Below are 57,671 nucleotides of genomic sequence, written 5' to 3'. Positions count from 1 at the left end.
TCATTGGCACTGACACGTTTCATGCTGGATTGTATTGACGATGAACTGCAAGAGTATTCGTTTGGTATCGGCAATCCACTAGATGATTCCCGTGGCGGACATTTATTATTACAGCATAACGAGGCGGCAAGAATTTGCCAAGCATTGAAAGCGCAAGGCGTGGTTCCTGACTTCAGAGCACCTGATGGTATTCGATTAGCACCGGTTGCGTTGTACAATTCATTTAAAGATGTGTGGGAAGCTGTACAAATACTTAAAACGATTATGAAAGAAGAGTTATACAAAGAATTTCCGAATGAACGTGGGGTGGTTGCATGACAAGTCAGTGGATTGATATTACACAACCATTGAATCAGCATATCGCGGAGTGGCCAGGAGATACGCCTTTTTCTTATGAAGTAGCGGTATCGAAAGAACAATCCGGTTCTGTTAACATTGGAAAATTAACGATGAGCACGCATATTGGCACACATACGGATGCTCCTTTTCATTATGACAATGATGGGTTAAGAATTTTGGAGCTGCCCGTGGACTTATATATTGGTAAGGCTTGTCTAGTAGACGTGACAGGCGTTAGTTGCGTAACACGGGCTGATCTAGAGCCACTGGACTTTGGCGGTGCTGAACGCCTTTTATTGAAAACGGGAAGTCATCCGACACCAACGAAGTTTCCCCAGAGTTTTACAGTGATCGGTGAAGACGTCGGGCCGTTATTGAAAGAGCGTGGTATTCGTCTGATTGGTGTGGATACACCTTCCGTTGATCCGGAAACCAGTAAAGAATTATTAGGCCACCATTCGTTATATCGTAATGATGTCATCATTATCGAAAATCTAGTTTTGCATTCATTGGAAGTAGGGCACTATGAATTGATCGCATTACCATTAGCATTGGAAGAGGCGGATGGAAGTCCTGTCCGTGCAGTTGTCAGGAGGCTGGAGTCATGAAGGAGAAAGGTATTCATACGGATTTTAGGGAATCGATGACGTATGGCGAGTATTTGCATTTAGACAAGGTACTATCGAGTCAAGAGCGTCTGTCGGGTCATCATGATGAAATGTTGTTCATCATTATTCATCAGGTGAATGAACTGTGGATGAAGTTAATTTTACATGAGCTTGAAACGGCGATTGAATCAATTCAGCAAGATGAATTGCCTGAAGCGTTCAAAATGCTTGCGCGTGTTTCGAAGGTACAAACCCAAATTATTCAAGCGTGGGATGTGTTGGCTACATTGACACCTGCCGAGTATATGGAGTTTCGTGACAGTTTAGGAAAGGCATCAGGCTTCCAATCCTATCAAAACCGTTTGATTGAATTTGCATTAGGTTATAGGCAACCACAAATCATTAAAATCTATGAAAAAGATTCAGAGCTATCGGAACGATTGGCGAAAGCGTATAAAGCCCCTGGGATTTATGATGTAGCGATTCAAGCACTCGCACGTGCGGGCTTTGCTATCAACCCTGCATTACTCACACGTGACTTTTCTGTCACCTATGAAGGGGACCCAAGTGTTGCGGCTGCGTGGCTTGAAGTATATCGCGATGTAGATCGCTATTGGGATTTGTATCAATTAGCGGAAAAGCTAGTTGATATCGAAGACAGTCACCAGCAATGGCGCTTTAGACATATGAAAACAGTGGAGCGCATTATCGGCTTTAAGCAAGGGACGGGTGGATCTTCTGGTGTTCATTATTTAAGATCTGTACTGGATCATCGCTTCTTTCCAGAGCTATGGGACGTACGGACTAAAATTTGACAGACTGGCAAGCTAGCGATTATGATTAAATTTACAATAATCTGAAAATGGAAAGGTGGTATGTATAATGACGAAGAAGTCGATTAGCTATGTAGTGATGGCATTTGCACTAGTTTTGCAAATTGCTATTATGCCGTTCCAAGCTTCTGCTGCAGATCCTGAAAAAGCCCCTACGTGGATTTCTCCTATCAATTATTTAGCACTAGGGGATTCATTGGCAGCGGGTGTCACACCAACGAACGAACTGGGTATAGGGTATACAGATCTTTTAGCGGAAACATTGGCTAAACAGGAAGTATTACTAGCAAGCAATAAAGGGTTTTCATATCCAGGCTATAAAACGGCCGATGTATTGAAGGATTTTGAAATGGACGTCACGAAGCCGATTGTCGGTATGGGACACTCCGATCAAACAGCTACTCTTCATCAATCGGTGAAAGAAGCTAACCTCATCACATTAACTATTGGAGCAAACGATGTATTGCCGAATATCAAGTTTGATGATAAGGGTACGCCGGTGTATAATTCAGGTGAACTAACAGCTGCCATGATGAAGGTCGGCACGAACACACAGCAGATCCTCGCAAAGATATATGCTTTGAATCCCGATGCACAAGTATATGTGATGGGCTATTACAATCCATTTCCTTACTTAAGTCCACAAAACCAGCCTATGGTCGAACAGTTGGTCATGTCAATAAATAGTGCGATTAAAAGTGGACTGACAGGAACTACAGCACAGTTTGTAGAGACGGCAAAGCAGATCGCTGAAGATCCTTATACGTACTTGCCTAATCCTGAAAATATTCATTTGAGTCAAGCAGGCTACAAAGTAGTAATGGAAGCTTTCCACAAATCATTGATGGAGAACTACTCATGGTTTGCTAAAGACGCATTTACAGTTACAGCAAAAGATGCGACGACAGTAGAGTTAAACTGGGTACCGGTCATTGATACGGGAATGATTTCAACGTACCAGATTTTTAATGGCGACAAAATGGTAGGTGAAGTGATGTCTCCTATAGTAACGTATGAAATCACGGATCTACAGCCAAATAAAGAGTATCATTTCTCTGTTCAAGCCGTTGATCAAAACGGTAAAAAGAGCATGCAACACTTGAACGCTAAATACACACTAGACAAAGAGCCAGTAGAACCTACAGTGATGTTTACGGATATTACAAATCACTGGGCAAAAGATGTTATTGAAATGGCCGCAATGAAAGGTATCGTCAGTGGCTATGCGGATCATACATTCCGCCCTGACAAATCGTTGACGCGTGCGCAAGCTACATCTATCTTGGTCCGCGCACTGAATCTTAAGCCGAAGAGCACAAAATGGGCATTTAACGACTTAGCAGACTATGCCGACAGCACAAAGAAGGATATTCAAGCAGCTTACGACTATGGTTTAGTCAGTGGAGTGAATGGCCACTTCATGCCAAATCAGCCCATTACTCGCGCGCAGTTAGCGCTAGTACTAAGTCGGACATATGAAGTAGCAACTGGCAAACCATTCACGCCAACAGTTGCTGCACCATTTACAGATATCAAAAAGTTTTCGAAAGATACGCAATGGGCCATTGCAGGTCTTTACCAGATGAATATCGCAACAGGGGACAATGGCAAGTTCATGCCAAATGATCCTACGACGCGTGCACATGCTGCGAAGATGATTGTTCATTCAATGGAAGCTATTGCACAATAAACAGTAATAAAGTAAAAACCAAAAGACCAACCCCAGTATAGAGGTTGGTCTTTTGGTTTTGTTTAATTTTAGAACATCACACTAGCTCGAAATTGATCAACAGTGCTAGTTAAGCAAATTTCTTACGCGGTGTTTTCTTATCCACTACAGCAGCCCCTACAATATCTCCCATGACGTTGGAAGCAGTACCTGCCATACCAATTAATGCATCGACTCCGGCTATTAATGCCACGATTTCAAGTGGGAGACCGAACATGGTCAGTACAGCGGATAGCGTGACCAATCCCGCAGCAGGAACACCTGCAGTGCCAATGGAAAGCAATGTTCCGATTGCAATAACAGTGATCAAGTCTCCAACTGATAAGTTCAGATTCGTAATATTCGCTGCGAAGACGATGGAAATGCCCATCCGTAATGCACCACCGTCAGAATTGAAGACTGCACCAAGTGGTAGAGCGAAGTTCGCTGTATTCTCGGAGACACCCGCTTTCTTTGCGGATTCAATAGCAATCGGCAATGATGCAATACTACTTGAAGTGAAAAATGCAGTTGTATAGGCATCCTTCGTATTGCGATAAAACGGTAATACAGGATTTCCAAACAGTTTCAGGAATCCGCTGTATACAAAGAGCCAGAGAATCAATATGCCTAGATAGAAGACCCCAACGAATGAAAGTAATCCAAGGAATGTTTCCAAGCCTTGTTGACCAAAGGCCGTGGCACTGATTGCGAAAATACCAATAGGTGCGTATAATAAGACGCCATCAAGTATTTTATAGAACATTGTATTTAGTGCACTAAAGAAACGATCAAGCAAATCACCCATCTCAACAAGTTTCGTATCTTTAGAAAACTTCATTGAAGACATGGCCATGCCAATAATGACCGCAACAAATAAAATTGCCATCAAATCACCAGCTGTAAAGGCTGCGAAAATGTTTTTTGGTACGATTTGCAATAGAACTTCCGAGAATCCCGGGGTAACTGGTGGTTCTACAACTGCATCAGTAGGCAGTGTTAAATTATTTCCCGGTTTGATCCACATAGCCAATGTTAATCCGATCAATACCGCTGCGGCAGTTGTTACTGCATAGTATAGAATGAGTTTCCCGCCCATTTTACCTAGCTGGGCTAAATTCATTTGATTGACGGCCATAACAACTGTAAGAAAAATGACTGGGATCGCAATAAGGCTGAGTAAATTTAGCAGCAATGTCCCAAATGGCTCGAGGAAAGTAGTATATTCATTAAAAAAGATGCCGAGTAATGTACCGGCGATAAATCCAATTGTGATTTTAGCAACAAAAGGTGTGTTCTTATATTTATTCCAAATAGGGTTCACTCTCCCGTTCGTATCCTTATTATTCAAGTAGATCATTTCATCATATCATATAGATGCGAGAAAGTTATATTCATTAACATCCATTTACTTTACTTTTTATCGCAATAAGCTTAAAATAATATTAATGGTTAGGCACCCTAACTAATTAATTGAGGAGAAGAACATATGAAAAAATCCCAACAGTTTTTCACTGAGTATATTCAGTTTTATCGTCCTGTGTTGAATCGTTTAAATACATTGCTGGCACCCTATCAATTATTTCATTCGCAGTGGGGCATACTAAAGTTACTGTGGTTTGAAGGCGAAATGACTTCCGCAGAAATAGCGGTACGCAAACAAGTGGAGAAACCGAGTGTAACCAAAATCATTCAACGCTTATTGGAAATGGAAATGGTAACTATCCGACCTGGAACAGATCGAAGAGAAAAATGGATTGTATTAACACCAAAAGGAGAAGCTACGGTTATCAAGGTGATGGCCGACTTGGAAGTATTTTACGAAGGATTACTTGAAGGCGCTACACGAGAAGATATAGAAGCAGGTATCCGTATTATGAAGTTAGCTAACCAAAATCTACATAAATAAGAGAGTGATCGAATGGAGAATAAGAAAATTTGGACAAAGGACTTTATCGTAATATCTATTATTAATTTCTTTTTGATGCTGGTGATGTATTTACTTATTGTCACCATCGCGCCTTTTTCGGTAGAAGAATATGGTGTATCGACTAGTGTTGCAGGACTTGTATCAGGTATTTTCATCATCGGTACACTTATTGCACGTCTGGCAGTAGGCGGATTGATAGAAAGGATGGGGAGTCGAAATATCTTATTGATCGGATTAGCTGTAACTATAGTAGCCTCTGCCTTTTACTTTGGTGCTGTTAGCTTACCATTATTGATGGCCAACAGATTCCTTCATGGAATTGGTCTTGGTATTTCATCTACCGCAACAGGTACTATGGTGGCTCAAATGCTTCCGCCATCACGAAGAGGTGAAGGGATTGGGTATTTTAGTTTAAGCACAGTGTTGGCAACGGCTATTGGACCGTTCTTCGGTATCTTCCTTAGCCAACGTTATGAGTTCAATGTGCTCTTTATGTTTTGTTTAGCTATTAGTGTCTGCTGTGGAGCGATGTTCTTTTTCGTTAAGAAGACACCGGCGGTTATGCCTAAAAAGGATTTACCAGAGGCCGTGAAGAAACTTGGCGTTCGGGGTTTATTGGAAATGCGTGCATTACCTATTGCATTCGTTACGTTATTAGCGGCTGTAGCATATTCGGGTGTGTTATCATTCATTTCGTTTTATGCAGCAGAAATCAACTTGGTAAGTACAGCTAGCTTCTTCTTTTTAGTCTATGCCATTGCTGTACTGTTCTCAAGACCGTACACGGGCAAGCTGTTGGATGTAAAGGGTAATAATTTTGTTGTTTATCCTTCACTCATACTGTTTGCGGGAGGATTGCTATTGTTAAGCGCCACAAGTGCAGGGTGGATGTTACTTCTAGCAGGGGGCATTATTGGGCTCGGCTTTGGTAACTTCCAATCGTGTGCACAAGCGATTGCTTTGCAAGGTGTGAAGCCTGAGCGTTTAGGTGTGGCTACATCGACATTCTTTATCTTCCTCGATTTCGGATTCGGATTCGGACCCTACGTACTAGGGTTGCTTGTACCGATTATCGGCTACCAAGAACTATACTTAGTATTAATGCTTGTTGTCATTATTGCGTTAGCGTTCTTCATGTTATTCAGTCGGACCCGCAGACGTCCTGTTGTGGAACGAGGGTAATACATTATATAAAAAGACACTACAATGTTCGTTTTGTAGTGTCTTTTTATAAACAAGTAAGGCAATTTCGTCCATTACGTTTAGAAGCATACTGGGCATCGTCAGCTCTAACGTAAATATTACTGGATTGATCACCATCCTGATAACTTGTGATTCCCATACTGACAGTGATCGCTATACTGACCCATTCTGAATCCTGTATATAGCGGCGAAGATCTTCTGCCTTTGTACAGTTATTTTGATGATTAGGGTCGTCAAATAGTACGGCAAACTCTTCTCCACCAATACGCGCTACTAAGTCTGGAGAATCAATTCTGTTCTCTAGCTTACAAGCCAGCTCCTTCAATACATCATCGCCTACTTGATGGCCATGAGTATCGTTGACAGTTTTGAAATGGTCAATATCAAATAGCAGTAAAGAAAATGAGTGCGCCTCGTAGTGTTCTGCACGATCAATCGCGGCATCGAGACTTCTTTGAAACACGCGACGATTATACAGTCCAGTCAATTCGTCGCGAGTAGCCAACTCTTGCAATTCTCCATTTAACTCCAAAAGTTGTTGTTGCTTGTACTCTACTTCTTCGAGCAATCCAAGTAGTTTATTGTAAGCTTCATCTGTTCGTTGCTGAATTCGCTCTGCTTCTTTCTTAGACTTCAACAACTGATTTTCGTATTCATCTCGTACTTTAATCTGCACGATCACTCCTTCATACAGTCCATCGCGTTCACTGACATTCATTAATACAGGAACTGTTCGTTTTTCTACTTTGAAGTTTAAATACATTTCCCGTACTTCTTGATGTACAGAAATAGAAGGTACAAAATAGGTCTGAAAATATATTCTGGATGGAACTGTTAACACATCATGCATATGGCACGGCATTTTATTCAAGCGCAATATATCTCGCATCGTCTTATTCATTTCAACAAATTCCCAATCACTTGTTAAGACGAAATATCCGCAAGGCAATAAGTTCAACCGCTCATCCATGATTTATACGCTCCTGTCCTTTTCAATAAAACGTGTAATTTCCTTAATCGTCTCTTCAGGATGACTGATGTGTGGATTATGCCCTTTTGCTTCCATGATAACCAATTCGCTGCCCGAAATGCAGTTTTTGATATAGTGACCTACTTCAATCGGTACGATCGTGTCTTCGGTTGGCTGTAAAATAAGCGCTTTTGTCGTAACCTTAGATAATTCTCCACGAACATCTGACATGAATGTTGCTTCCGCAAAGCGTCGTGCAATAGCGGGATCATTTGTATCCAGCATGCACTCAAACTCTTCAGATAGATGTGGACGGTCTTCATTTTTCATCGCAATCGGCGCTAGATACTTAGTGAATTCTTTATAGTTCATCTCCATCATATCAAGCAATTCATCAATATCCTCACGTTCAAAACCACCAATGTAATTAGGTTCATTCAAATAGTGAGGTGAAGGACCAATCATGATTAGTTTCTCCATCAGATCAGGTCTTTGGATTGAGGCAAGTACACCAATCATTCCACTTACGGAGTGTCCGACATAGATAATGTTTTTTAGTTTCAGTGCGTCACACACTTCTATTACATCTAAAGCATAGCCAGGCAATGTTTCATAGCGTTCTGCTGAATAAGCCGTTTTATCACTTTTGCCAGAGCCGACATAGTCGAATGTCACAACTTGATAATGTTCTTCAAAAGCAGGTATGACATGATTCCATACCGTCTGATCACAACCAAAGCCGTGTGCGAACATGATAGTTTGTTCTCCTGAACCTGTTATATGTACTGCGTTTCTTTTCTTGATATCTATAGACATACACCCAAATCCCTTCTGAAGACAATCACTCAAATTATTACCATTGTAGCATAGAATATAGATTGTATTATAATATTTAGACGATAAACTAAATAAATACCTGTGAGTATTCTCACAGGTATTTATTCTTAGTTTGTGTAGTTATCGAAGTATCCTTGGATAAAGACGATAGGTGTACCTTTGTCGCCGCTGCCTGAAGTTAGGTCAGATAATGAACCGATTAAATCCGTCAGCTTACGAGGAGTCGTTCCTTGTGAAGCCATGGATCCCATTAGATTAGTATCTTTCTTCTCAATGAAATCAGTAACAGCTTTCTTTAGCTCTTCTCCACGTAACTCAGAGAAATCATTATCAGCCAAGTATTTTAGTTTCACTTCATTTGGAATACCGTCAAGGCCTTCCGTATAAGCAGGTGATACGACTGGATCAGCCAGTTCCCAAATCTTACCTACCGGGTCTTTAAATGCACCGTCTCCGTACACCATTACTTCAATGTGTTTTCCAGTTCGATCTTTAAGCATTTTCTGGATGTTGTCTACTATAGGCTGACAGCTATGTGGGAATAGTTTGATACTGTCTTCTTGAGCTTTGTTTGCGCCGAGTAAACCGAACTCTTCATTGTAGCCACTGCCGTCAATGGAAGTTGCCAAGATGTCATCTAGGCTGTAAATCTTTTCAGCACCGTTTGCTTCTAAAATACGCTTTGTTCTAAAACGTGTATGAATATCGCATGTCAAGACTGTCTTCGTATAGTCCAAAATCGTTCTCGCATTATTGGAGAAAATGACCTCGTGTTCTACACCGAACTCGTCCATCAATGATTTATAGTATTCGATATAATCAACGCCCGTGAATGGGTGTTTGTTATCACCGAAATGCTCTCTGAACTCTGCTTCAGTCAATACATCAGTCCAAGGATTAACTCCCTTTTCATCTAAACGATCTAGCTCAACCAAGTGATTACCGACTTCATCGGAAGGGTAGCTAAGCATCAATACGATTTTCTTTGCACCTTTCGCGATACCGCGTAAGCAGTTTCCAAAACGGTTGCGGCTAAGAATAGGAAAAATGACACCAATCGTATCATCACCGAATTTTGCTTCAATATCCTTAGCGATATCGCTGATCGTTGCATAGTTACCTTGTGCACGCGCTACAATCGACTCTGTGATCGAGACGATATCTTTATCTTGAAATGTAATATTTTCTTTTTCAGATGCTTCTATGACACTGTCCACTACGATCTGTTCAATATTGTCGCCTTCATTAATGATTGGGCAACGCAATCCTCTAACAACCGTTCCTACAACTCTTCCCAAAACAATCGCTCCTTAGTGAAACTTATTTGATCACTCTTCTTTGTATTATAGCGTGCTTTCATGGTATAAGTAAAATTAATATACTTAATAGGGGATATAAGGTGGGGTTATATGTCTATCAATTTGGAGTGGTATAAAGTATTCCGTACAGTTGTTCAAAATGAAAGCTTTTCAAAAGCGGCAAGGAGTCTTTTCATGACACAACCCGCAGTCAGCCAGATTATTTCACAGTTGGAACGAGCATTAGATACACGCCTGTTTAATAGGACTTCCAAAGGTGTCACACTGACAGATGAGGGATCGTTACTATATGAGTATGTCAATTCGGCACTGAATTTAATCGAGGCAGGCAATGAAAAGTTAAAGGAATTGAAAAACCTCTCTTCAGGTGAATTAAAGATTGGGGTAGGGGACACGATTTCTCGTTATTATCTGCTTCCTTACCTAGAAGCTTTTCATACAAACTTTCCAAGTATCCGCTTCAAGATCATTAATGGCACAACATTGGAATTGATCGCTGCGCTGAAGTCTGGTGAAGTGGACATCGTGATTTGTAATTTTCCAATTGAAGATGATTCTTTGGAGAAACGCGCTTGTTTCGATGTGCAGGATACCTTTGTTTACGGCGAGAGGTTTAAAAAGTTGTTCATGAAGCCTGTACCGTTGCAGGAACTTTCGAGATTACCATTGATTTTACTAGAGCCGAAGTCCAATTCCCGTCAGTATGTGGAGGAATATTTGCTGAAGCAAGGCGTCAAGATCTATCCCGAGTTCGAGTTAGGTTCGCATGAGCTATTGCTGGAGTTTGCGCAGATTAATTTAGGGATTGCTTGCGTCGTAAGGGAGTTTTCAGCGGAGTATCTAGAACAAGGCAAGCTGCAGGAAGTAGAGTTTTTGGAGCCCATTCCTAAGCGTAGCATCGGTGTTTGCTACCTAAAGGGAGTGTCATTATCACCAGCCGCTTCGAAGTTTATTGGGATATTGGAGAAGAATTAGATAGGATGGCAGGGTGTTGGGATTGGGATTTACGCTTCGGAGGGGACGCGTGTCTTACGGGCGGGCGGTGAACCACACCCCTTCGCTTCGCTCGCAGGGTGTTTCACCTGTCCCGCTGATCCTCCCAGAGTCGCCCCTCCTACGCTCCAATCCCTCGCAATGTAAGTGGGTGATACTTTTTGTTCTGCATTAAAATACGTGTTGTAATAGATTTTTAACTTCAGTACTTGAATTTAAAAAGTTAGGACAAAATAATAATTCAAATACTACGTTCAATGAGTGATTTAAGTAACTGTACTATCAACGTAGGATGGAAGCGGAAGTTGGCGGCGAAGTGCAAAGACGTGCTCCTAACGCTGCGCTTTTACTCGCAAAAGCCGTCCTTCGTTACGGCTCTTCCCGCAGGCCCATGGGAAAGCGTCCGCCAACTGGAGCTTCCATCCCGAACCACTCACAAACTCATTCACCACTTTTAAGCACTTGACCTTGAACTTAAGTGCCTTGTGACTCTGAACTAAACTCCATACATAAAAAAGGCTGTCGCAAGAAGGGGATCTTCTTGTGACAGCCTGTGTTTGATTATGCGTAAATATTACGATCCCAGAAACGGTGGTGTGCAACAGCCTCTACCCATTGCTCGCCTTCGCCTGAAACTGTCAAGTCCATCAAAATACCAGGACCTGGTTTTGCCTTCGACTTCTCCATCAACTCTTTCGCCGCTGGAGCAGATCCGATTGGCTTGAAATGCATATACGCTTCATTAACGAAATCAGCGACATCTGCATCGAACTTCTGTTGTTGCTTCGCTTTCCCACCCACAACATACAATGCATCGTATAGAACCGAATGTACCGTCAGTAGCGTTTCGTCGACATCGACTGTCGCTCCGTTCTGTCCGGTCAGCTTACCGAACTTCTCGCTCACAATATCAACTGTCATACCTGCGTCCAATGAAGCCTTCAAAAATGGCTCAAGTGCATTATCGTCAAATTGGTCTGCAATCAATACGGCTACTGTACGCGTATCAGGCACTTTTGCCATGTTTTCCTGACTAAGGGCAGGGGATGACTTGGATTCGGTGGACTGCGAAACATCTGTTGGTGCATCGACACCGACTGCATCTGCAACTTGAGTCGCCATATCCATATCGACATTAGCAAACATATCTACCGCTTGTTTTCTCACATTCATATCATTCACTTTCCCAATTTCAAAGCTGAACGCTGCGATGATATGCTCTTTTTCCGCGTCGGATATACTGTTCCAGAATAGACGGGCCTGTGAGAAATGATCCTTAAAGGAATCACTTCGGGCTTGTATTTTGCGACCTTCTACCTTCTCTTGGTAATGTACATAACCGCCATCTTCCTCGGAACTCGTGTCTGGTTTATTATTGGATAATGAATTGTTATGATAGTGAGTCTGTCCGACATTGATCGTTTGTCTGCCATATCCATCACGCTGGTTATTGTGGAATGGACAGACCGGTCGGTTGATAGGTAACTCATGGAAGTTAGGTCCGCCTAGACGGATCAACTGCGTATCTGTATAAGAGAACAGTCTTCCTTGTAGCAATGGATCATTCGAGAAATCAATTCCAGGTACTACGCTGCCGGGGTGGAATGCTACTTGCTCCATTTCAGCAAATACATTGTCTACGTTGCGGTTTAAAGTCATTTTCCCAATGATTTTTACCGGAATGTCTTCCTCGGGCCATAACTTAGTAGGATCTAGAATGTCAAAATCAAATTTGAATTCATCTTCTTCTTCTAGTAACTGTACGCCAAGTTCAAATTCCACGAAGTTGCCATTTTCAATTGATTCCCATAAATCACGACGATGGAAATCAGGATCTTTACCGTTAATCTTCTGCGCTTCATCCCAAACTAATGAGTGGGCACCGAGTTTTGGTTTCCAATGGAATTTCACAAAGTGCGCTTCACCTTGATCGTTTACAAAGCGATACGTGTGAACACCAAAACCTTCCATCATTCGGAAACTCCGAGGAATGGCACGGTCGGACATTTGCCACATGACCATATGTGCAGATTCCTGGTTGTTCGCAACAAAATCCCAAAATGTATCATGTGCTGAAGCGGCTTGCGGCATTTCGTTATGAGGCTCGGGTTTCACAGCATGTACTAAGTCAGGGAATTTAATAGCGTCTTGAATAAAGAAAACCGGTATATTATTTCCGACTAGATCGTAGTTTCCTTCTTGCGTATAGAACTTCACAGCAAAACCTCGCGCGTCACGTACGGTTTCAGCGGAACCTTTACTCCCTGCTACACTAGAGAATCTAGTGAATACAGGAGTTTTGATACCTGGTTCCTGTAAGAATCCTGCTTTCGTATACTTCTTCATGGACTCGTACACTTCGAATTCACCATGCGCCGCAAATCCTCGTGCGTGAACTACCCGCTCCGGAATCCGCTCGTGGTCAAAGTGCGTCATTTTCTCTCGGAAATGGAAATCCTCCATCAACGTCGGACCACGCGTCCCTGCTTTTAGGGAGTGCTCATCTTCTGAAATCTTCAAACCTTGATTCGTTGTCATAGCGTGTTCGCCATCGTATGCGCGAAACGTCTCTAGTTGTTTATTTTTACTCTCTTTATTTACTTGATGATCTTTCTTCACATAAAATCCTCCCATCGTAAAATAGTAGTCTGCCTATCCTATTCCCCAATTACGAGAGGATAAACTGAAGACTATATTCTACCGGAACGTATGATGGAAAATAATAAATAAGTAAACATTAAGGCTGCGATGACCGCGCCGACTTCAATGAGAGGTAACTTTAAGAAGAGAGCTGTTTGTCCAGCGATAGCAGAACCGATAATGAGACCAACCATGAGAATGCTAAATGCCAACAACACAATACTTAAGGATAAGCGATTGGCAATCTTATCAAGCCGGCGGAATATAATGTTCGTTTGCTTCAAGCCGACGTCTAATTCCACTTTACCTTTTTCTATAGTTTTGATAGCTTTTTTCATATCGTTTGGTAACTCGGATAAAATTTCAGCATTCTTTACAAAGGTATGCCAGCCGTTTTCCAGTAAGTAGCGTGGGTCGAATTGTTTGAACACCATCTTTTTACCATACGGTTCGATGGCTTTCATAATACTGAAAGAAGGATCCAGCTTTCCTAGTACACCTTCAAGTGTAAGAATCACTTTTACAAGAATGGCGATTTCATTCGGCAGACGTATGCGGTGTCGATAAGCAATTGAGAAAATCTCCATGAATACATCACCTAATCTTAAGTCTGTAAGTGATGTTTCATAATATTTCCGCTGAATAATCTGCAAGTCACGATACAATGCATCTGTGTTAGTTTTTTCATGTAAAATATTCATAGCTTCGAATACATTGATTAATCGAGCGATATTTCCTCTTTGTAAGGCGACGAGTAAGGAAATGAAATGATAAGTCATTTCCTTACTTAGTTGACCGACCATACCGAAATCTAAATAATGAATAACGTTTCCAGGTGCAATGAAAATATTACCCGGATGGGGATCACCGTGGAAAAAGCCGTTTTCCATTACTTGAGAAAGCATAGAATCCGCAATTCTTTCTGCGATCACCTTACGATCATACCCTTCGCGGTCTAGTTGTCCGACATTGCTCACTTTAATACCTGTGACCAGTCCCGCTGTTAGGACAACACGCGTAGTGTATTCATCGTAGACTACTGGGACTTGAATCGTAGGATCTTTCACAAATTGTTGCGAGATCCGTTCAGCGTTACGGCCTTCCAGTTGGTAATCTAGTTCCTCCCGTAGTGAATGGGAGAATTCATAGATTAAATCTTTTATATGATACGCTTTCGCCCAGTCCATATTCTTCTCGAGAAACCCTGCCAAGTCGTGCAAGATGGCTAGGTCAGTATTTATTTGTCGTTGGATATTAGGTCGCTGGATTTTCACCGCTACGTGTTCACCGCTAGGCAAACGAGCGGTATGCACTTGACCTATAGAAGCTGAAGCGAGTGGTTTTTCATTGAATTCCAAGAAGAGTTCTTCAATCGTTCCACCTAATTGATGCTCGATGATTTCCCTCACGACTTCAAATGGAAAAGATTCTACGTGGTCTTGTAGTTTCTCAAGCTCTGAAGCAATTTCCTCAGGCACTAAATCCCGACGGCCGCTGGCGATTTGCCCAAGCTTTACGAAAGTTGGTCCAAGTTGTTCTAATGCAGTTCGTAGTTTTTTACCGACATGATACAAATTCAAATCAACTTGTTCGTCCGCAGAAGCGAATTTACGATCTGTCAGTCCAAGACGAAATAAGATGTGACTAAATCCATTTCTTAAAAAGACATTGATGATTTCTTGTGAACGTTGTGCATTTTTCATTCTTCGTTTTAACAAAAAGAACACCTCCGTATCTACCCTCTCTACAAAAGATACCATTGAACTCGTATAATTAAACACTAAAAAGGTCTCCGTCCTCTCTGTTGAAAAGAGAAAAGGAGACCCTTCTATTTTAGAAGATTTTTTTCCTGTCACGTTCATCCTTCAAGACTTCGACCGCTTCACGGAAACGCAGTGAATGGACGTTCTCTCTTTCTCTTAGAAACTTTAGAGAATCATTAATCCATGCATCGTCTGAAATATCGATAATCCATTGATACGTAGCGCGCGCTTTTTCTTCCGCTGCTATATCTTCGTACAAATCAGCTATCGGATCTCCCTTTGCTTGGATGTACGTTGTCGTAAAGGGTACACCACCCGCATTTTCATAAAACAGCGCATGACCGTGATTGACGTAATGTGCACCAAGACCAGCTTCTTCAAGTTGTTCTGGTGTAGCGTCTTTCGTTAATTTGTAAATCATGGTAGCTAGCATTTCTAAATGGGAAAACTCTTCGGTTGCAATATCATTCAGTACGCCGATCACTTTGTCAGGAACGGTGTAGCGCTGATTCATATAGCGTAATGCAGCAGCGAGTTCGCCGTCTGCACCACCATATTGCTCCGCGATGTACCTCGCAAGTTTTGGGTTACACTCTTTGACTTCTACCGGATACAATAATTTTTTCTCATAAACCCACATCCATATTCCCTCCAGTAACCTAGTGTGTATTTAAGACTACATTTGCCATGGCCAAGGTGCTTGGTTCCAACGCCAACCTGTATCAATTGCTTGTTCCGACGGTATGGAATGCAGCGAAAGCGGTCCGAAACGCTTTTCATACAATTTTCGTAACCTAGCCGCTTCTTTAATAGCAAGTCTCCATTGCGTAAGAGCTTCTTGATCTTCAGGGTGCGTGTTGGTATAGAGTGTCAGTTCGACTACTACAAAATCGGCTTGCTGCACATTCTTCAACATGTCTCTTCGCTCAGTCGCATCCATCAGGAGATCCCCTCCCTTTTTGAATAGCCATCGACTAGTGCCGGCCACAGCGACCCATGTTGTAAAGCTTCAGCAGGTGAGAATTGTGGAAGTGAAGCGGGCTGGAAAATCATAAATAGTTGAGGCGGTAAGGAAAACGTTTTGACTTTGACAGGTGGACACGGATCCCATGGAGAAATATACGGTTCATAACTGCCTGTGAACGTATAATCCATTCGTTATCAACTCCTCTACGCAAGATATGTAACTTTCTCATGTCGTATGACTAAACATAATCACTCTGTGCAACAACCAGATGAACCTTAGTAGTCAAAAACTCATGTCACGGAATAGTTATATGTAATTAACGTATTTATAAATACATTGAAATCTAGTACAATGGAGGGAGTAAAGAATTAGACGGCTAAAATGACTAGTAAATTACTTTAAATGCCTAGTGCTGTGGAATGAATACAAATGAAGTGAGATATTTAAATGAAACGTGGAGATGAACTAAATGGATGATTACTCCATCTTTATCGGTAGACAACCGATATTTGATCGATCAGGTAATATATACGCATACGAATTATTGTATCGAAATAGCGAAGAGAACTTCTTTCCTGATATTAACCCCGAACAGGCTACAATTAGTTTGTTGGTCAATACATTCCTCTCTGTAGGAATTGATCAAGTAACGAGTGGTGTTCGTTCATTCATTAACTTCTCAGGCGAGCTATTGGCGCAGGATTTATTTATGAGTTTAGATCACAATCAAGTCGTTATAGAGATTCTGGAAGACGTGGAAATCACCCCTGCCCTGTTACATCGTTTACGCATGTTTAAAGAAGCGGGTTTCACGTTAGCGCTTGATGATTTTATTTTACAAGACCAGTACTTGATGTACTCCCAGTTATTTGAGCTCGTAGATATTGTCAAAGTAGATTTCATGCTGACGAGTGTAGTTCAGAAAAATCGTATTGCTACATTTTTACGGAAATATCCAAAGCTGATTTTACTAGCAGAAAAAGTAGAAACGGAAGCGGATTATCAACTTGCATTAAGAAGTGGATATGATTTGTTTCAAGGTTATTTCTTTGCGAAACCAGAAATTATTAAAAGTGCAGATATTCCACCTAATACGCTAGTGCACTTACAGATTATTGATTATTTCCGTAAGGATACTCAATCCATTAATCAACTCTGCGATCTGATTATGCGTGACGTTTCGATCTCCTATAAACTATTGCGTTTTATTAATTCACTAGCCTTCGATATTCCACGGCAAATCAGCTCGATTAAGCAAGCGATTATGTTGATTGGCTTAAACGGTACAAAGAAGTGGTTGCAGGTTCTGATGTTGCATGACTTAGGTGTAGAGCAACAGGATGGTCGTGTGAAAGTGCTCGTTGAATTGTCACTTCGTCGTGCAAGAACATGTGAACAGTTGGCGAAGTATAATAGAAAACCAAATAAGGATGAATACTTTCTCACAGGCATGTTTTCATTGATCGATGCGGTAATGCGTCGGAAATGGGAAGACATATTGCCGTTGCTATCACTATCGGACGTCATTATTGCCACGTTAAATGGAAAACAGACTGAAATGTCTTCTTATCTACAATTGGTTAAAGCTGTAGAATGTTTTGACTGGGAAACCGTAGAACGGTTATCTGCTGAGCTGTCGATCCCAAAGAAAGTGTTAAGTGAGATCTACCTTCAAGCCATGCGCTGGTCACATGGAATAGAGGAAGACTTGAGTTGAATACATACGAAAAGGCATTTTCTCTTGAAGATGCCTTTTTTGATGTGTAGTATATACAGTTATAATCTGTTCAGAAACTTTCTTTTCTGTAATATGTATAAACGGAAATACGTTATATCTCGTGAAATTAGGGTATGGAGTGTAGTAAGAGAGTTACCAAATGAACACTAGGAGTCGATAGTAGTGGATAAAAAATTCTGGAAAAATCCCGTGTTCTCAATTTCCGCCATATTTATTTTTGTGCTTGTTGTATTAGGAACAGTTATACCTGAATCATTCGGAAAAGCATCTGAAAGACTTTATCATTTCACAACAGATAATTTTGGTTGGTTTTACTTACTAACAGTATTTATCATTATCGTGTTTTTGGTAGGATTGGCAATCAGTAAATTTGGCGCAATCCGCTTGGGTGGCGACACGGAACGTCCAGAGTATCCATTCTTCACATGGATTGGCATGCTGTTCTCTGCTGGGTTCGGTGTAGGATTGGTATTCTGGGGCGTGGCGGAACCAATGAGTCACTACTTCAAGTCTCCTATGGCAGGCGTTGAAGCGCAGACAGAAGAAGCTGCTCGTATAGCGATGGGGTATTCTTTCTTCCACTGGGGCATTTCACAATGGGCTATTTTTGGTATTGTAGGTTTGGTCATTGGCTTCCTACAGTTCCGGAAGAAAAAGGACGGTTTAATTTCAACCGCACTCGAGCCCTTAATAGGTAGTAACCGTCACGTGAAGACAGGTATTGATTCATTTGCGGTAGTAGCAACTGTCATGGGTATTGCTACTTCACTAGGTATGGGTGTCCTACAAATGAGTGGGGGATTGGAATATGTATTTAACATTAAGAGTACATTCACCATTCAACTAATCATTATTGCAGTAGTATTCGTTGCGTATATGACCTCTGCTTCATCCGGCTTAAGTAAAGGAATCGCGTACTTAGGAAACTTCAACTTAGGTATGGCGATTGCATTATTGTTATTTTTCTTTATAGTAGGACCGAAAGTATTTATACTAGAAACCTTTACACTAGCTATAGGAGATTATATCAATAACTTCATTACGTACAGCTTGCGTCTGCAACCGTATCAGGGTGGTACATGGGTGAAGGACTGGACGATATTCTACTGGGCTTGGACAATTGCATGGTCTCCGTTCGTAGGTGCATTTGTTGCGCGCGTCTCCAAGGGCCGGACAATCCGTGAGTTCATCATGGGGGTCATGGTTATTCCACCAGCATTTTCTTGTATGTGGATTGCAACACTTGGAGGAACTGCCTTATACAGTGACTTACGCAATGGCACACAGATTGCAGAAGAAGTAGACAAAGATGTTACGTCTGCAATTTTTGCGACGCTTCAACACTTACCGATGACCGGTCTTGTATCGTTCCTCGCTATCGTATTGATCTTTACATTCCTGATTACGTCTGCCGACTCAGCTACGTATATTTTAGCTAGTATGACAACGCGTGGCAGTTTGTTCCCTCCATTGGTTGTTAAATTCGTCTGGGGATTCCTTATGACTGCTATTGCAGCTGTATTGTTATCAGCAGGTGGATTAGAAGCTTTGCAATCAGCATCACTTGTATCCGCCTTGCCGTTTACCTTACTTCTATTATTATTAATCTTCTCTCTAGCAAAACTACTGACCAAAGAACCGATTACTGTCAGACCGACAGATATACGTCAATTTGAGCACGTAGAAGGCGAAGTCAAGAAGAGACGCAAACGCAAAGAAAGTGAAAAAGAGAAGAAAGCACGCAGAGAAGCTGAAAAGGCAAAAAAGATAAAAGAAAAGAACGATAGAAAGTATCAAGAACTTGAGAAAAAGAAGTATCTTGAAGTTGAGAAAGAAAAGAATGAATAATAGAAGGGACCGGTTCGTTGCTTTTGCACGAACCGGTCTTTTACCGCAGGAGGGGCAATGTATATGGCAATTGTAAAAGTAGAAGACGTTCAGTTTATAAGAGGGGATCATCAAATACTGCAAGACGTAAGTTGGGAGATAGAACAGGGACAGCAATGGGGAATGCTTGGGCTAAATGGTTCCGGTAAGACTTCATTATTATCTATTATTTCTACATATGAAATTCCGTCTGGTGGTGAAGTGGAAGTACTGGGTAAGCGCTTTGGGAATGCCTACTTACCTGAATTACGCAAAAAGATTGGCTTCGTCAGTAGTTCCCTAGAGAAGTTCTCGGACTATTTCTGGAATGAATCAATTGAGCGGATTGTGATCAGTGGTAAATTCGCAAGCTTCGGTATTTACGATAAAATCATGGATGAAGACTGGGTACGAGCGAGTTACCTAGTACAAGAATTTAGATTGGAACATGTAAAAGGAAAGAAATTTAGACTGCTGTCTGAAGGGGAAAAGCGTCGAGTGTTAATCGCTCGCGCATTAATGGGAGAGCCTGATTTATTAATTTTAGATGAGCCGTGTTCCGGACTGGATATCTTGGCGAGAGAACAATTTCTTGAAGCACTTAAAATTGCCACGAAGAATAATGTTCACCTCATTTATGTCACGCATCATATTGAAGAACTCGTTCCTGAAATTACTCATGCTCTATTGGTAAAGGAAGGAAAGATCGTTGCAAGCGGTCCTAAAAAAGAGGTATTGACAGATGAACTCCTATCAGAGACGTATCAAGTTCCTGTAACGATCGAGTGGCGCGCTGAAAGACCTTATCTATCGATAAAATAATAGGACCGTATTGTTGTTTATAGCAAAAAGAAGAGGGGATGTTAAGTAAGAGTAACGAGCTTGAATCGTAGTGTACATAGCAAGTAAAAAAGGGGGTGGGCTCTTATGAAGAAAGTGGAACGCAAGTGGACAAAGAAACGTATAGCGTCTTATGTACTTTTGTTTTTTGCATTATTATATGCAGGCGTCATGCTATGGCAAACATATAAACCATTACCACCTGGTATCTCCTACAAAGGAGATTTGCATCAAGTAGAAGAAGTAGAGTTCATTTATGATTTGACATATTCAAAAACGAAAGAGAAAGATCATTATAAATCAGAACTCCGTATTTTTAATGAAGTATTTGAAATGATTAAAGATGCGCAAGAGTTTGTTGTCCTCGATTTCTTTTTAATGGATGACTACTATGATGAGAAAGAAGACTTTCCTCAAATAGCTGATCAACTAACAGACGTTCTCGAAAAGAAGAAAGAAGAGTTCCCCGACATGCCCATCGTTTACATAACAGATCCGATAAATACCGGCTATGAATCGTATGAATCCGAGTGGTTTAAAGCGCTTGAAAAAGCAGGGGTTCAAGTAGTTTACACAGATTTGGAACCGTTACGTGATTCCATGCCTTTATACTCGGGTGTATATCGTATCTTCCTTCAATGGTTTGATTTTAAGGGGGGGAATCATTTCCCTAATTTCTTAGCCAGTGATGCACCAGATGTGAAGTTTTCTTCTTACCTGAAATTGCTAAACGTAAAAGCGAATCATCGTAAAACATTAGTGACTGAACAAGCTGCATTGGTGACTTCATCTAATCCACACGCAGCAAGCGGTCGCCATGGCAATGTGGCGTTTAAAGTAAAGGGTCCAGTGCAGAATGATATATTGGAATCTGAGGAAGCTGTGCTTCAGTATTCGTCAGGCGGAAAATTGCCGCGAATCGAAGCGGAAGAACAAAAAGGACCCTATCAAGTTCAGTACGTAACGGAAAGTAAAGTACTAGATGCTTTAGTTAGTGATATCGAAAAGGCGAAAAAAGGAGATCTGATTCGGATGGGTATGTTTTATCTTTCGGAGCAGGAAGTGATCCGACCGTTAGAAGAAGCAGCCAATCGTGGTGTTCATGTAGAGATCGTCTTGGATCCGAATGAAAATTCATTTGGCAGTAAAAAATCAGGATTACCCAATCGCCCAGTAGTACAGGAAATCAGGGAAAATACAGATGATAAAATTAAGGTGCGTTGGTATAATACCGTAATTGGTCAATACCATACGAAGTTAGTAACTGTACAGACCGCGGACAAGACGTACATTACAAATGGATCTTCCAATATAACAGAGCGCACGCTAAGAGATTATAACTTAGAAGCAAATCTCCGCATTATAGCGCCGACTGACAGCGAGTTAACAGACGAAATTAATGAATATTTCGATCGAATATGGAATAACGAAGATGCATTATATACTCTGGATGTAGAAGAATATCAAGACAGCCTGACGTTTTTCCAGCGCGGAATTTATGCATTGCAGCGTTGGGTGAAGCTGACAACGTATTAAGTGTTATGTGATAGAAATCAAGTAACAGCTTGAATAAAGTAGATGCTTGAAAGAAGCGGGAGGAATAATAAATGAAAATAGTCGTTTTTGGAGCAACAGGACGTACGGGTAGCGAAATAGTCCGTCATGCATTAGCAGACGGTCATGAGGTAACGGTATTTGTTCGGTCGCCAGAGAAATGTGAAGCGCAAGAAAACCTCACTATTATTAAAGGTGACGTACGTGATTCTACTGCAGTGAAAAATGCGTTGATGGGTGCTGAAGCAGTCGTGAGTGCTCTCGGCACTGATAAAACAACAACGCTTACAGAAGCAATACCTGCTATTATTGAGGGAATGCAAGAACATCGAATCCTAAGAATTGTCACGATTGGTACAGCGGGTATATTGGAAAGTAGAACAGAACCGTCGAAGTTACGCTATCAATCGAATGAATCTCATCGCAAATTGACATTTGCAGCAGAAGAGCATCATAAAGTATTCACTATGCTGCAAAATTCAGGCTTGGATTGGACAATAGTTTGTCCTACCTATTTACCTGACGGAGAGGCGCTTGGGACTTATCGAACAGAAAGAGACTACTTGCCTATAGATGGAGCGAAGATCTCTACTGGAGATACGGCTGCATTTGCTTATGATGAATTATGTAAGGGAGAAGAAATAGGATATAGAGTCGGTATCTCATATTAACATTTTTATATAGTAAATTATGTTCGAATTACTTAGCGCTTTGTACGTTTTGAATTAAAACACCTCATTACCTTTTCTTTCCTTTATGATATAATAGTAGCATAGAGGAAAGGAGATTAGAAGATAGATGAGATGGTCCTTGAAAAGTTTAATTCAAGTCGTAGCAACCTTGGCTATCGTTTTAACGTTTCTGACTAGTACTACGGTTGGCTATCGTGTAAACAAGCAAAACTTGATAGACTCGACCTTGGAAACGAACTATGCATATGCCAAGAAGTTGTCATCTACTACTGATGCCTTTTTGCGTGATACGTTAAAAACACTTGAAACTAATGCGGTAGAAGTACTACCTCTTCTAGAAGATTCAAAAGCACAACCTCAGTTGAATCAAATAGCAGAGCGTATCAGGCAGCAGACAAGTACATTCAATTCAGTTGCTGTTTCTTCTGATGAAGGTGTTGTACTCGGTGTATCGCCACCAAGTCTAGACCTACTTGGAAAAAAGTTAACTTCATTCGGTGCGCAACAAGCTATTAAAGAAAAAAAACCTACTATATCCCCGCCTTACGTAGGAATCACTGGTGAACTAATCGTTTTTATCAGTGTCCCTTTAATAGTCAATCAGGAGTATAAAGGGTTTTTAGGCGGTGCTATATACCTACATAAGCCGAACGTGCTAGAACAAATTCTGGGGGATCATTTCTATGATGATGGCTCCTATGTATATGTGGTGGATACGGAAGGTAAATTGATTTATCATCAGCTTGAAGAACGCTTAAAAGATAATGTCTCCAGTAATATTGTTGTTCAAAAGGTAAGTAGCGGAAATAGTGGTTTTTTGGAATTGATCAACACAAAAGGAATTCCGATGTTGGCAGGATATGCATATCTACCAATTGCTAATTGGGGAATCGTATCACAAAGACCATTGGATGTTTCCGTCGCTCCTGCCAGAGATATGGTGTTAGAGATGGCATTTAAGTCTTTGCCATTACTACTACTATCGTTCTTACTCGTTAGATACTTTTCTAGAAAGATCGCCCTGCCGCTTCAGAGGTTAGCATATTATACCGAAAGCAGTATAGAATCAGATCAAAAAGAAAAAATGGAAAGTATCTCGGATTGGTACTATGAAGCAAGGCAGTTAAAAGGAGCCGTGTTGAATAGTTTAGATTACTTTAAAAAAGAGATAAACTATTTTATACATGAATCAACAACAGATCCACTGACGAAGTTAACCAATCGTCGAACCATGAATAGTCTTATGTCACAATGGGTAGCTGATGAAATACCATTCGCTTTCATTATTTTAGATATAGATAAGTTTAAGCGTGTCAATGATCGTTATGGTCATTCAGTTGGTGACGAAGTATTGATTTATTTAGCTGACTTAATGCAACGAACGGTTCGCGAACAAGACATTTGCTGTCGCTACGGAGGTGAAGAATTCGTCATTCTTTTACCGAAAGCAGATAAGGTGACTGCTTATTTGACAGCAGAACGGCTTCGTGAAAAACTGGAGGACACGATCAGTCCTTGTGGTGAAGTGATCACGATATCAGCTGGGGTCGCTGCCTATCCACTGCATGCAAATCATCCAGCGCGTCTTATCGAGTTGGCGGATCAAAGTCTATATGAAGCCAAACGTACAGGACGCAATAAGACCATCGTCGTTCCCGATGAACCTCGGCATGAGTAAGATGCCGAGGTTTTCTTGAATGTGTACCTAAGGAAGGGGATAGAGAAATGCTAGAGCAGTCCATGGATAAACGCTTGCACATCAAAACACTTGGCGTTCGTGAGTGGATTCATCAATCATCACATTATAATCGTTATGAAGCGACGCCTTACGAGATGCTAGATTATTTATTTACCCACCATGATTTGTTGAAAGAAGGAAGCTTGATCGACTTTGGATGCGGAAAAGGAAGAGTCCCATTTTATGTGAATCATCTTTTTTGCTTAGATACGATAGGTATTGAAATGAATAGTGTGTTACACCGAGATGCCATGACCAACTTAATGGAGTATCGACAAGCGTTTCCTAAGAGACCTGGTTCCATTACATTTGAATGCTGTATAGCGGAGAACTATATCATTCCGGCAGAAGCTGTAACGTTCTACTTCTTTAATCCATTCTCTCTTGATATATTTCGCTCTGTAGTTCAGCGAATTCTAAAATCAGCAGAATACTCACCACGTGCCTTAGAAATCATTTTATATTATCCGACTGATGAGTACGTCTATTTCCTTCATCGCCATCAGTCATTCGAGAAAATAGCAGAGATACCTATTACACATTTGCAACTCCATGATAAAGCCGAGCGCTTCTTAGTGTATACATACAAACAGCCCTAATCCATGAGATGAGGGCTGTTTGCATATTCATATAACATGACTGAACCGTTGACCAATCCAGAAGATTAACTCCATCACGAGTGCTGCCAAGATACCTACTAGCAACCCACTAGAAAGAAGTGGTTGTAATAGTTCTGGAAGGGAAGAAAATACTGCAGCTGGCAATGTCATGATTGACAACCCGAGAAGCGCAGGCAATGCGACACGATAAATGTTTTTAGGCTCGAACGTTAAACCTTCCACATTACGCAAAGCCGAACGGAATAGCTGTAAATAGGCCACAAATAATACTGTGTTTCCTACACTTTGTGGGATAGTAGAGAAAAAGGCACTGAGTGGCGGTACCAGTCCAAGGATAATGAACAGTATAGAGCCGATGAAAAATGGAGCTCTGTCTTTTATTCCAGTAGATTGTAGAAAGCCGATGGATGAAGCGTAAGGCGCATATGGTACGAGACCTAATGCCCCTGCTCCAATATTTAATACTCCGGTGATGAAGAAGGAAGTTTTATACTGTCTCTTGGTAGTTTCTTTTTCATATATATCCTCAGCACCTTTTAGTGTGGCAATTGTATTGGTCGTGTTCAATAAGCCCGTAATCACCACCGTAATAACGATACCGATTTCCAGTGTAGGCTCACCCCAAGGAAACCATTGTATAAATGGAGTGGCTTTGATCGTTTCAGTAGCTTCTTGTGGGAAAATCAGTGTGGCACCGATCCATCCGACTGTCATACCAATAAGTAAATTCAAGCTGCTGATGATTCCTTTTCCTTTCACATGAACTAGAATCGTCAGACCTGCTAGAGCAAATGAAAATAGGGTCGTTGACAGGCTGATAAATTCTCCATCATTTAGACCAATCATTCCTTTTAGGAAGATCGTGATCAATTGATTGGCAAGCAGCAATAGAAATACGAACATCACAGTGGGCGTGAACCACTTTTTGAGGATTTCTCCCATGCCAAGCGTCCCGAGAATAGCTACCAATACACCAGAAATCATGGCGCCAACTGCAATACTACCTCCAACAGTCGTTAAACTTAAACCCATAGCGCTTGCAGTCCCTGCCAAGCTGAGCACGACACCCCACCATAAACCTGACTGACCTTCCAACAGCGCCAAGCGGTGTCCAAATGCTCCTTGCAGTAAACAAGCAAGTCCTGTAAAAATAAAGGAACGTTGTATTGCCGAAACGATTTCAATCTGCTCAAGCTCAAAAGCAGTACCGACTGAGATCGGAATTACAACTGTATTAGCGAACATAAAGAACAGCCATTGAAATCCTGCCAATGCGGTAATGGAGTACCGCATTTGATTAGTGCCCATTCTCATCTCTCCCTGTAAATACTTGTCTATGTATAAAGAAAAATTGAAATATAAAGAAAACTATAGCATAAAACTAATTGATTGAATAATATTTCCTACAATTACCTGATGGAAAAGGATTAAGATATCATTTTCCGCAATAAAAAGAGCCGGCAGATGAAAGTCTGCCGGCTCATACTATGATTGTATATCTTTTAATAACAGTAATAGTTCGTCAGAAGGCACGGGTCTAGAATATAAGAAACCTTGCGCTTCATCACAGTTGAGTGTCTTGAGGAACTCAGCTTGCTCGTAAGTTTCTACTCCTTCAGCAATCACGCGTAAGTGCAAGTTCTTAGCCAAGTCGATAATAGCTTTCACGATTACTGAATTGGTACTTAGCTCTCGTATAAACGATTGATCAATCTTCAGATGAGTTAAAGGGAACCTGGATAAATAACTTAACGAAGAATAGCCTGTGCCGAAATCATCGATACTAATCTTAATACCGATATCTCGCAGCTCTTGTAATATGTTTTGGCAATAGTCCACGTCAGAAGTCATGCTTTCCGTTATTTCGATATTCAAATAGCGGGCCTGCAGACCAGTTTTATGAAGTGTATCTTTGACATCCGTCACAAAACTAATACTTTTAAACTGACGTAATGAAACATTGACACTCATTAACAGGGAAGTATAACCTAGGTCTTGCCATTCTTTAGCTTGTTTACAAGCTGTTTCAAGCACCCACAAACCAATAGGGAGAATCATTCCAGTTTCTTCTGCTATCGGAATGAATTGTCCGGGTGATATCGTTCCGCGCGAAGGATGCTGCCAACGGACCAAAGCCTCTACGCCGATCATATGTCCAGTATCAAACTCAAATTGTGGTTGATAATGTAGCGATAATTCCTTTTTGTGAAGAACTTGACGTAATTCCATCTCAATCAATGTTCGTTCCATTAGATCTTTATACAATTCTTCTGTGAAAAACTGATAAGTGCTCTTACCCGATTGCTTTGCTAAATACATGGCAGAGTCTGCATTTCGGAGTAGCGTATCATATTGTGCGCCGTCTTCAGGAAACATACTAATCCCGATACTTGGCGCGATAAATATCTCCAAGTTTTCGATGAGGAAAGACTTCGATACTTCATTGACAATTCGCTGGGCAACCATTTGTGCTCCTTGTTTTGTCGTGGAAGAACACAGTATAAGAAATTCATCACCACTGAGTCGGCCAACTAAATCATTTTGTCTAACGAGAGTTTGTAATCTTGTGCCAACTGCTTTTAGCAATTGATCTCCTATATAATGTCCCATAGAATCATTGATGTTTTTAAATCGATCTAAATCCATATAAAGCAAGGCGAAAGATTCTCGGCTGTTTATTCTGGTCTCGATTAGGTCTTCTACAGTCTGTTTTAATAATCGTCTATTTGGCAAACCGGTCAGATGATCGTGAAATGCCATATGTTCTACTAAACGTTCAGCTTCTTTGCGGTCTGTAATATCGCTAGCGGTACCTACAACTTCGATTACATTTTCCCCTTCGAAAATAGGGGAGAGGTAAACGAGGAAGGTTCTAGATTGATAGTCAATTTCAAACTGTGCAACGCGGCCGAGTAGAGCACCTAAAAGATGGCGTTTAAATGTAGATAAATTAAACTTTTTGTCCAGTATGAATTGGTTTAGAGTATCCGCAGTAATTCCTAACTGTTCAATTACTTTTCCTTCTAATAAAGTTATAGTAATTTGATTGTTTTCATTAAAACAGTATTTAAAAATAGCATTTTGAAGATTTTTCACAGTCAAACTGAAATCATTTTTTAATGCCAATTCCAGTGATTTTTCTGCTTCCATCTGCAATGTTACATCTTGGCGTATGGAAATGTATTGAAAAGGTTTGCCATCCGAACCGATGAACGGAACGATCGTCGTGTGAACCCAATACAAATTTCCGGACTTTGATTTATTTCGGATAACCCCCCTCCATACTTGACCGGACTGAATCGTTTTCCACATATCAGCAAAGAAACTTTTAGGATGTGTACCAGAATTAACTACTCGATGTGTTTTGCCGATCAAGTCCTTACGTGAATACTCCGAAAGAGTACAGAAGCGGTTATTGACATAAGTAATAACGCCTTGTGGATTGGTGATGACGACTACTGCTGATTCGTCCAGTGCGTATTTGAAATTTTGCAAGTCGGTACGTGTTTTAGCGTACTCATTGGAGACGAGCTTGGATCCAGTCACGTCAATATCAAGTGAAAGATAATTTGTTAAGTTTCCAGCGGTATCATAAATGGGTACAATGGTGATATCCAGCCAGTGTACTGTGCCGGACTTGGAAGAGATTTGAATCGCTTCTTGATAGACGGTATCATGCATAAAGTGTTCTGCAAGCATATAAAGCGTATCTTCAGTAGAGATTCCCCTATTCAATTTTCCCCATGTTCTGCCGATTAATTCGTCTTCGTCATAGCCCGTCAGCTCACAAAAGTTTTGGTTTACATAGGTTAGACGACCACTTAAGTCGATAAGAGATATACAGAATTTCTCATCAAGCAGAGTAGACAGATGTGGAGAAATACTAGGAGTATGTAACGGCATAAAGGCACATCCTTTCATTTAAAGTAGTTATAGTAAATAGAATAGTCCTGTGTCTTGTTAGTGTGAGAGTCGTGAAATTATATAGAAATACCTAATAGGCGGAAGTATACACTTTATCTGTCTGATTATAACATGAATGAGAGAGTTTTGAACTAGTTATTAAGAGAAATACATATAGGTTATTGGAAGTGTCACTAGTTGCGTGATATTTAACGTAGCAAAAAAGACTGTGGAAGCTTCAGTGAAGCCTCCACAGTCTTTTTATCTTTTTGGTTCATATTGTAAGGTTTTAAATAGTTCATTGCGTTCTGAATCAGTCAGTTCTCGCCATTCACCAATAGGTAGATCACCCAGTTCAATATTTAATATTCGTACACGTTGCAAGCGATGAATATGATAGCCAAGCGCTGCACACATTCTGCGAATTTGACGATTTAGACCTTGTGTTAAGATAATGGAAAAAGTTTTGGGTCCTAGTTTCTTCACCGTACAAGGTTTCGTTACGGTGTCGAGAATCTTCACGCCGCTTTCCATTTGTGAGATAAAAGAAGCAGTAATTGGACTATCGACTGTGACGATATATTCTTTGTCGTGTCCATGTTCTTCACGCAAGATTTCATTGACGATATCACCGTCATTCGTTAATAGTAGTAAGCCATCTGAATCTTTGTCCAATCGACCGATATGGAAAATTCGCAGTGGATGGTTAATGAAGTCTACAACATTTCCTTTAATATGGCGCTCTGTCGTACTAGTAATACCTACTGGTTTATTGAGTGCAATATACACTAGTTGTTCTTCTTGTTGAACCAGTTTGCCATCTACAACAACTTGGTCACTTGCTTCAACTTTACTTCCGAGTTCTGCGAGCTGACCATTGATTTTAACGCGACCGTCAGCAATCCACTGATCTGCGCCACGCCTAGATACAATACCTGCACCGCTTAGAAATTTATTGATTCGCATAAAGACTCTCCTCCCCACACTTGTCACAATAAGCTCATTATAGCATTTTTCCTATAAGAAATTGTTGACATTAAAGATTCAGCATATTAAGATAAATGTAATAACTAAGGGACAGAAGGTTTCGATAGCGGAATCGTCCTCGGCAGATGAGTTCAGTTAGTAGAGAAGAGAATAGTGAAAAGATATGAATAAGAAGAGTAGCGAGTGCTTGTGCTTCCTAGAGAGTCAGTGGCTGGTGGGAACTGATACACAGCGTTCGTGAATGGACTTATGGCAGCTGTTTTGATGAAAAACAGACGTTTGCTCGCGTTAAGAGCAGTGTGAAAACACATAAAGTGGGAGTGCTTCGGTGCTTCAATTTGAGGTGGCAACGCGGTTACGTAATCGTCCTCTGCAACAGGCTAACTGGCTCTGTTTGCAGAGGGCTTTTTCTATTTAATTAGACAAATTACACAGCAGTCCATAAGAGAAGAGGAGAATGAACATGATGACAGAACAGAAGAACTTGCGAGTAACGACACGAAAGATTGAAGGAGATTCTTTAACACCAATATTGATTTTTAGAAGATTAAAAGGAAATCATAAGTTCTTGCTGGAAAGTTCTTCGCAAGCAGGTGGATCAGGGCGTTATTCATTTATTGGACTGAATCCTCAAAAAGCCTACCGGGGTCGGGATGGTGTAGTAGAAGAAATCGTCTACTCGACGAATAGAACATATACGCATGAAGGAGATCTATATACATTACTGAAGCGACTGATGCCACGTATTACCGAAGATGCAGGATTCCCGTTCACGGGTGGTGCGGTCGGTTATGTAGGATACGGAGCCGCAAGAAACGGTGAACAGCGTGGAGTAGATGACCTCCAGATTCCGGATGTCTATTTCAATATTTACGATACGGTTGTCATCTATGATCATGAATTACATGAGGTTACATTACTGCATACAGAAATAAATCCCGTATATGAATCACCTGACTTGGACGCTATTGAAGATATGATCGTTAATGGATCAGTCGATAAAGAAGATAGTGTTTCACTTTCCGATTATCGTTGTGCCATATCAAAAGAAGAGTTTGAACGACGTGTCCAGATTGTGATTGATGCAATTAAAGAAGGGCAGGCGGAACAAGTAGTCCTATCACGACGTTTAGAAGCAGATATTACGGGTGATCCATTCGCATTGTATCGTAAACTGCGCCGACGTAATCCATCTCCATATATGTATTACATGGAGTTTGAAGATCATACCGTCATCGGAACATCACCTGAAAGTCTGGTGCGTGTTACGGGAGAGCAAGTATTAACGAATCCTATTGCAGGAACTCGCAGACGAGGTCGAGATCAAGCGGAAGATCAAGCACTTGAAGTGGAGTTGCGTAATGATCCGAAAGAGCTGTCCGAACACGATATGTTAGTTGAAGTGAGCAAGAAAGAACTACAGCAAATCTGTCGCCCAGAAACAATTGAAGTGGCGAATTATTTGGAGACCGTTCGCTATGAACACGTCATGCACTTAGTTTCTGAAGTAAAAGGTGACCTCGCTCCAGGCTTACATGCACTGGATGCATTGAAGGCGACGATGCCTGCTGGTACTGTAACAGGCTCTCCAAAAACGGCTGCTATGGATATGATTGATGAATTAGAAGACCAGCATCGCGGAATTTACGGTGGGGCGATTGGTTATATCGGTTTGAATGGTAATATCGACTTCGCACTCACAATTCGCACGATGCTTGTCAAAGACGGTAAAGCTTATGTTCAAGCAGGCGCTGGAATAGTGGAAGCTTCTGTTCCATCACTAGAATATAAAGAAACATCCAATAAAGCCCGTTCCTTGCTTGAAGCAACGGAAACGGCAAAGTAATTACTAAGGCTCAAGCCTTACCGAAGGATAGCGACAGCGCTGAGACGAGAAGGGGAGAGACGAGTATGGAGAAATTTTTAACCATAGTAGAGAAGCAACGTCACTTAATGTATGAAGAAATGAGAGAAGCAGCCGAGCTAATGTTTCGCGATGAGACAGATGAAGAGCAAATTGCACAATTCTTGATCGCGTTATCAAAGAAAGGCGAAACCTCACATGAAGTAGCCGCACTGGCCGCTGTGATGAAATCCTATGCAAATGAACTAACACCAGCAGAAGCACGTTATTTGGATAACTGTGGAACAGGCGGAGATGGCGTCAATACATTTAATATTAGTACGACAGCTGCCTTTGTTTTGGCAGGTGCGGGTGTACAGGTTGCGAAACATGGTAACCGTAAAATATCGAGCGCGTCAGGGAGCCAAGACGTCTTGGATGCACTTGGCATTCATCCAGACTTCCAGATAACAGATATGCAGAATTTATTAGAACAACAAGGAATCGCATTTTTATTCGCGCCAGCTATTCATCCGAAAATGAAACGAATTGGTGCTATACGAAATAAAATCGGTAAAACAACGATCTTTAATTTAGTAGGTCCCTTAACGAATCCTGTATCACTGGAAACACAATTCACGGGTATTAACCGTCCTGATTTCATTATGGAGTATGCTTCCGTACTGAGAATGCTAGGGCGGGAGCGAGCAATTGTCGTAAGTGGAGCAGGGGGGATGGATGAAGCGTCTTTAGCAGGTCAGAATGAATTTGTCTTACTCGATCATGGCGATTTAATTCCGTTTTCATTGACTGCAGATGACGTGGGACTTGAATATGCACCATTGTCAGCGATTAAAGGTGGAAATGCAGTAGAAAATGCTGCAACAACGCGATCGATCTTAAGTGGAGAACGTGGACCGAAGTTCGATACAGTCGTATTGAATGCAGGAATCGGTTTGTTCGCAAATGGCAAAGTATCTACTATTCAAGAAGGTGTAAAAGTTGCCACAGAAAGTATACTTTCGGGCAAAGCGTTAGAAAAATTAGAGGCCGTTGTCGCATTCAGCGAATTGATCCGGCAAAAGGCGGTTATCCAATGACGATTTTAGATAAAATTATTGCACAGAAGAAGATAGAAGTAGAACGTCTGTTAAAAAGTAACACGATATTTCCCGAGCGAGAGATCATACGTCCATCACTTTATCAGACATTAAGAAAAGCCAAACACGTCCAAGTCATTTCTGAAATGAAGCGTGCCTCACCTTCCAAAGGAATCATCGCAGAAGGTGCAAATCCAGTAAAGCAAGCAAAAGCCTATTATGAAGCGGGTGCTGCGTGTATATCCGTACTGACGGATCAGGAATTTTTCAAAGGGTCATTTGAAGATTTATCTGCCGTAGCGGACGCGGTACCGATCGCATTATTATGCAAAGACTTTATCATCCATAAAATTCAGATCGACCAAGCAAAAAGTGCAGGTGCCTCCGTTATTTTATTGATTGTGGCTGCGCTTGATGATGAAACGCTCGGAAGTCTGTATACGTATGCCAATGAAGAAGGTTTGGATGTACTTGTCGAGGTGCATAACGTCGAAGAACTACAGCGAGCATTGGCGATTGATGCAAGAATCATCGGTGTCAATAATCGTGATCTGCATACATTCGAAGTGGATTTAGCACATACGGAACTGATCGCATCACACTTCCCGTTTGATGAAGAGCGTGTGTTTGTCAGCGAAAGTGGAATCTGGGGACGTGAGGATGCAGAACGTGCATCGAAAGCGGGAGCAAGTGCAGTGCTTGTCGGAGAATCGTTGATGCGCAGTGATTCAGTGAAGGAAGCCTTGCAAGCATTACAAGTAGAAAAACACGTGGTTCGACCATGACAAAAGTAAAGATTTGCGGATTGATGAAACCTGAACATGTGAGAGCGGCTGTAGATGCAGGTGCGGATGCAATAGGTTTTGTCTTCGCACCTAGTCGCAGGGAAGTGACGATAGAGCAGGCGCGTGAATTGGCAATGCTCATCCCGCCGACCGTGTTGAAAATTGGTGTCTTCGTTGATGAAACGATCGAGCAACTGCAAAAGACTTTTAAAGAAGTGCCGCTTGATTATATTCAGTACCACGGAGAAGAGACGCCAGCTTTCATTCAGCAAGTAGGGTTACCTTCCATTAAAGCACTTGCTATAGAAACTGAAGACGACGTGAAGCTCGCTACTACCTATGACGTGGATTATTATTTATTTGATACACCAGGTGTTGAATACAAAGGCGGTAGCGGTAAGACGTTCGACTGGTCATTACTTGAAAATGCTGGAGTGTCAAAAGAGCAGATTATTTTAGCCGGTGGATTGCATGCAGGAAATGTGCAGGAAGCGCTAGGGCAAGTGAATCCATACATGGTAGATGTCTCTAGTGGTGTGGAAATAGAGAAGCAAAAAGACACGGGACGCATTCAGACGTTTATTCATACAGCGAAGGGTAGGAGAGATTGTCATGACAACAGAAACTAAAGGACGCTACGGGAAATTTGGGGGACAATTCGTTCCGGAAACATTGATGACTGCACTACAGGAATTAGAATTGGCTTACGAAGAAGCGCAGCAAGATCCTGCGTTTTCAAAAGAACTGGATTACTATTTAAAAGAATTTGTTGGTCGTGAAACACCTTTGTTTTTTGCAGAGCGTTTGACGAAGCATGCAGGTGGCGCAAAAATCTATTTAAAACGTGAAGATTTGAACCATACAGGTGCTCATAAAATCAACAACTCTCTTGGCCAGGCATTGCTTGCGATTCGTATGGGCAAGAAGAAAATTGTGGCAGAGACAGGCGCCGGCCAACATGGTGTGGCAACAGCTACTGCTTGTGCATTACTCGGCCTAGAGTGCGTTGTTTTCATGGGGAAAGAAGATATCCGTCGTCAAGAACTAAATGTTTTCCGTATGGAACTTCTCGGCACGAAGGTAGTTTCCGTCGATAAAGGTTCAGGAACGTTGAAGGACGCAGTGAATGAAGCACTACGCTACTGGGTTTCAAATGTAGATGACACACATTATATTCTCGGATCAGCCCTAGGCCCACATCCATTCCCACAAATTGTTCGTGATTTCCAGCGTGTCATTGGGGATGAAACACGTAAGCAAATCGTGGAACATGAAGGACGTCTGCCTGATGCAGTCGTGGCTTGTATTGGTGGCGGTAGTAACGCGATTGGTATGTTCCATCCTTTCATCGATGATCAAGACGTGAAATTGTACGGTGTAGAAGCAGCGGGTAGCGGTATTTCAACAGGCAAACACGCGGCAGCCATTGCAGGTAAACAAGAAGGGGTTTTGCATGGTGCGTATATGTATGTACTACAAGATGACGATGGCTTCATCCAAGAAGCGCACTCGATTTCAGCAGGTCTCGATTACCCTGCAGTAGGACCGGAACATTGCCATTTAGCTGATATAAAGCGTGTGAAGTATGACTCCGTTACGGATCAGCAAGCACTAGAAGGAGTGCAACTACTATCTCGTGTTGAGGGAATTATTCCTGCTTTAGAAAGTGCGCATGCCGTCTATTATGCAGTTCAACTAGCGAAAGAAATGAAAGCAGAAGAGACGCTCGTCATCTGTCTGTCGGGCCGCGGTGACAAAGATATGCAAACAGTCCGTGATGCGCTAGGAGGGCAAACGAAATGACAAAACAACAAGTAATGCAAGCGATTCTACATTGTAATGAGCAGGGTAATAAAGCATTTGTTCCGTATATTATGGCGGGGGACGGCGGATTGCAGACGTTGAAAAAGACTATCCTCTTCCTGCAAGAAGCAGGTGCAACAGCAATTGAAGTAGGCATTCCATTTTCCGATCCAGTAGCGGATGGTGAAGTGATTCAACAGGCGGGTGAACGTGCTCTTGCTGAGGGGATTACACTTCGTAAAGTAATGAAAGAACTAGCATCGTTCAAGGAAGAAGTAACGGTTCCGCTAGTCATCATGACGTATTTGAATCCTGTGCTTAGCTACGGTTTGACAGCCATTGCAGCAGATTGCGAAGCAAGTGGAGTCTATGGTTTGATCATTCCGGATCTTCCGCTTGAAGAAAGCGGAATGTTGAAAGATGCATTAAAGAATAGCGATGTGGCGCTGATCCAATTGGTTTCGCTCACAAGTCCCACTGAGCGAATCGAAGCCATCGCGAAAGCAGCTGAAGGTTTCATTTACGCAGTGACAGTAAACGGTATCACGGGTGTCCGTTCATCATTTACAGAAGGACTTGAAGGTCACTTGAAGCGGCTTAAAGCGGCTAGTTCTGTTCCAGTACTTGCTGGATTTGGGATATCGACTCCTGAGCAAGTGAGATCACTAGGATCCTTGGCTGACGGGGTAATTGTAGGAAGTGCGATCGTCACGGCCCTTCATGTAGGAGATCACGAAACGGTTCGTACGTTAATCAACGCATCTAAAAATCAATTAACAAATAGCTAACTATTTACCGGACAACTGACATATATCAGTTGTTCGTTTTTTTATTCTCAATAAAACTATCCACAAAAGAAGAATTGTGAATAACTTTTTCTGTTATTTAAGTAAGTTTATATAAAGTATGCACAATAACAGGGGATTAACTGTTCATAAGGGGGGATAACTTAATGATTACCCACAATCCATTTCATATGTAGTAGAAAGCTCGTGATGACGATGGAGTTTCGTGAATATGATAAAGTAGGACGTAGAAAGGGTGATGAGTAGAATGATTCGTCCAGCATGTTTAGTACAAGGTGATGTGATTGGGATTGTGGCGCCTGCTAGTCCTGTAGAACGTAAGGTTTTAGAGCGGTCATTTCAATTTTTGGAGCAATTAGGTCTTCGCTATAAAGTAGGACAGTCCGTGTATAAGAAAAATGGTTATTTGGCAGGGACTGATGAAGAGAGACTTGCTGATTTGCATGACATGTTCAAAGATCCTGAAGTGAAGGGTATTTTCTGCGCGGGTGGCGGATACGGTTCTGCCCGCTATGCCGAGCAACTAGATCTCGATTTAATTCACGATAATCCAAAAGTGTTTTGGGGATTTAGTGATATTACCTATCTACATACCGTGATCCGTCAAGGTGCAGGCCTCGTGACATTCCATGGGCCGATGCTGACATCCTGTGTTGCACAGGAGACATTCCATGAGATGTCCGGTAAAATGTTCGGGCAATTGTTTTCCCCTGTAGAAGTTCATTACACGGAAGCAATCTCACCACTAGAAACGCTTGTTGGCGGGGTAGCAGAAGGTGAAGTGATCGGCGGTAATTTAACGCAACTCGTTAATAGTTTAGGCAGTGAATTTGAGATCAAGACCAATAACCGTTTACTCGTACTCGAGGATGTAGGGGAAGAGCCGTATAAAGTAGATCGTCTACTCAATCAATTACGTCTCGCAGGCAAGCTTCGCGAGGCAGCAGGCATCGTGATTGGTGATTTTGCGAAATCGACACCAACGAAGCCAGATGCTTCACTTGCAATGAATGAAGTGTTCGACCATTATTTCGGCAATCTGAATCAACCTGTCGTGAAAGGATTCCGTATCGGTCATTGTGAGCCGAACATTGCCATTCCATTTGGCGTGAAAGGACGTTTGGATGCACATAATAAGACATTGACGATCTTACCGGGAGTAGAATAAATGCAAATTCGCACGGTTTATATTGTGTAATTGGTGAACGTCAAATAAACCCCCGACACTTGTTTAACAAGCGTCGGGGGTTTTCGTTATGTCATCCAGTATGGAAAGGAATCTGCAGAACGTCTTGCCGTGGGCTTCGGTATGCTTCATTTACTAATGAAAAGATGACAGACTGAATTTGAAATTAATAGAACAGCCACTTGCCGCATAGGATATAGAAGATTTGAGAGTGATCACAAGACAGACAAGCACGTTGATCATGACAGATGAATCATTATTTTCAGCTAACAATGCCAGGAAGTTGCTGGAGGTGCGCGCAACGAATGTACTGAATATTAAATTGATGAAGTTGGGGGGAATCCTTGAAGCCTTGAAAATCAATGGATTGGCTGTAGTAAATGGTATAGAGTCTACTGCTAGTGGTGTAATGTATACCCGTTCACAAATGGAATTCAGTAAGGAGTCTGGTCTTGAAACTAATGATACAGTAGGTGAAAACATATGCATATAAATGAAAAATGGATGTGCGCTGTTAGCGTTGCGACGGTGTGGACGGATCCTGATTCTCCACGTGTGGCGGATTTACCTGCCTTGGATCATCCCGTGCAAATGGATAGATGGCTATCCCATCTATCTTATGAGGAACGTCTAGCATTAAGTGAGAAGAATCAAATCCAAACACAGCTATTATATGGCGAGCCCGTGATTGTTGAGGATGTCGTTGGCGATTGGGCACGTATAGTTGCCATTTCCCAGCAGACACGCAAAGATCCACGCGGCTATCCAGGCTGGGTGCCACTCGTTCAACTTTCTATGCGGGAACGAATAAGGGCAGAAGAGTTTGTTCGGGTTTCGAATCCAAAAGCTGCACTGTTTGATGAATCAGGTACATTCTTTTTACGTGTATCGTTCAACACAATTTTTCCTTCCGGTGAACGGAGGGGGAAGAAACTACGTGTGTGGACACCGCATGGCTGGAAGTTATTGAATGCATCAGATGTGGAGACGGTGGGAGAAGAATCGATTCATCGCACGCTTACACTGGGAAGACGTTTCATGGGCTTACCCTATTTATGGGGGGGTATGTCTGCATGGGGCTTTGATTGCTCGGGGTTTATTCGTGCTATTTGGGAAGCTTGCGGAATTGGTCTACCACGTGATGCTGTGGATCAGGCAGAAGCCGGCAGACCGATCTCGCTTGACTCTGCAGATTGGCAAAAAGGTGATTTACTCTTTTTTGAGAATGAAGAACAGTGTATTCATCATGTAGCGATGTACGTGGGCAACGGAAAAATTCTTCACGCACCTTCAACTGGGAAATTAATTGAACAAATTGAACTGAATAAGTCTGTATATGCTGAAAATGTCTGTAGAGTGCGCAGAATTATTTAATCGTACGAACACTATAAACAGCAAGTATTAGCGAAGACTCCCTTCTTTTATGTATACTGAAAAGAGTATATAGAAAAGGGAGCTGTCTTCATGTCTGAACAAAAACCAATGAGTGAATCGAGAACGATCCAGAGTAAGCTAGTCTTACCACCGGATACAAATCATATTCAATCCATTTTCGGTGGTAAAGTACTTTCCTACATCGATGAAATTGCAGCGATTTCTGCTATGAAACATGCGGGCACACGAGCTGCGATCACCGCTTCGATCGATTCTGTCGATTTCGTTTCTCCTGCTTTGCTAGGAGACGTTATTGAACTTGAAGCGATAGTTACTTCAGTTGGCCGTACTTCAATGGAAGTGTTCATTTCTGTACATTCCAAAAATCTGGTGACAGGTGAAGTGAGGTTAACGACGGAATCATTCTGTACGATGGTTGCGGTAGATGACACGAACTGTCCGATACCCGTGGCGGAAGTGTATCCCGAAACGGAATTGGAAAAACGTCTTTTCGAAACTGCACCTGCACGACGTGAACTTCGTAAGCAACGAAGATTGATGAAGCATTGATCAAAACACAAGGCCGAAACGGGCATCCGTTTCGGCCTTGTGTTTTTATTTTAGAAATGCCTAGTCATTTTTTAAGTTCTAGTGTATTATATAACTAATACACTAGAGTGGAAGGAGTGTTTTAAAGATGAAGACAGTATTTGGCGGTCTAATACAGAAAGAATGGATTATGTTAAAGAGGTTGATATTTTGGATTTTTCTGCTGGATATAGTAGTCATTACGGTAGCGCCCCCTTTAGTAACGAGCTTCGCTGGAAGACTAGATACACTGTACGATAATACGCATATCATTGTGGGTGTTTTGCTCGTTTTGCATATATTTGCTGGTGTTTTTATCTTATTCGAAAGTTTGAAAAGAGAGATGAGGACATTGGATATGTGGTTACATTCTCCAACATCCATGGTTCAACTCGTCGGTGCTAAATTAACATTTGCCGTTTTGCTGGCATTAGGCAGCTTATTCTTTAGCGGTTTTCTCGGTGGGATCGTCCTCTATGTAATAAAAGACGGGACAATAGGAGTTGAAGGGAAAGAAGTGTTGGCATTAGTCAGTGTAGTACTGGCGCTATCCATAAAGTTGATCTTTATGACGGCTACTGGTTGGTTCTTCTGGAGTGTATATAAAGTGATTAAGTCAAGACTGCGCTTCTTTTCGATACCATTCATCTTGCTGTTCATTGTGAGTGCATTAGTCATTTGGGAACAACTACGAATTAATGGATTCTTTGATTGGCTTCGTACGATTGTATCAGTACGGCTGACGGATGAGTCCTTCTACAATGAACATACGAGTTACTTTTTCATGGGGTTTGTACCGGATGGCATTGCCTTTTCGGTAGGCAATTTAGCCTTTTACCTAATCATCAGCCTTGTATTACTAATGATAGGATCTATGTTCTTTGAGAAGAAAGTGAGGGTGTAACGATGAGTATGGAATTTCTACCAGATAAACCGATTTACCAACAACTCGTCGATCACATTATGGGGGAAATCATTCGAGGCACGCTTGCAGTAGGGGAGAAGTTACCATCTGTACGGGAATATGCTGTTTTGGTCGGCGTGAATGCTAACACAATGCAAAGAGTCTATAGGGAACTTGAGAATCTAGGGATTACCGATACGAGAAGGGGGCAGGGATCATTCGTGACAGAAAATCATGCAAGGATTCAAGAACTCCGTGAAGAGATGAAAGAGCAACTTGTCGAGTCATTCATTCAAAATGTTGAGGCTCTAGGCTTCACAACGAACGAAATGGTCCACTACTTACAGAAGCGGGGTGGAAGTGATGATTGAATTGCAGATTGTTTCGAAACGTTATGGAGCTAAGCGAGCATTGGATGGAGTGTCACTTACGTTGCCCAAAGGAAGAATCATTGGACTGGTAGGTGAAAACGGTAGTGGGAAAACGACACTGCTTAAAATAGTAGCAGGGTTATTGACACCTACTACCGGGCTTGCAGTGTTCGATAACAATAAAATCACAAGGAGAGTCGCTTCTTCAGTAGCTTATATGCCTGATGGTGATTTGTTTTTTCCGGAATTTAATGTAAAACAATTATTTGATTTCTATAATTCGCAGTTTAAGGATTTCAACAGGAAGAAAGCAGAGGAAATCGCAGAGTTTCTTAGTATCCCACTGGATGCAAAGATCAGCACGCTGTCAAAGGGTAACCAGGGCCGAGTGAAAATTGCTGCAACACTTGGAAGAAATGCTTCCTATTATTTGCTTGATGAGCCGTTTTCGGGATTAGATCCGATGGTACGGGAAGATATAGCAAGGGGGCTCATCCGTTTCACCGATACAGAATGGCAAACCGTTCTCCTCTCTACACATGAAATTAAAGAAGTAGAACCATTATTGGATGAGATGATCGTGATGAAAGAAGGTCAACTACTCGCCCATAAAGAAATAGATGATATCCGTGAAATATACGGAATGGATGCTACTACATGGCTCATTTCATTGTTTCGGCAGTAGTTTTAGACATATAAAAAGCAGTGGATGAAAAGGCTTTAAGCCCGCTCATTCACTGCTGTTTGTTTGTATTAGTTATTGCTGCTGAACGTACGGACTAGTCCAAGTACTGTTCCACCAAGAATAAATGCGAACAATGCATACATGATATAGACGAACCACATGAATATCCTCTCCTTTGATCAGTATCCTGCCTATCATTGTAACACCTCGACAGGCGCGTTGCAATGGACTTTGTGAGACAATCGTGGCCGTAATCTATCCAAATGAGTGAGTGATGGTTATTTTATCGTTCGCTTTTTAATAAATCACGAATCTCAGTGAGTAATTCCTCTTTTATATCTAGTGGTTTTTCTTCCTCTTCTTCTTCAACTATCTCAGCTGGCTTCATTTTCAACTTCATAAGTACCCGTAAGAAGACGAAGATCGAACCTGCAACAATCAAGAAATCAATGATAGATTGAATGAATAGACCGTATTTTATTGCTGCATCGCCAATTGTATAACTTAATGAAGAGAAATCTAGACCACCTAACAAAACTCCAATAAGTGGTGTCATAATATTTTCAACTAAAGAAGAAACAATTGTTCCGAAAGCTGCACCAATTACGACACCGATTGCCAAATCAAAAATATTTCCTTTAAACGCAAACTCCTTAAAATCCTTCCACATACACATAACCTCCTTTTATAGTTTTGTAGTATCCTACTACGTCTGTAATTTACCCAATTGTGAGCGTTGTAAACGCTGATATAATGCAATGGATGCACATAACCAGACTGAACTAGCTAATACACCACCGACTATATCGCTTGGGAAATGTACGCCCAGGTAAATCCTGCTAACCGCGATCATTACGATCATAAAGATGGCAAGAATAGTAATACCCGTACGTGCCCATACATTACGTAAGCTCCGCCAAATGATATAAGCGAGAATGGTATAAAGACTGAACGCCATCATCGTGTGTCCACTTGGGAAGCTGTACCCACCAATATCTATTAAGCGATCAAAGTCAGGACGTTCACGTTTGAAGATGAATTTAAGGACTTGATTGAGAATGCCTGTCCCCCCAAGTACCGCAGCGAATAATACGGCCTGTGCTTTGTGTTTCTTCCATAGAAGAACGGCAAGTGTAAGTACAGCGAGCAACGCGACTGTAGTGGTGGAGCCGATTGTAGTAAATGTCTTCATAATAGACGTCAAACCCGAAGTTTGTGTGCCTTGTATGACATCTACAATAGGCTCATCAAAACTCGAGATCGTATGTTGATGAATGGATCTGGCAATATAAGCGAAAAAGCCGGTGAATAAAATACAAATAATCCAAACGGATACTAAACGAAGTGATAATTCACGCATGGTATACATTCCTTTCTATAGGTGTATATTCTGAACGATTGTAAAATGAATGTACAGTGAAATGTAGGGATCAATAGGTTGGATGATGGAGTTTTGGCTGGCAATGTAAGTGAATTGGGCATTGGCCCCACTTCAGCGGTGGTGGATGGCTTCCGCAATGAGCCAGACAGGAAGTTCGCCTGACTGTCTCATTACTACGCCTACCACGTGCAGCCGCCTTCGTTGGATAATGTGTAGTGCAGTTCTGATTCTTCTTTTGCAAGAATGAGGAACGAATACGACCAGGTCTCTGGTTTTATCTACTATAAACAGAAGCCTGACTTGGTAAGTAATTAGTAGCGCAGGCACAACTGCGGGGTCGGCCGTGGCCATGAGACAGCTGGCAGCTCCACCGCTAGTTGGCTCATGGCTGGAGGCAATCCCCCACGTGCCTGTGCGGGTCCAGAAAGCAGACACTCACTACCTTCAATCCCCAACAACTAATCGAGCAACGACCCGATCACGACCCCATCTATCTGGAGTCACGCCCAAATCTAAACAATGTCATATCAACCACCACCTAAAACATATGACATTTGTCATCTCAAAGTCATGACATCTATGCCTACCCCTCCCTCCGTATAAAAGGTATTCTTAATGTACTAGCAAACCCAATAGGAGGGAAATTCAAACATGAGTAAAGAGCAAACAAAGCAACTGCACAAAGACGTCGCGCCTTTCGCGAAGTCCGATCTGAAAAAGAGCATTGTTCAAATGATCAACACGATTCCACCAGTATTTATTCTGTGGTTCTTGGCTTACCAGAGCCTGAGCGTATCTGTAACTCTAACGGTAGTGTTATCAATCGTTGCAGCGTTCTTTGTAGTTCGCACATTCATCATCTTCCATGACTGCACGCACGGTTCATTCTTCCGCAATAAGAAAGCGAATAGCATTGTAGGAACAATCACTGGCGTCTTGACATTATTCCCGTATGAAAAATGGAAAAGAGAGCACTCGATTCACCACGCATCTAGTTCAAACTTAGACAAACGCGGTGTTGGAGATATCTGGGTCATGACCGTTGAAGAATACGAAAATGCTTCTAAGTTCGAACGTTTCAGCTACCGTGTTTACCGTAACCCTATTGTGTTATTCGGATTTGGACCTTTATATTTGGTACTAATCGCAGGTCGCTTTAACCGTAAAGACGCGCGTAAGAAAGAGCGTATGAACACATATTTGATCAATATTATTCTTATTGCAGTCTATACAGTATTGATCGTAGCTATTGGCTGGAAAGCATTCTTGCTGATTCAAGGTACGATGATGTTCACGGCTGGTGCCCTTGGTATTTGGTTGTTCTACATCCAACATACATTTGAAGATTCTTATTTCGAAGAGGAATCGGACTGGGATTATGTTAAAGCAGCAGTTGAAGGAAGTTCATACTATCAATTGCCACGTGCTCTACAGTGGGCAACAGGAAATATCGGATTCCACCACGTGCATCACTTAGCACCACGTGTACCAAACTATAACTTGGAAATGGCGCATGAATTAACTCCGCCACTACACAAAGCAACAACGATTACATTGAAGACTAGCTTTGAATCATTGCGTTACCGCTTATATGATCCAGCTAATAAAAAATTCATCACATTTAAAGAAGCAAAACAATATGTACCAAAAGAAAAGTTATCAATTGATTTAAAACCGAAACGTACACGCTTATCATAAAATGGCGGGAGAAGGAGTAATCCTTCTCCGCCTTTTTATTTTGCGTAAATATCTCGAGAGAGCTAGACAAGTAAATATTTGTTACAATGAAATGAAAAGGATGGCGATCAGAACTGATGTATAGTTGGTATAGTATATTTCCAAAAAGCCCATGGCTCAGTATTTATGCTTGGGTTGTATTTTGTATATTGCCTTTCTTTTTTATTTTACGAAGCGCGTCTCCATTTAATTTAACGATTGGCGTTATATTATTAGTGTTATTTTTCCTTTCTTACTATTTCTCCGCCAGGTCCAAAAGTGGTCTTATGTATATGTGGATCAGTTTTGAAATCGTTATTTCGGTCGTCATGACATTATTATTTGGTTATGTCTATTTATCTTTGTTCATTGCATTTTCCATTGGCAATATTAGAAGGCCAGTCGGGTTTTTCATTATTTACGGATTACATATTGCGATTTTAATTGCAGCAATTGTTGCAGGATTCTTTCTTGAAATTGAGTTGTTTTTACCACAAATCCACTTTGTCATTATTACGGTTATTGGCGTAGTATTATTGCCTTTTAATCTATACAATCGACAAAAGCGGGACTTACTGCAAGATCAGTTAGAGATTGCCAGGGAACGGATATCCGAGCTAATGATTATTCAAGAACGCGAGCGAATTGCACGGGATCTCCATGATACGTTAGGACAAAAGTTATCGATGATTGGTTTGAAAAGTGATCTAGCTTCTAAATTAATGGATCGAGATATCGAAACCGCAAAAGCAGAGATTCAAGATATACGTCAAATATCCAGTACTGCTTTAAAAGAAGTACGCGTTCTCGTCAGTGGCATGCGACGAGTGAAGATTAAAGATGAACTGGTTCGAGTTCAACAATTGCTAAAAGCAGCTGAAATTGAAGTGGAGATAGAAGGCAATCCAAACTTCCCTGACATGTCTCCTATTGTAGAAAATGTACTAGTTATGTGTTTGAAAGAAGCGATCAATAATGTAGTGAGACATAGCTATGCAGAGCGATGCTATATCCAATTTGAACACACAGAAAAATCATTTGTAATTAAAGTGAAAGATAACGGAATTGGTATAGCGAAAGACGGGGCAAACTTACCGGGTAACGGACTGGATGGTATGAAAGAACGATTGGAGTTCGTTAACGGTAAATTATCGGTTACGAGTGACAATGGGACGCAGCTTAAAATTTCCGTACCTGCTGTCTTGAAACAAATAAAGGAGGGATGAATATGATCCGCATTGTAATCGCAGAAGATCAAGGAATGCTGCTCGGTGCGCTAGGGTCGTTATTGAATCTGGAAGAAGATATGGAAGTGGTGGGCAAGGCCAAGAATGGTCAGGAAGCCATAGATTTAGTTAAAACCCTTCAGCCGGATGTTTGTATTATGGATATAGAGATGCCTATTAAAACGGGCCTCGACGCTGCAGAAGAACTCCAAGACTTAGATTGTCAGATTATCATTTTGACAACTTTTGCACGAGCAGGCTATTTCGAACGGGCACGTAATGCCGGAGTCCGTGGATATTTACTAAAAGATAATCCGATTGAAGAACTCGTAAAATCTATTCATTCCATTATTGAAGGACGTCGTATCTATGCACCAGAATTAATCGATTTAGCCTTTGATATGAAGGAAGAAGAGAAAAATCCGTTGACCGAGCGGGAAGTGCAAGTACTGAAGCTTGTGTCAGAAGGAAAAACTACGAAGCAAATTGCCGCGGAGTTATTTTTGTCCCCTGGGACCGTTCGAAATTATGTATCGACAATCTTGGACAAGCTCGGTGTACGCAATCGCATAGAAGCGATTACGCTCTTTAATGAAAAAGGTTGGTTTAGTTAAAATCAATTTCTGAGTTCGGCGAATAATGACGGATGAATCATGCAAAATCTCTATAAATATGGCAAAGTCGCTATGTTATACTGAGGCTGAATTTATTATAAGGGGGCGACACGACGTGAATGATCTTATGCGAAATGAATGGCTTAAGAAACTGCCTTTGTTGCAAAAGGTGATGGAAAAGCAAGAGGTGTTATGGTGTAATCCTTTACTAGAATCCGTAGCTAGCGGACTAATGAAAACACGCGTATCAGAAGACGATATAAAGGATGCTAGTCAAAGGTTAGAGCGTTTCGCCCCTTATTTGGCAAAAGTTTTTCCGGATACTCAGGATGGCATAATTGAATCTCCTTTGACAGAAATTAAGCAAATGAAGTATGCACTTGAATCAATGTATAAGACAGATATTCCGGGTAGACTGTTGTTAAAACAGGATAATGCGCTTCCGATTTCAGGTTCCATAAAAGCGCGTGGAGGTATTTATGAAATACTAAAACATGCTGAAACATTGGCTATTGATCATCAGTTGCTCGATTCTACGAAAGACTATAGTCAATTTAATGAGAAGGCATTTAGTGAGCTGTTCGGGAAACATAAGATTGCTGTAGGTTCGACGGGCAATTTAGGACTTAGTATTGGAATCATGAGTGCAAAACTTGGCTTTAATGTCACTGTACATATGTCGGCAGATGCTAAGCAGTGGAAGAAAGAGTTATTGCGTTCAAAAGGCGTTATTGTAGTGGAATATGCTGATGATTACAGTAAAGCGGTGGAAGAAGGTCGACGTCAAGCGGATGCAGATCCAATGTGTCACTTTGTCGATGATGAAAATTCTATTGATTTATTCCTAGGCTATGCAGTGGCAGGGGAACGAGTTGCGTCACAATTAAAATCACAGCAAATCGTCGTGGATAAAAATCATCCCTTATTTGTCTACTTACCTTGCGGGGTGGGAGGAGGTCCAGGCGGCGTGGCATTCGGACTAAAGCTAGCATTAGGCGATCATGTTCATTGCTTGTTTGCCGAACCTACTCATTCACCGTGCATGATGATTGGTATGATGACGGGAATGCATGATCAAGTATCCGTGGCGGACTTTGGATTGGATAATCAAACAGCAGCCGACGGATTAGCGGTTGGTACAGCATCGGCTTTTGTCGGAAAAACGATAGAACCTTTCTTGACGGGATGCTATACGGTAGGGGATCAGACATTGTTCAAATTGTTGAAAGTGCTCGCAGACAGTGAAGACATTTGGTTAGAACCTTCCGCACTTGCTGGTATGACAGGTCCTGTACACGTAATAAAATCTAAACTCCCGTTAGCCAATTCTATAAACGCTACACATCTAGTGTGGGGAACCGGTGGAAACATGGTACCGAAGGAAGAGATGCAGCGCTATTATAATCAAGTGAATAAATAATACACGGTATTTCCCGGGAAATCGACAAAAGATCCGCAGAGATTCTTCTCTGCGGATCTTTTGTCGTAATTCACTTTAAATCTTTAAATAAATTTAACTTTAAAAGTCTAGGAGCTAGTAGCAGACCAATAATAGTGCCGCTAACTGTTGATACGAGAAACGGTGGCAAGAAGAAAAATGCAGTCACCGTAGTGCCCATTAGAATCTTTGCGTACGGAACAGCAAATAAAGGCGCAATCAAACCAGTACCGATAATTTCTCCAACGCCTGCACTCCAATTCTTATTAAATCGCTTGTACAGAACACCCGCCAAAAAGGCGCCAATCATACCGCCTGGAAATGCAAGCAATGAACCAGTTCCTGTCAATATACGGACCAATCCTGTCACGAAAGCAACGGTAACAGCTGCTGCTGGCCCCATCACAATAGCGACAATCACATTTACCGCATGTTGAATAGGATAGGCCCTAGCAATGCCAGCCGGAAATGAAACGAATGCAGAGCCTGCGACTGCAATTGCGACGAACATCGTCATGAAAATCATTTTACGTGTATTCATAGCAACCTCGTTTACTTTAGAGTAGAATGGATCGTTTTTGAAATAGATTTTGCAGTTTTTTGTGGGTCGGCAGCGGAGGCAATGGCAGATACTACCGCCACGCCATCTGCACCTGCTTGTATAATAGACTCCGTAGTATCTAGCGTAATCCCACCAATTGCTACCATTGGCATGTCGGGAAATGCTGTATGAATTTTTTCCACTAAGTTTGTTCCGACAACGTCTGAAGCATCCAGTTTAGTTGCGGTTGGATAAATGGGGCCAAGGCCTATGTAATCGGCACCGATCGACTGTGCGAGTTGAACCTCAGTTGCGTTATGCGTCGAGACGCCAAGCCATTTATCAGGTCCTATACGTTTTCGAACACTGTCTGCCTGTTCATCGTCTTGTCCAACGTGTACACCATCCGCGTTAAGTGCTAATGCCAAATCTACATCGTCATTAACTATAAACGGTACACGATATAATCTGCATAATGCCTGACACTTTCTTGCGAATCCAAGTAAAGCATCGCCCGTTAATGCACCGTTACCTTTTTCGCGCAACTGGAAACACGTAACGCCGCCACGAAGTGCTGCTTCCAATACAGCTAAGGGTTCATGGTTTTTTACGTTTGGCGTACCCATGACAAAGTATAAGCCCAATGCTTTCCTCACTTCTACTTGTCGCATCAGAGCATCTCCCTTTTTAACTGTCCATAAGCCCAATGATTTGTAGGACCATGACCTGAGCCAAGTTGTAAGCCATTTTCAATTGCTGCTTGAATGAATTGCTTTGCCTCGGCTACTGAATCGGGTAGAGAATAACCTCTTGCAAGAAACGCCGTCAAAGCAGCTGCAAACGTGCAACCCGTTCCATGTGTGTCTTTCGTTTGGATCCATGGGGTAGTGACTGTGAATGATTGTCCGTCCGCATCAGCATAATAGTCTTTCGCATCGAGCACGTCACTGCGATGTCCACCTTTTATGACCACAGCATTTGCACCGAGCTGGATAAGTTTTTCTGCTGCTAGTTGAATCTCTTCATCAGTACAGATCTTCATGTCTGTCAGTACTTCTGCTTCCGGAATGTTTGGCGTTATCACAGTTGCAAGTGGTATTAACTGTTCCTTCAGCGCCTCAATTGCTTGTTGTTGTAATAAAGAATGTCCACCTTTAGCAATCATCACAGGATCGATCACTAATGGAATAGGTGGATATTCTTTTAATAAAGAGGCGACTGCTGTAATGATTTCGGCTGAAAATAGCATACCAGTCTTACAGGCTTTCACGTCAAAGTCGTCGAGTACGGCTTTCATTTGTGCGATTACACCGTCAGCTTGTACCGGATACACATCTTGTACACCTAATGTATTTTGTGCGGTTACTGCCGTAATAGCGGAAGTGCCAAATACACCGAGCTCTTGAAAAGTCTTCAAATCAGCCTGGATTCCCGCACCACCACCACTGTCTGATCCTGCAATAGTCATAGCTACTTGAATTGTCATTAAAAAACCTCCTATCTTTTACACAAAGTATGTTTTTGTTTCGCGATCTAAAGAATGTAAGATATTTAAGAAGTTCATCGCAAAGTCACCAGGACCTTTGGAAATCTGCGCCGTTTGTTCTCCAGCACGCTTATAAAATGAAAGTGCATCTGCTGCTGCTTCCATAGGGCTCTCTATTCCAACCGCTAGAAAAGCACCGACGACTGAACTAAGTAAACAACCAGTTCCAGTAATCGTCGTCATCATTGGATGTCCACCTGTAATAGATACTGTCGTGTATCCATCAGTAACGATATCCACTTCGCCTGAAACTGCTACTAGACAGTTATGCTTGCGTGCTGTCTGTTTTGCAACGTCTTCAATGTCTGCTTGTCCTTCTCCAGCATCTACTCCTTTGGCGTTCCATGGAATATCTGCAATTGCCGCCAACTCCCCAGCATTACAACGAACTAATGTGACGTCTACTTCGTCTAAAACTTTGAGAACACTTGCTTTACGAAAAGGCGTTGCACCTGCCCCAACTGGATCCAATACAACAGGTTTTCCGGCTGCACGTGCACTTTTCCCTGATAGAATCATTGCGTCGACCGTTTGTTGTTTTAACGTTCCAATATTTAGAATGCTACAAGCGGCGATTCTCGCGATATCTTCCGCCTCTTCCACCGCATCGGCCATTACAGGAGATGCGCCTATTGCGAGTAACCCGTTAGCTTGGAAGTTGGCTACCACAAAATTCGTGATGCAGTGGACAAGTGGTTGCTCTTGTCGCAGTTGTTGAATAAGCTGCATGTTTCTTTTCCCCCTTATAAAGGTATATATACAAAAAGCCCATACTAGGATGGGCGGTTGGGTATAAAAACTACCCACTTCCCTCCGCTAGGTTGTCCTAGATCAGGTTCAAAGGGTTTGCATAATTGCATCTCAGCCAAATGTTGGCACCCCTAGTGGTGACTATGTATCAGACAAGCTAATTATATCATATAGATGGGTTAGGATAAAATGATCCTGCAATAAACAGATTGACAAGTATGAAAATGAGTGTTTGCGCTTAGGTGGTCAAGTATAACCGTATGCTAAACGTTACATAATTATCTGAAGAAGTCTTATCTTTTTCAGATGAAATGGATATAAAGGAGTAGATCGCAAATGGAGAAATTATTCGAAATTCAACAAATGGACCATTCATTGGATAATATATCGTTTACGTGGAGTGACATAGGTGGTTATTACCGTGTCTATAAAAATGACCGACAAGTATATGAAGGAACAGCTCCGAAGTTTTCGGATGGGGAGTTGGATCCGTCACATCCTTTCCAATACACGGTGGAACGAGTAGCGGAAGGACGGGTTCAAGATGTAATTGTTATCCAGACATCTGCCCTGACTGAAGTACAGGAAGATGAACATCCTTTGCAACGATTAGTCATCACAACGATTGCCGCTTCATCACAAATTGCTCTGTCATGGGAGTGGATCAAAGATGTGGAGAAGTTCGATATTTACCGCAACGGTCAATATCTCGAAACAATTACGGATAATCGTTTTATTGATCGTGAGATAAGTCCTTCGGAAGCAGTAGTATATAGCGTCTCGGCAACGTGTCCGTTGATTGACAGCAATCAGAAAATGAATGTCAGTAAATCGATCGCATCCAAAGTGTATGAAGTGATTATGCCTCCGAATCCGAATAATAAACCAACAGAAGAAGTCTATACTTTTTCTGTACGTGTAAAGCAACGGGATCAATTGCTTACACCGATTGCTGACAGAAAAAAAGTAAATGAAGTGAAGCAATGGAAGTTCCGCTATGCAACGTTTTTAAAAGAAGATATCATAAAAAACCCGAATCTCTTTTCACCAATTCCATATTTCACAGGTGATGATCGAGATTTCAACCCAGAAGGAAAAAGCTTCCGTACCCGTGTGGACATAGAAGGAGAGTTTATCGGAGGCGATAGCACACTGCAATTTACGAAAGCCACTGGACCTTCAATTGGCATGAATTATATGAAACGATATAAGCGCCATGACCATGCGTCTGTAGACGGTATAGAAATTGAGCGATTAGAAGGGAAATCGACTGAAGTTCTTTTTGCAATCAACCATGACGTAGGTAATCCACTAACCGCTTCACCGCCTATTCATTATGAAGTGAAAGCGCATTTAGACCAGCAAGGAAACCTAGACCTAGTTGGCTATCATAACGATGCGCCACATCATGAAGTATATTTAGCGCTTGATGACGAGGACTGGCGCTCGTTGCACCGTACTGAAAGTGAAGGCTTAGCGTATTTGACAGGTGTGCTGGGAGATAATTATTGGCGTTACATGACATGTAATTAACAATAAACCGCCGCAGTCCATAGTGGATTGTGGCGGTTTAATTGATTAGTTCTATTTGATCGTTTCTTGAAAACTCTTTCGGTCTGAATTAAGCTTGGTGACCCGTACGTTCAACTTACTGATCGATTCCTCTGTTAGTTCAATTCCTCCGTCTTGCTCATATTTCTTCCACGTCTTCAAGTCTTTTCTGTATAAATGTTCGGAAAATCGATAGATATCAATGTTTTTTTCCATAGCCTCTTTGTATGTCTCTAAAATTTGTTTAGATATCTCTTCCTCCAATCTTTTTTTGATTTCTTTTATCGAAATAGAACCTTCCTTTGTACTTAATGATGCTTCGATATCTACTTCCACATTAAATTTCACGCCGTTTTTATTGATAGGTGTAATGGTCGGTTTTACTTTATCGACTATTATGGATACATGATCATCGCTCTCTGTCTTGAAAGAAATTCGACCACGTTTAGTTTTCTTCGTCATCCACTGCAATCCTCTTGCGCTAGAACCCGTAATAAATCCTTTGAAATGGTGGCGTGAAATGGACGCTATGCCTGATAAAACAGGTGCTGCAACGGACTCTTTTGAAGACTCCCAATTATCCTTTACGTTGATAAGAGGGATTGCCGCTTCGTGTCCCGGCTCGTCCAAACCGATAATCAGCTCGCGTATATTCGTAGGATAGACAAACGATTCTTGTTCGTAGGAATTGTCTGGATCACCCAGTTTTGATAAGGTAAGTGCTTTGTTAATAACAGGGCGGACCAGCAACACGTCCTGCACCGGATCTTTTGTGGCATATAACCAAATTTGATAGCGCGTCTCTAGATACCGTGTAATTCTGTCAATGACTGCATTTAATTTTCCATGCTCCAACACCTTTTCCGATACAACAATGTAAGAAGCATGTCCCCAAAATACCTGCTGGTCAACGGAGTGGTACAGCTGGGCAAGGGCATCATCAAATGTATCGGCCTTTGCAAATCCTACTTCGGCCTGAGGGATGTCACTCACGGGTTGTTCAGATTTTGGTGTATTGGCAAAGTCGATGATCTGTATATATATGTGAAATTGATTGTCTACATAATCAACACCCAAGCCGTTGACATACAACATTCGCTCGGGTTCTCTCATATCCCAGCAACCCGCCAGTAATAACGTCAGACAAAGTGTTGCGAACAACGCAGTTTTTTTCATTCTCCCGTTCCTTTCTGGCGAGTTTTATCCTTTGGATGCAATACATCAGGTCGCTCATTATATTGCTCAGTAGGTAGGCGGAACAATGTCTTTTTAATATTTTTCCACTTGATGTCTGTTGAAATACTTAAATAAGGGACCCCGAATGTATGGATAGTTGATAAATATAAAAGGGTAGCAAATAAAGACACATAAAAACCAAATAAACCCATCAGTCCGGTAAGTAAAATAAAAAATACGCGTAACGCACTGACAGCTGTAACGAGTGATTGATTAACTAAAGTATAGACCGCAATTGTAGAAGTGGCGATCACGACAATCATAGCGGGACTTGTTAAACCTGCGCGTATTGCCGCATCTCCAATAATCAATCCACCTACAACTCCAATCGTACTTCCGATTACGGTTGGCAGACGTAGACCCGCTTCTCGAAATAACTCAAATAAGCCGAGCATCAATAACATTTCAAATATAGAAGGAAAAGGTAGACCTATGTTTGCCTGTACGATGGTTGCCAATAATTGAATAGGTAACTGATCTTGATGAAAGGAGGTGAGTGCAAGCCAAAAAGCGGGTAACAGTAAACCAATTAATAAACTGCCGAGACGAAGCAATCGTTGGATCGAACTTTGGAGACTTGGAAACTCAAAATCCTCGGAAGTTTTCATTAATAAAAACAAGCTGATCGGAGTGATGACGGCGTAGGTTACGCCGTCCACTAGAATAACGAAGCGACCTCTCGCCAATGACTGGATTGCATTGTCAGGACGTCCCGTATAGTCAGATCGGGGAAAGAGCAAGGCTTTTTTGTTCACTAACTCCATCAATGCATCACCACTGAACACAATATCCGTATTCACTTTGCCTAGCTGTGTACGCAATTGGTTTAATGTATCTTCACTGGCAATATCATCGAAGTACATAAGTGCTACAGAAGTTTTTGACCGAGCGCCTAATTCGAACTTTTCCACGCATAAAGAATTGGTTGGAAGGCGTTTTCTAATGAGTGCAATATTAACTGAGATATCTTCAATAAAGTTATCACGAGGTCCTTTAACCGGAACTTCTAAACGGGTTTCTTCAGGTGACCGATTTGGTTTACTTTCAATATTACCAGCCACAACTAATTGGAGCTCTTCAAAATACACGAGCACATGCCCCGTATACACTAGCGTAATTAGTTCTTTTTCTGTTTTTGGAATCTGAAGTTTTGGTATATATAAAGAAGAGCAAAGAACTTGCTCACTTATGCTTTCTTTATTGTCATCATATAATTTGCGTACATTTGGAATCACGACTTCATTCAATAATTGTGCGTCGAACATTGAATCGCATGTGATGAAATAGACTGTATGTGATTGAAAAGTATAGGGCTGGAACTGTATATCACTAGAACGTAGAAAAAGTTGCTGTAGTGAATCCAGATCAATGCTCATATCAGGAGTTCTCATACTATATCACCATTTCCTAATAGATTAGTTCGGCTGTTTTCTTGATTTCCTTCCTGAGCGTTTTGCAGCGAAGACGAGAAAGAGTGTTAGAAGAAACAAGAATACAAATGTGCCGGTTAAAACATAATCACCTTTGATTTTAAGAAATACATGGTCACTCACTAAAAGTAAAGACACGCTCATAAAGAAGAGGGCCGGTAAGATGATCTGTGAAATCCTCTTCTTATCATTGGTCATTCCTAACAGATCAATTGCAATGAAGAGTAGCAAACCGATACGAATAAAAGCGCCTGTTAGCCATTGATAAATGGAAAGGAAGTCTAAGTGTTCAAAAAAACGACCAATCGAGACAAGTCCCCATTCCTCATAAGCAGGATAAAGTTGCTTTGTAGCTTCTTCCGGTCCGAACTCTGTAATAGCGCCAACGAGGGGGCCTATCGTCAGCCCGAGCAAGATGAGCATCATGACCGCAAAATGGTACCAGCGAAACGGACTTTTCACGCGATGCTGAATGAAGAGAAGTAACGAAAGTTCTATAAATCCCGAAGCAGGATAGACAGCGGATTTGAGGACAGGTTGTACGCCGTGTTCTAAAAAAGGTTTTAACATGTTGTAATCTTTCACTTGCAAGTTAGTAAACGCTACGAAAAATCCCAAAACGACTACACCAAATAACACAATTGCATTGACGGTGACGATGGATTGTAAATTAGCCATCGCAAGCAGAACGCATAAGACGTTAAATGTCAGCAATAATAAAAACAGGGGAGTTTTCGGTAAAAAAGTGGCGGCAATCCACTCCAACATCTCGACCATTGTAAAAGTAGACAAAATCAGCAGAAATATCGCTACCATGTATCGGATGACGGCTGATGGCACCTTGCCAACATTATCAGTGAGCCACTTCGCCAAATGTTTCCGTTCGGACTTTTTATGGATGTAGATAAAAAGAAAGACAAAGGGAAAGATAGCAAGAAACGCAATTATGACTGATATCCATCCATCTCTACGTGCATCCTCCAACAATGAAGGAATGATGGTCACATGATTTTTTAGTCCAATAACCGTCATGGATAAAAACACCACATGCAAAACGCTGATAGAGCCTTTTTGATTCATAGGAATCCCTTCTTAACTAAAGTAGTTTTCTTTAGCATTACCTAAAATGTACAGTTTTATAATCTTTATAAGCGGATTAAAATAGAGCGATTATTAAACACACAACAATTTGTATGAACTATAAAACTATTTGATTGAAAGCGCTTACCGAATAGTTTAGAATAAAAGATAGCTTATGAAAGCGTACACATCAGGAATAAAGTGAAACTATGTTTCGTATAATAGCTTTGCGTGCATAACAGTTGCGCTTAAATACAAGCAAAATAATGAGAATAGGGAGTGTGACGCAGTATGGTACAAGCTTCAGAAAATCTAGTTTACGCAAATCCAAATACAGAAGGTTCAAAGGTTCAGTTCAAAGAACGCTATGAAAATTTCATTGGCGGCAAGTGGACGGCACCAGTCAAAGGTCAGTATTTCGATAATTCAACACCAGTGACAGGTAAAGTGTTTACTCAGGTAGCGAGATCTACAGAAGAAGACATTGAACTAGCTCTGGATGCAGCTCATGCAGCAAAAGACGCGTGGGGAAAAACATCAGTCACTGAACGTTCAAATATTTTGCTAAAAATTGCAGATCGTATTGAAGAGAACTTAGAAATGCTTGCTGTAGCTGAAACATGGGATAACGGAAAAGCCGTTCGTGAAACATTAAATGCCGATCTTCCGCTAGCAGTTGACCATTTCAGATACTTTGCTTCTGCAATTCGCGCGCAAGAAGGCGGAGTCAGTCAAATCGATAACGACACAGTAGCTTATCACTTCCATGAGCCACTAGGAGTCGTAGGTCAGATCATTCCTTGGAACTTCCCTATTCTAATGGCAGTATGGAAACTTGCTCCGGCATTAGCGGCAGGAAATTGTGTCGTGCTAAAGCCGGCTGAACAAACGCCTGCATCTATTTTGGTATTGGTTGAATTAATCGAAGACTTACTGCCGGCAGGTGTGCTGAACGTAGTCAACGGTTTCGGACTAGAAGCAGGAAAGCCATTAGCTTCCAATCCACGTATCAATAAGATTGCATTCACAGGGGAGACGACAACAGGCCGTCTGATCATGCAGTATGCTTCTCAAAACTTGATTCCGGTTACTTTGGAATTGGGCGGAAAATCCCCGAACATTTTCTTCGAAGATGTAATGGCGGAAGATGATGCATTCCTTGATAAAGCAGTTGAAGGTTTCGTAATGTTCGCATTAAACCAAGGAGAGGTCTGTACATGCCCATCTCGTGCGTTGATTCAGGAATCCATTTACGATAAGTTCATGGAACGTGCACTTGAGCGTGTTAAAGCGATCAAGACAGGAAATCCATTAGATCCAACGGTCATGATGGGTGCCCAGGCATCGACTGAGCAACTAGAGAAGATTCTTTCTTACCTAGATATCGGAAAGCAAGAAGGTGCAGAATGTCTGACAGGTGGAGAGCAAAATAAGCTCGAAGGTGATCTTGCAGAAGGTTATTATGTGCAGCCGACTGTATTTAAAGGACATAATAAGATGAGAATCTTCCAAGAAGAAATTTTCGGTCCTGTAGTTGCAGTAACGACGTTTAAAGATAAAGAAGAGGCGCTAGAAATCGCGAACGATACATTGTATGGACTAGGTTCAGGTGTGTGGACGCGTGATATGAATACAGCGTACCGCTTCGGTCGCGGGATTCAGGCAGGAC

General features: G+C 41.6%; 55 protein-coding genes, 1 riboswitch and 1 other annotated feature (2 of these 57 cut by a window edge). Of the genes, 33 read left to right on the top strand and 22 right to left on the bottom strand.

From position 1 onward, the window contains the following. The 4 genes from kynU to CSV76_RS04850 form a co-directional block, all read left to right on the top strand. Positions 1–318, top strand: partial view of a kynureninase gene (gene kynU, locus CSV76_RS04865; protein WP_099624873.1) — the 3' end only. The gene continues 954 nt to the left of window position 1, outside the view; only the last 318 of its 1,272 coding nucleotides appear in the window; its start codon lies off the left edge, out of view; it ends in the stop codon at positions 316–318. Next, positions 315–947 (top strand): arylformamidase, encoded by a 633-nt coding sequence (kynB, locus tag CSV76_RS04860; RefSeq protein WP_085427548.1) that lies wholly within the window; start codon positions 315–317, stop codon positions 945–947. The genes kynU and kynB overlap by 4 nt, the downstream gene beginning before the upstream one ends. After that, the gene (gene kynA, locus CSV76_RS04855; protein WP_085427547.1) at positions 944–1,762 is read left to right on the top strand and encodes a tryptophan 2,3-dioxygenase; all 819 of its coding nucleotides are present in this window, start codon (positions 944–946) and stop codon (positions 1,760–1,762) included. Before kynB ends, kynA begins: the two co-directional genes overlap by 4 nt. A gap of 67 nt (positions 1,763–1,829) precedes the next feature. Then, a complete protein-coding gene (locus tag CSV76_RS04850; RefSeq protein WP_099624872.1) occupies positions 1,830–3,470 on the top strand; it encodes an S-layer homology domain-containing protein in 1,641 nt (546 codons plus the stop codon). A gap of 109 nt (positions 3,471–3,579) precedes the next feature. Here CSV76_RS04850 and CSV76_RS04845 read toward each other — a convergent pair whose 3' ends face one another. After that, a complete protein-coding gene (locus CSV76_RS04845; protein WP_233192336.1) occupies positions 3,580–4,812 on the bottom strand; it encodes a dicarboxylate/amino acid:cation symporter in 1,233 nt (410 codons plus the stop codon). A 165-nt stretch (positions 4,813–4,977) separates the two neighbouring features. Here CSV76_RS04845 and CSV76_RS04840 point away from each other — a divergent pair, with 165 nt between their 5' ends. Further along, a complete protein-coding gene (locus tag CSV76_RS04840; protein WP_099624870.1) occupies positions 4,978–5,397 on the top strand; it encodes a MarR family winged helix-turn-helix transcriptional regulator in 420 nt (139 codons plus the stop codon). A 12-nt stretch (positions 5,398–5,409) separates the two neighbouring features. After that, positions 5,410–6,600, top strand: a complete 1,191-nt coding sequence (locus CSV76_RS04835; RefSeq protein ID WP_099624869.1) for an MFS transporter — start codon at positions 5,410–5,412, stop codon at positions 6,598–6,600. Between the two features lie 46 nt (positions 6,601–6,646). Here the strand turns inward: CSV76_RS04835 and CSV76_RS04830 are convergent, their stop codons facing one another. From CSV76_RS04830 to CSV76_RS04820, 3 genes are all read right to left on the bottom strand, one after another. Then, entirely contained in the window at positions 6,647–7,591 is a 945-nt protein-coding gene (locus CSV76_RS04830) for a GGDEF domain-containing protein (RefSeq protein WP_085427542.1), read from the bottom strand. A gap of 3 nt (positions 7,592–7,594) precedes the next feature. After that, positions 7,595–8,407 carry an alpha/beta fold hydrolase gene (locus CSV76_RS04825; protein ID WP_085427541.1) on the bottom strand — a complete coding sequence of 271 codons (813 nt, stop codon included), beginning with the start codon at positions 8,405–8,407 and terminating at the stop codon, positions 7,595–7,597. Positions 8,408–8,535: 128 nt separating this feature from the next. Continuing rightward, a complete protein-coding gene (locus tag CSV76_RS04820) occupies positions 8,536–9,726 on the bottom strand; it encodes a coenzyme F420-0:L-glutamate ligase (RefSeq protein WP_085427540.1) in 1,191 nt (396 codons plus the stop codon). A gap of 111 nt (positions 9,727–9,837) precedes the next feature. Between CSV76_RS04820 and CSV76_RS04815 the strand changes: the two genes are divergently transcribed. Continuing rightward, the gene (locus CSV76_RS04815) at positions 9,838–10,722 is read left to right on the top strand and encodes a LysR family transcriptional regulator (protein WP_085427539.1); all 885 of its coding nucleotides are present in this window, start codon (positions 9,838–9,840) and stop codon (positions 10,720–10,722) included. A 579-nt stretch (positions 10,723–11,301) separates the two neighbouring features. Here the strand turns inward: CSV76_RS04815 and CSV76_RS04810 are convergent. The 5 genes from CSV76_RS04810 to CSV76_RS04790 all read right to left on the bottom strand — a co-directional run bounded on the left by CSV76_RS04810 (position 11,302) and on the right by CSV76_RS04790 (position 16,298). Further along, positions 11,302–13,359, bottom strand: coding sequence for a catalase (locus CSV76_RS04810; RefSeq protein ID WP_099624868.1), 2,058 nt, complete (start codon positions 13,357–13,359; stop codon positions 11,302–11,304). 71 nt (positions 13,360–13,430) lie between these two features. Further along, on the bottom strand, positions 13,431–15,107 hold the full coding sequence (locus CSV76_RS04805; RefSeq protein WP_233204410.1) for an ABC1 kinase family protein: 1,677 nt from the start codon (positions 15,105–15,107) through the stop codon (positions 13,431–13,433). Positions 15,108–15,213: 106 nt separating this feature from the next. Continuing rightward, a complete protein-coding gene (locus tag CSV76_RS04800; RefSeq protein WP_099624866.1) occupies positions 15,214–15,783 on the bottom strand; it encodes a manganese catalase family protein in 570 nt (189 codons plus the stop codon). Between the two features lie 36 nt (positions 15,784–15,819). Continuing rightward, positions 15,820–16,083 carry a spore coat protein CotJB gene (locus tag CSV76_RS04795; protein WP_085427535.1) on the bottom strand — a complete coding sequence of 88 codons (264 nt, stop codon included), beginning with the start codon at positions 16,081–16,083 and terminating at the stop codon, positions 15,820–15,822. After that, on the bottom strand, positions 16,083–16,298 hold the full coding sequence (locus CSV76_RS04790) for a spore coat associated protein CotJA (RefSeq protein WP_099624865.1): 216 nt from the start codon (positions 16,296–16,298) through the stop codon (positions 16,083–16,085). The genes CSV76_RS04795 and CSV76_RS04790 overlap by 1 nt, the downstream gene beginning before the upstream one ends. Positions 16,299–16,579: 281 nt before the next feature. Between CSV76_RS04790 and CSV76_RS04785 the strand changes: the two genes are divergently transcribed. The 7 genes from CSV76_RS04785 (at position 16,580) to CSV76_RS04755 (ending at position 25,137) form a co-directional block, all read left to right on the top strand. Continuing rightward, positions 16,580–17,827: an EAL and HDOD domain-containing protein gene (locus CSV76_RS04785; protein ID WP_099624864.1), complete on the top strand. Its 1,248-nt coding sequence runs from the start codon at positions 16,580–16,582 to the stop codon at positions 17,825–17,827. Between the two features lie 183 nt (positions 17,828–18,010). Further along, a complete protein-coding gene (locus CSV76_RS04780) occupies positions 18,011–19,696 on the top strand; it encodes a BCCT family transporter (RefSeq protein ID WP_085427532.1) in 1,686 nt (561 codons plus the stop codon). 63 nt (positions 19,697–19,759) lie between these two features. Next, positions 19,760–20,536, top strand: a complete 777-nt coding sequence (locus tag CSV76_RS04775; RefSeq protein WP_085427531.1) for an ABC transporter ATP-binding protein — start codon at positions 19,760–19,762, stop codon at positions 20,534–20,536. 105 nt (positions 20,537–20,641) lie between these two features. Further along, positions 20,642–22,090 (top strand): phospholipase D family protein, encoded by a 1,449-nt coding sequence (locus CSV76_RS04770; RefSeq protein ID WP_099624863.1) that lies wholly within the window; start codon positions 20,642–20,644, stop codon positions 22,088–22,090. 71 nt (positions 22,091–22,161) lie between these two features. Further along, positions 22,162–22,779, top strand: coding sequence for an NAD(P)-dependent oxidoreductase (locus CSV76_RS04765; RefSeq protein WP_099624862.1), 618 nt, complete (start codon positions 22,162–22,164; stop codon positions 22,777–22,779). A gap of 127 nt (positions 22,780–22,906) precedes the next feature. Next, the gene (locus CSV76_RS04760) at positions 22,907–24,478 is read left to right on the top strand and encodes a sensor domain-containing diguanylate cyclase (RefSeq protein ID WP_099624861.1); all 1,572 of its coding nucleotides are present in this window, start codon (positions 22,907–22,909) and stop codon (positions 24,476–24,478) included. Between the two features lie 47 nt (positions 24,479–24,525). Then, positions 24,526–25,137 carry an SAM-dependent methyltransferase gene (locus tag CSV76_RS04755; RefSeq protein WP_099624860.1) on the top strand — a complete coding sequence of 204 codons (612 nt, stop codon included), beginning with the start codon at positions 24,526–24,528 and terminating at the stop codon, positions 25,135–25,137. Between the two features lie 27 nt (positions 25,138–25,164). Here CSV76_RS04755 and CSV76_RS04750 read toward each other — a convergent pair whose 3' ends face one another. The 3 genes from CSV76_RS04750 to CSV76_RS04740 form a co-directional block, all read right to left on the bottom strand. After that, positions 25,165–26,466 carry a uracil/xanthine transporter gene (locus CSV76_RS04750; protein WP_232319498.1) on the bottom strand — a complete coding sequence of 434 codons (1,302 nt, stop codon included), beginning with the start codon at positions 26,464–26,466 and terminating at the stop codon, positions 25,165–25,167. A 177-nt stretch (positions 26,467–26,643) separates the two neighbouring features. Continuing rightward, on the bottom strand, positions 26,644–29,061 hold the full coding sequence (locus CSV76_RS04745) for a bifunctional diguanylate cyclase/phosphodiesterase (protein ID WP_233204406.1): 2,418 nt from the start codon (positions 29,059–29,061) through the stop codon (positions 26,644–26,646). Between the two features lie 261 nt (positions 29,062–29,322). Further along, complete coding sequence (locus CSV76_RS04740; RefSeq protein ID WP_099624858.1) at positions 29,323–30,027, bottom strand: pseudouridine synthase; 705 nt, start codon at positions 30,025–30,027, stop codon at positions 29,323–29,325. Positions 30,028–30,202: 175 nt separating this feature from the next. After that, positions 30,203–30,422: a binding site (T-box leader), on the top strand. 89 nt (positions 30,423–30,511) lie between these two features. Between CSV76_RS04740 and CSV76_RS04735 the strand changes: the two genes are divergently transcribed. The 13 genes from CSV76_RS04735 (at position 30,512) to CSV76_RS04675 (ending at position 41,493) form a co-directional block, all read left to right on the top strand. Continuing rightward, positions 30,512–31,894: an anthranilate synthase component I family protein gene (locus tag CSV76_RS04735; RefSeq protein ID WP_232319496.1), complete on the top strand. Its 1,383-nt coding sequence runs from the start codon at positions 30,512–30,514 to the stop codon at positions 31,892–31,894. Between the two features lie 65 nt (positions 31,895–31,959). After that, positions 31,960–32,991: an anthranilate phosphoribosyltransferase gene (trpD, locus tag CSV76_RS04730; RefSeq protein ID WP_099624857.1), complete on the top strand. Its 1,032-nt coding sequence runs from the start codon at positions 31,960–31,962 to the stop codon at positions 32,989–32,991. Further along, positions 32,988–33,776 (top strand): indole-3-glycerol phosphate synthase TrpC, encoded by a 789-nt coding sequence (gene trpC, locus CSV76_RS04725; protein ID WP_099624856.1) that lies wholly within the window; start codon positions 32,988–32,990, stop codon positions 33,774–33,776. The genes trpD and trpC overlap by 4 nt, the downstream gene beginning before the upstream one ends. Next, positions 33,773–34,405, top strand: a complete 633-nt coding sequence (locus CSV76_RS04720) for a phosphoribosylanthranilate isomerase (RefSeq protein WP_099624855.1) — start codon at positions 33,773–33,775, stop codon at positions 34,403–34,405. Before trpC ends, CSV76_RS04720 begins: the two co-directional genes overlap by 4 nt. Beyond that, positions 34,389–35,579 carry a tryptophan synthase subunit beta gene (trpB, locus tag CSV76_RS04715; protein ID WP_085427520.1) on the top strand — a complete coding sequence of 397 codons (1,191 nt, stop codon included), beginning with the start codon at positions 34,389–34,391 and terminating at the stop codon, positions 35,577–35,579. The genes CSV76_RS04720 and trpB overlap by 17 nt, the downstream gene beginning before the upstream one ends. After that, on the top strand, positions 35,576–36,367 hold the full coding sequence (gene trpA, locus CSV76_RS04710) for a tryptophan synthase subunit alpha (RefSeq protein WP_099624854.1): 792 nt from the start codon (positions 35,576–35,578) through the stop codon (positions 36,365–36,367). Before trpB ends, trpA begins: the two co-directional genes overlap by 4 nt. A gap of 256 nt (positions 36,368–36,623) precedes the next feature. Next, the gene (locus CSV76_RS04705) at positions 36,624–37,553 is read left to right on the top strand and encodes a S66 peptidase family protein (protein ID WP_099624853.1); all 930 of its coding nucleotides are present in this window, start codon (positions 36,624–36,626) and stop codon (positions 37,551–37,553) included. A 223-nt stretch (positions 37,554–37,776) separates the two neighbouring features. Beyond that, positions 37,777–38,064 (top strand): enolase C-terminal domain-like protein, encoded by a 288-nt coding sequence (locus tag CSV76_RS04700; RefSeq protein WP_143560344.1) that lies wholly within the window; start codon positions 37,777–37,779, stop codon positions 38,062–38,064. Beyond that, positions 38,055–38,945 carry a C40 family peptidase gene (locus CSV76_RS04695; protein ID WP_099624851.1) on the top strand — a complete coding sequence of 297 codons (891 nt, stop codon included), beginning with the start codon at positions 38,055–38,057 and terminating at the stop codon, positions 38,943–38,945. Before CSV76_RS04700 ends, CSV76_RS04695 begins: the two co-directional genes overlap by 10 nt. A 90-nt stretch (positions 38,946–39,035) precedes the next feature. Continuing rightward, the gene (locus tag CSV76_RS04690) at positions 39,036–39,515 is read left to right on the top strand and encodes an acyl-CoA thioesterase (RefSeq protein WP_085427515.1); all 480 of its coding nucleotides are present in this window, start codon (positions 39,036–39,038) and stop codon (positions 39,513–39,515) included. Positions 39,516–39,642: 127 nt separating this feature from the next. Then, positions 39,643–40,437: a hypothetical protein gene (locus CSV76_RS04685; RefSeq protein ID WP_099624850.1), complete on the top strand. Its 795-nt coding sequence runs from the start codon at positions 39,643–39,645 to the stop codon at positions 40,435–40,437. A gap of 2 nt (positions 40,438–40,439) precedes the next feature. Continuing rightward, the gene (locus tag CSV76_RS04680; protein ID WP_085427513.1) at positions 40,440–40,808 is read left to right on the top strand and encodes a GntR family transcriptional regulator; all 369 of its coding nucleotides are present in this window, start codon (positions 40,440–40,442) and stop codon (positions 40,806–40,808) included. After that, a complete protein-coding gene (locus CSV76_RS04675) occupies positions 40,801–41,493 on the top strand; it encodes an ABC transporter ATP-binding protein (RefSeq protein ID WP_085427512.1) in 693 nt (230 codons plus the stop codon). The genes CSV76_RS04680 and CSV76_RS04675 overlap by 8 nt, the downstream gene beginning before the upstream one ends. A 283-nt stretch (positions 41,494–41,776) precedes the next feature. Here the strand turns inward: CSV76_RS04675 and mscL are convergent, their stop codons facing one another. From mscL to CSV76_RS17190, 3 genes are all read right to left on the bottom strand, one after another. Continuing rightward, a complete protein-coding gene (mscL, locus tag CSV76_RS04670; protein ID WP_085427511.1) occupies positions 41,777–42,163 on the bottom strand; it encodes a large conductance mechanosensitive channel protein MscL in 387 nt (128 codons plus the stop codon). 36 nt (positions 42,164–42,199) lie between these two features. Further along, positions 42,200–42,853: a phosphatase PAP2 family protein gene (locus CSV76_RS04665; RefSeq protein WP_158232737.1), complete on the bottom strand. Its 654-nt coding sequence runs from the start codon at positions 42,851–42,853 to the stop codon at positions 42,200–42,202. 132 nt (positions 42,854–42,985) lie between these two features. Continuing rightward, a complete protein-coding gene (locus CSV76_RS17190) occupies positions 42,986–43,309 on the bottom strand; it encodes a hypothetical protein (RefSeq protein WP_099624847.1) in 324 nt (107 codons plus the stop codon). A gap of 216 nt (positions 43,310–43,525) precedes the next feature. On the opposite strand from CSV76_RS17190, the gene desA reads away from it, so the two are divergent. The 4 genes from desA to CSV76_RS04640 all read left to right on the top strand — a co-directional run bounded on the left by desA (position 43,526) and on the right by CSV76_RS04640 (position 47,850). Beyond that, positions 43,526–44,572 (top strand): Delta(5) desaturase DesA, encoded by a 1,047-nt coding sequence (gene desA, locus CSV76_RS04655; RefSeq protein WP_085427508.1) that lies wholly within the window; start codon positions 43,526–43,528, stop codon positions 44,570–44,572. A gap of 116 nt (positions 44,573–44,688) precedes the next feature. Further along, positions 44,689–45,816, top strand: a complete 1,128-nt coding sequence (locus tag CSV76_RS04650) for a sensor histidine kinase (protein WP_085427507.1) — start codon at positions 44,689–44,691, stop codon at positions 45,814–45,816. Positions 45,817–45,818: 2 nt separating this feature from the next. Further along, positions 45,819–46,430, top strand: coding sequence for a response regulator transcription factor (locus CSV76_RS04645; RefSeq protein WP_085427506.1), 612 nt, complete (start codon positions 45,819–45,821; stop codon positions 46,428–46,430). Between the two features lie 127 nt (positions 46,431–46,557). Then, entirely contained in the window at positions 46,558–47,850 is a 1,293-nt protein-coding gene (locus tag CSV76_RS04640; protein WP_099624945.1) for a D-serine ammonia-lyase, read from the top strand. Between the two features lie 70 nt (positions 47,851–47,920). On the opposite strand, the gene thiW is transcribed toward CSV76_RS04640, so the two are convergent. Genes thiW through thiM form a run of 4 tightly spaced genes read right to left on the bottom strand, consistent with a single transcriptional unit; the run spans position 47,921 to position 50,684 of the window. Then, a complete protein-coding gene (gene thiW, locus CSV76_RS04635; protein ID WP_085427505.1) occupies positions 47,921–48,409 on the bottom strand; it encodes an energy coupling factor transporter S component ThiW in 489 nt (162 codons plus the stop codon). Between the two features lie 11 nt (positions 48,410–48,420). Next, positions 48,421–49,080, bottom strand: coding sequence for a thiamine phosphate synthase (gene thiE, locus CSV76_RS04630; RefSeq protein WP_099624846.1), 660 nt, complete (start codon positions 49,078–49,080; stop codon positions 48,421–48,423). Further along, positions 49,080–49,895: a bifunctional hydroxymethylpyrimidine kinase/phosphomethylpyrimidine kinase gene (gene thiD, locus CSV76_RS04625; protein WP_085427503.1), complete on the bottom strand. Its 816-nt coding sequence runs from the start codon at positions 49,893–49,895 to the stop codon at positions 49,080–49,082. The genes thiE and thiD overlap by 1 nt, the downstream gene beginning before the upstream one ends. Before the next feature lie 18 nt (positions 49,896–49,913). Beyond that, entirely contained in the window at positions 49,914–50,684 is a 771-nt protein-coding gene (thiM, locus tag CSV76_RS04620; protein WP_085427502.1) for a hydroxyethylthiazole kinase, read from the bottom strand. 62 nt (positions 50,685–50,746) lie between these two features. Further along, positions 50,747–50,848, bottom strand: a riboswitch (TPP riboswitch). A gap of 193 nt (positions 50,849–51,041) precedes the next feature. On the opposite strand from thiM, the gene CSV76_RS04615 reads away from it, so the two are divergent. Beyond that, positions 51,042–52,238 (top strand): DUF3238 domain-containing protein, encoded by a 1,197-nt coding sequence (locus tag CSV76_RS04615; RefSeq protein ID WP_085427501.1) that lies wholly within the window; start codon positions 51,042–51,044, stop codon positions 52,236–52,238. A 51-nt stretch (positions 52,239–52,289) separates the two neighbouring features. Here the strand turns inward: CSV76_RS04615 and CSV76_RS04610 are convergent, their stop codons facing one another. Genes CSV76_RS04610 through CSV76_RS04600 form a run of 3 tightly spaced genes read right to left on the bottom strand, consistent with a single transcriptional unit; the run spans position 52,290 to position 56,002 of the window. Beyond that, complete coding sequence (locus tag CSV76_RS04610; RefSeq protein ID WP_085427500.1) at positions 52,290–53,432, bottom strand: Ger(x)C family spore germination protein; 1,143 nt, start codon at positions 53,430–53,432, stop codon at positions 52,290–52,292. Further along, positions 53,429–54,868: a spore germination protein gene (locus CSV76_RS04605; RefSeq protein ID WP_233204404.1), complete on the bottom strand. Its 1,440-nt coding sequence runs from the start codon at positions 54,866–54,868 to the stop codon at positions 53,429–53,431. The genes CSV76_RS04610 and CSV76_RS04605 overlap by 4 nt, the downstream gene beginning before the upstream one ends. A gap of 39 nt (positions 54,869–54,907) precedes the next feature. Next, positions 54,908–56,002: a GerAB/ArcD/ProY family transporter gene (locus CSV76_RS04600; RefSeq protein WP_099624844.1), complete on the bottom strand. Its 1,095-nt coding sequence runs from the start codon at positions 56,000–56,002 to the stop codon at positions 54,908–54,910. A 291-nt stretch (positions 56,003–56,293) separates the two neighbouring features. Between CSV76_RS04600 and adh the strand changes: the two genes are divergently transcribed. Next, positions 56,294–57,671, top strand: partial view of an aldehyde dehydrogenase gene (gene adh, locus CSV76_RS04595; RefSeq protein ID WP_085427497.1) — the 5' portion only. It continues 164 nt past the right edge of the window; 1,378 of the gene's 1,542 nt are visible here — the first part of the coding sequence; the start codon lies at positions 56,294–56,296; its stop codon lies beyond the right edge, outside the window.

The organism is Sporosarcina sp. P17b, from assembly GCF_002743115.1.
In the GTDB taxonomy this organism is placed as follows: Bacteria; Bacillota; Bacilli; order Bacillales_A; family Planococcaceae; genus Sporosarcina; species Sporosarcina ureae_C.
The sequence above is the reverse complement of the archived record's forward strand: the minus strand, read 5'-3'. Positions and strand labels throughout refer to the sequence as shown.

Excerpts from the sequence above, each read along its gene's own strand:
- kynB (WP_085427548.1), top strand. The coding sequence starts at position 315 with ATGACAAGTCAGTGGATTGATATTACACAACCATTGAATCAGCATATC.
- kynA (WP_085427547.1), top strand. The coding sequence starts at position 944 with ATGAAGGAGAAAGGTATTCATACGGATTTTAGGGAATCGATGACGTAT.
- CSV76_RS04850 (WP_099624872.1), top strand. The coding sequence starts at position 1,830 with ATGACGAAGAAGTCGATTAGCTATGTAGTGATGGCATTTGCACTAGTT.
- CSV76_RS04840 (WP_099624870.1), top strand. The coding sequence starts at position 4,978 with ATGAAAAAATCCCAACAGTTTTTCACTGAGTATATTCAGTTTTATCGT.
- CSV76_RS04835 (WP_099624869.1), top strand. The coding sequence starts at position 5,410 with ATGGAGAATAAGAAAATTTGGACAAAGGACTTTATCGTAATATCTATT.
- CSV76_RS04830 (WP_085427542.1), bottom strand. The coding sequence starts at position 7,591 with ATGGATGAGCGGTTGAACTTATTGCCTTGCGGATATTTCGTCTTAACA.
- CSV76_RS04825 (WP_085427541.1), bottom strand. The coding sequence starts at position 8,407 with ATGTCTATAGATATCAAGAAAAGAAACGCAGTACATATAACAGGTTCA.
- CSV76_RS04815 (WP_085427539.1), top strand. The coding sequence starts at position 9,838 with ATGTCTATCAATTTGGAGTGGTATAAAGTATTCCGTACAGTTGTTCAA.
- CSV76_RS04800 (WP_099624866.1), bottom strand. The coding sequence starts at position 15,783 with ATGTGGGTTTATGAGAAAAAATTATTGTATCCGGTAGAAGTCAAAGAG.
- CSV76_RS04795 (WP_085427535.1), bottom strand. The coding sequence starts at position 16,083 with ATGGATGCGACTGAGCGAAGAGACATGTTGAAGAATGTGCAGCAAGCC.
- CSV76_RS04790 (WP_099624865.1), bottom strand. The coding sequence starts at position 16,298 with ATGGATTATACGTTCACAGGCAGTTATGAACCGTATATTTCTCCATGG.
- CSV76_RS04785 (WP_099624864.1), top strand. The coding sequence starts at position 16,580 with ATGGATGATTACTCCATCTTTATCGGTAGACAACCGATATTTGATCGA.
- CSV76_RS04775 (WP_085427531.1), top strand. The coding sequence starts at position 19,760 with ATGGCAATTGTAAAAGTAGAAGACGTTCAGTTTATAAGAGGGGATCAT.
- CSV76_RS04770 (WP_099624863.1), top strand. The coding sequence starts at position 20,642 with ATGAAGAAAGTGGAACGCAAGTGGACAAAGAAACGTATAGCGTCTTAT.
- CSV76_RS04765 (WP_099624862.1), top strand. The coding sequence starts at position 22,162 with ATGAAAATAGTCGTTTTTGGAGCAACAGGACGTACGGGTAGCGAAATA.
- CSV76_RS04760 (WP_099624861.1), top strand. The coding sequence starts at position 22,907 with ATGAGATGGTCCTTGAAAAGTTTAATTCAAGTCGTAGCAACCTTGGCT.
- CSV76_RS04755 (WP_099624860.1), top strand. The coding sequence starts at position 24,526 with ATGCTAGAGCAGTCCATGGATAAACGCTTGCACATCAAAACACTTGGC.
- CSV76_RS04750 (WP_232319498.1), bottom strand. The coding sequence starts at position 26,466 with ATGGGCACTAATCAAATGCGGTACTCCATTACCGCATTGGCAGGATTT.
- CSV76_RS04745 (WP_233204406.1), bottom strand. The coding sequence starts at position 29,061 with ATGCCGTTACATACTCCTAGTATTTCTCCACATCTGTCTACTCTGCTT.
- CSV76_RS04740 (WP_099624858.1), bottom strand. The coding sequence starts at position 30,027 with ATGCGAATCAATAAATTTCTAAGCGGTGCAGGTATTGTATCTAGGCGT.
- CSV76_RS04735 (WP_232319496.1), top strand. The coding sequence starts at position 30,512 with ATGATGACAGAACAGAAGAACTTGCGAGTAACGACACGAAAGATTGAA.
- trpD (WP_099624857.1), top strand. The coding sequence starts at position 31,960 with ATGGAGAAATTTTTAACCATAGTAGAGAAGCAACGTCACTTAATGTAT.
- trpC (WP_099624856.1), top strand. The coding sequence starts at position 32,988 with ATGACGATTTTAGATAAAATTATTGCACAGAAGAAGATAGAAGTAGAA.
- CSV76_RS04720 (WP_099624855.1), top strand. The coding sequence starts at position 33,773 with ATGACAAAAGTAAAGATTTGCGGATTGATGAAACCTGAACATGTGAGA.
- trpB (WP_085427520.1), top strand. The coding sequence starts at position 34,389 with ATGACAACAGAAACTAAAGGACGCTACGGGAAATTTGGGGGACAATTC.
- trpA (WP_099624854.1), top strand. The coding sequence starts at position 35,576 with ATGACAAAACAACAAGTAATGCAAGCGATTCTACATTGTAATGAGCAG.
- CSV76_RS04705 (WP_099624853.1), top strand. The coding sequence starts at position 36,624 with ATGAGTAGAATGATTCGTCCAGCATGTTTAGTACAAGGTGATGTGATT.
- CSV76_RS04695 (WP_099624851.1), top strand. The coding sequence starts at position 38,055 with ATGCATATAAATGAAAAATGGATGTGCGCTGTTAGCGTTGCGACGGTG.
- CSV76_RS04690 (WP_085427515.1), top strand. The coding sequence starts at position 39,036 with ATGTCTGAACAAAAACCAATGAGTGAATCGAGAACGATCCAGAGTAAG.
- CSV76_RS04685 (WP_099624850.1), top strand. The coding sequence starts at position 39,643 with ATGAAGACAGTATTTGGCGGTCTAATACAGAAAGAATGGATTATGTTA.
- CSV76_RS04680 (WP_085427513.1), top strand. The coding sequence starts at position 40,440 with ATGAGTATGGAATTTCTACCAGATAAACCGATTTACCAACAACTCGTC.
- CSV76_RS04675 (WP_085427512.1), top strand. The coding sequence starts at position 40,801 with ATGATTGAATTGCAGATTGTTTCGAAACGTTATGGAGCTAAGCGAGCA.
- mscL (WP_085427511.1), bottom strand. The coding sequence starts at position 42,163 with ATGTGGAAGGATTTTAAGGAGTTTGCGTTTAAAGGAAATATTTTTGAT.
- CSV76_RS04665 (WP_158232737.1), bottom strand. The coding sequence starts at position 42,853 with ATGCGTGAATTATCACTTCGTTTAGTATCCGTTTGGATTATTTGTATT.
- desA (WP_085427508.1), top strand. The coding sequence starts at position 43,526 with ATGAGTAAAGAGCAAACAAAGCAACTGCACAAAGACGTCGCGCCTTTC.
- CSV76_RS04650 (WP_085427507.1), top strand. The coding sequence starts at position 44,689 with ATGTATAGTTGGTATAGTATATTTCCAAAAAGCCCATGGCTCAGTATT.
- CSV76_RS04645 (WP_085427506.1), top strand. The coding sequence starts at position 45,819 with ATGATCCGCATTGTAATCGCAGAAGATCAAGGAATGCTGCTCGGTGCG.
- CSV76_RS04640 (WP_099624945.1), top strand. The coding sequence starts at position 46,558 with ATGCGAAATGAATGGCTTAAGAAACTGCCTTTGTTGCAAAAGGTGATG.
- thiW (WP_085427505.1), bottom strand. The coding sequence starts at position 48,409 with ATGAATACACGTAAAATGATTTTCATGACGATGTTCGTCGCAATTGCA.
- thiE (WP_099624846.1), bottom strand. The coding sequence starts at position 49,080 with ATGCGACAAGTAGAAGTGAGGAAAGCATTGGGCTTATACTTTGTCATG.
- thiD (WP_085427503.1), bottom strand. The coding sequence starts at position 49,895 with ATGACAATTCAAGTAGCTATGACTATTGCAGGATCAGACAGTGGTGGT.
- thiM (WP_085427502.1), bottom strand. The coding sequence starts at position 50,684 with ATGCAGCTTATTCAACAACTGCGACAAGAGCAACCACTTGTCCACTGC.
- CSV76_RS04615 (WP_085427501.1), top strand. The coding sequence starts at position 51,042 with ATGGAGAAATTATTCGAAATTCAACAAATGGACCATTCATTGGATAAT.
- CSV76_RS04610 (WP_085427500.1), bottom strand. The coding sequence starts at position 53,432 with ATGAAAAAAACTGCGTTGTTCGCAACACTTTGTCTGACGTTATTACTG.
- CSV76_RS04605 (WP_233204404.1), bottom strand. The coding sequence starts at position 54,868 with ATGAGCATTGATCTGGATTCACTACAGCAACTTTTTCTACGTTCTAGT.
- CSV76_RS04600 (WP_099624844.1), bottom strand. The coding sequence starts at position 56,002 with ATGAATCAAAAAGGCTCTATCAGCGTTTTGCATGTGGTGTTTTTATCC.